This is a genomic window from Paenarthrobacter nitroguajacolicus (assembly GCF_051027655.1).
Classification (GTDB): domain Bacteria; phylum Actinomycetota; class Actinomycetes; order Actinomycetales; family Micrococcaceae; genus Arthrobacter; species Arthrobacter nitroguajacolicus.
The window spans coordinates 900,521-952,377 of the sequence record NZ_CP073234.1 but is presented as its reverse complement, the minus strand read 5'-3'; the positions used below and the strand labels follow the sequence as shown (position 1 = coordinate 952,377).

Genomic DNA, 51,857 nt, shown 5'->3' with positions numbered 1-51,857 from the left:
TTGTTGAGATTCGCAGCACGGGCAACCGGAACGCGCACGGCGGCACCGGCACTGGTCTTCCATGCGGACGCTGTGACGCCGACGGAACGACGCTCGGGCACGATAACGCCGTGGCCGCTGAAGGCCGAAACGGAGCGGATGATCGCGCCGAGGTTGCGGGGGTCGGTGATGCCGTCCAGTGCAACGAAGATGGGGGCGTTGGAGATGTGCCCCTTCTTCCACTTGGCGAGGGTTTCCTCGGCGAGGTCGTAAGCGTCCTCGTATTCGTACGGCGGGATCTGCAGAACGAGGCCCTGGTGGACGGCGTCCTCTGTCATGCGGTCCAGCTCAGCCTTGCCGGTTTCGAGAAGAGGGATGCCGCGCTCAGCCGCGAGTTTGAGGGATTCCTTGACGCGGTCGTCCATCTCAATGCGGATGGCGACGTGCAGGGCTTTGGCTGGGATACCGGCGCGGAGCGCTTCGACCACCGAGTTACGGCCCGTCACCAGTTCTTCAGTGGCACGGCCCTTGGGACCGGAGCGGGCGCCTGCGCCACCGGGACGGGTGCCCGTTCCGCGCTTGGCAGCCGAGCGCTCAGCCAGCTGCTTGTTCTTGTATGCCTTGTGGTAGGTGCGTTCCTCCGCCTTGGGCGTGGGACCCTTGCCCTCCAGGGCCTTGCGGCCGTGGCCACCGGTTCCGGTGGTGGGGCCCTTCTTCTGCTTGACCGACCGGCGACCATTATTGGCCATGAGATTCCATCCTTGATTTTGTGAGTAAGTCTGGAATCAAGTCTACTGACCCGATGCAATTCGGCCGCCGCGCCGGTTCGTCAGTCGCGTTTGAGGCTCCAGCTGGCGCCATCCGCACCATCTTCGACGACGACGCCGGCCGCGGCGAGTGTGTCGCGGATAGCATCGGATGCTGCCCAGTCCTTGTTGGCCCTGGCAGCGGCACGGGCTTCGAGTTGGGCTTCGATCAGCACTTCCAGAGCGGCGTGCTCGCGCCCTTGTACAGCCTCCGGGCGTTTCACCGAATCCAGGCCTAGAACTTCGGTCATGGACAGCACGCTGTAGAGAGCAGTCTTCGCACTCTCCAGGTCGCCGCCAGCCAACGCCGTGTTTCCTGCCCGCACGGTTTCGTGCAGCACGCCGAGGGCCTGGGGCACGTTGAGGTCGTCATCCATGGCCGCGATGAACGCAGCGGGCATGTTGGCCTGCGGGGAAACGTCCGAGGCGGCCGTACCCACCTTGGCGGATGCCTTGTGAATGAAACCGTCAATGCGCTCGACGGCGGCTGCAGCCTCCTGCAGCGAGGTAGGCCGGTAGTCCAGGATGGAGCGGTAGTGTGCCTGACCGAGGTAGTAGCGAACCACTCGCGGTGAGGCGAGCTCCAGCATCTCCGCCGGGCTCACGGTGTTGCCAATGGACTTGGACATCTTTTCGCCCTCGTACGTGACCATGCCGTTGTGCATCCAGAAGTTGGCAAACTCGTCACCGGCAGCCTGGGACTGGGCCATCTCGTTCTCGTGGTGCGGGAAGCGAAGATCCAGTCCTCCACCGTGGATATCAAACCGCGGACCCAAATACTTGGTGACCATGGCTGAGCACTCGAGGTGCCATCCGGGACGGCCAGCACCCCACGGGGACTCCCACTTTGCGGTGACGGGTTCGCCGTCTTTGAAGCCCTTCCACAGCGCGAAGTCGCGAGGGTCGCGCTTGCCGCGTGGGTCGGCGTCGGGCGCTCCCTGCATGTCATCGATATTCTGCCGCGTCAGCGAGCCGTACTTGCTCCAGGAACGGACGTCGAAGTAGACGTCGCCGGAATCGTCCAGTGCGGGGTAGGCATGGCCGCGGTCGATGAGGCGCTGGATGAGTGCGTGCATTTCCGGGATGTGGCCGGTGGCACGGGGTTCATAAGTGGGCCGTTGGACGCCGAGGGATTCGTAGGCGTTCTCGAACTCCTGCTCGTAGCGGTACGCCAGGGCCCACCACTCTTCGGCTTGGCGCGCCGACGGTTCAGCGTCCCAGTCCGGACCGAACGACTGAGCGGATTTGGCCAGGATCTTGTCGTCGATGTCCGTGACGTTGCGCACCACCGTAACCCGGAGGCCACGGAATTCGAGCCAGCGGGTCAGTTGGTCGAAGGCGATGGCCGACCTGACGTGGCCCACGTGCGGCATTCCTTGGACGGTGGCCCCGCAGTAGTACACGCTGGCCTTGCCGTCTTCGAGGGGAACGAAGTCGCGGACTTCGGCGGAGGCGGTGTCATAGAAGCGCAGGGTCACCGCTCCAGATTAGCCGATGACGCGGCGTGACCTGCCTACTTGCAGTATTCGCCGATCTTGTTGAACTGCACCTTGAGCTTCTCTTGCTGGTCCTGGGTGGCCGCGCCGAGGGATGACGACGCCGCTTCGTCCATGATCGCAGCCATCTCTTTGATGGGATTGCCGATCTCCGGAGCGAGCTTGCCCGCGATCTCGTGGTAGTGCTCAGCGATCTGTTTAGACTGCTGCTGCTGATTGCCGTCGGGCTTGAAGGTGTCCTTGTTCAGGAACTCGCAGCTGGCTGTCACGTCCATCGTTTGGGTCCCGCTGCAGCCGCCCAGCAGGAGCGATGCAGCCAAGCCTGCCGACACCATAGCGGAACGCACGACGCCGGCACGTGGCTTAACCATGTGGCGCACCTTTTGCGGGACCGGACTCGGTTGCCGTCGTCTCGTGTCCGGAGACCGGGTACACCAGGGCCGTGGCAACAGCGGAGATACCTTCGCCGCGACCGGTGAAACCGAGGCCGTCGCTGGTGGTTGCCGTGACACTGATCGGCGCGCCGGCAGCATCGCTCAAGACCCTCTGGGATTCTTCCCGGCGCGGACCGAACTTGGGACGGTTGGCCACGAACTGCACTGCCACGTTGCCGATCTCGAATCCGGCCGCGCGCACAATGCGTGCCGCTTCACCAAGGAGCTTGACCCCCGAGGCACCTGCGAACTCGGGGCGGTCAGTGCCGAAGTGGGTGCCCAGGTCACCAATGCCGCACGCGGAAAAGAGTGCGTCGGCAGCGGCATGAGCGACGCAATCGCCGTCGGAATGCCCTGAAAGCCCCCGTTCGCCTTCCCAGAAAAGCCCGCCCAACCACAGCGGTTGCGGGTCATCTTCTGCCGCAAATGCGTGGACATCGATACCAACGCCCGTGCGGGGAAGCACCATGTTCTGGTCAGGAGTCATCAGCCTTCCACCCAACGAATTCCCAGCGGCCCTTCCAGCAATCCCTCGGCAATGATGAGATCCAAGGGCGTGGTGATCTTCAGCGACTGGCTGGCCCCGCGGACAGCATGGACCGGAACCCCGAGGAGCTCCACCAGCATGGCGTCGTCGGTGACAGCTGCGGATTGCTTGTCGTCGAAGAGACCGGCAGCTTCGTGAGCCCTCCGCAGGACCGCCAGTTCGAAACCTTGCGGGGTCTGAACGGCGCGCAGCTGCTCGCGGGGGGCTGTTCCCGTGACAAGTTCCGGGGCGATGGAGGAGTCTGAGCCATTCGTCTCGGCAACAGTTTTGATGGTGTCCACCACAGGCATGGTGGGAATGACGGCCTTCGCGCCTGAGGCCAGGGCATCGGCGACGCGCTGGAAAACCCGCTCGGGGGTAAGGGCACGTGCGGCGTCGTGGACCAGGACCAGTTCGGTTCCGTCCTCCAACGCAGCCATGGCAGCCCGGACGGAATCCGCGCGGGAGGAACCGCCGTCGACCACCGAAATTTCGGGGCCTCCGTCCACCAGGTCAATGGTGAACTCGGAGATTGATTCGCGCAGCGCCGTGTCCCCCTTGGGCACGGCGACGCAGATCTGGCGCGCAACATCAGATGCAACCACCCCACGGAGGGCATGCATCAGGATGGTTTCACCACCCAGCGGAACCTGGGCTTTGGGCATGCCGTAACCGAGGCGTTCACCAGAGCCGGCAGCAACCACGATCACGGCCGTGACGGCGCGCTTGGAAGGAATACTCATGCGCCCAAGATTATGCGGAATGTGCATGGAAAACCCACATGCCGGGTAACTCCGCACGGCTGCGGCCACTTTTCGGGCAAAAAGAAACCCGGCGGCGCTTTCGCACCACCGGGCTCAATTCTTAGGAAGCCAAGACCTCGTCGAGAACGCTTGCAGCCTTCTCTTCGTCTGTCTTCTCAGCCAGGGCCAGTTCTGAAATCAGAATCTGCCGCGCCTTGGCCAGCATCCGCTTCTCACCTGCGGAAAGGCCGCGATCGTGATCACGACGCCAAAGATCGCGAACGACCTCTGCCACCTTGATGACATCGCCTGAAGCAAGCTTCTCCAGGTTCGCCTTGTAACGACGTGACCAGTTGGTAGGCTCTTCAGTGAACTCGGCGCGGAGAACGTCAAATACGTGCTCCAAGCCTTCTTTGCCCACTACGTCCCGGACCCCAACAAGGTCAACATTCTCTGCTGGAACTTCAATGGTCAGATCACCCTGAGCCACCTTGAGCTTGAGATACATCTTCTCTTCGCCCTTGATGGTGCGCATCTTGATTTCCTCAATTTTTGCTGCACCGTGGTGAGGGTAAACTACTGTCTCGCCGACCTCAAAAACCATGTGGACTTTCCCCTTTCCCGCAGATTAGTCTATCACGATTAAGGCATACGACTGGCATCGGACAGGGCCTTCTCCCGCGCCAATAAAGGGAATAAGGCCTTAAACGACTTCCTCCAAGGTCTTGACGTATTCGGGGAAAGATGCTTGGAGCAAGCAATGTGCGAGCAAGATCTCCTTCGTTGGTGGCGCCACATAGCCTTCCCGAATCCATATATCCGGGGGTTTGCCGATAGGCTATGGCTGAAAAGTGTTCCAATGACTCTTGAGGAGTAGGTGTCGTGCGCAATACTGCGATGAACCCTGTCCAGCGCGGCAAGCTGGCAATTGCGGCGGCTGCAATCGGCGTCGGTCTTCTGTCCGTCACCGGCTGTGGATTCGTCAACGCCCAGCAGACTACCCACCAGTACTCGGCATCGGACGGGATCAAAGCTGATCTCGGTCCCCTGCAGTTGCGCAACATCCTGATTGTTGCCTCGGGCGAGAACGAGCCCGGCCGCGTTATCGGCGCCGTATTCAACACCTCCGCCACCGACGCGACCCTCACCATGAGTGGTGCCAACGGCGCACAGACTGAAATCCCGGTCAAGGCCAATGGGGAGACATTCCTGAACGACACAGCGGATGCAGCGATCCTCAGCACCGCCGGTGTCATCCCCGGTGGCCTGGTCCCGATCACCGTCCGTAGCGGTTCCGACTCAGCTACCGTCAACGTTCCGGTGCTTGACGGCACGCTGCCCGAGTATGCCAAGTACCTGCCCACCACGCCGACCCCGACGGCAACGCCGACGTCGACTTCCACGGCTACGTCCTCGGAGGCTCCGGCCGCCGGCCACTAGCAGGCAGCAAGCCACAAGCTACACACATAAGGAAGGGTCCCGCCGCGGCGGGACCCTTCCTTATGTGTGTAGCTGCCGGGCTGACGACACCCAAATCCGGGCATCGTCAGCCGCTTTCCGTGGTGCCAACGAACATGCGCGTCGCCGGTAAGGAAAGCTTTACGGCTCGAACTTGTAACCCAAGCCGCGCACTGTGACCAGGTATCGCGGCACTGAAGGGTCCGGCTCAATCTTGCTGCGAAGCCGCTTCACGTGGACGTCCAGCGTCTTGGTGTCCCCCACATAGTCCGAACCCCAGACACGGTCGATCAATTGTCCGCGTGTCAGTACCCTGCCTGAGTTGCGGAGCAGCATCTCCAGCAGTTCGAACTCCTTGAGCGGCAGCGAAACCTGCTCACCGTTGACGCTCACCACGTGGCGTTCGATGTCCATGCGGACCGGTCCTGCCTGCACGGTGGACGTAATAAGTTCCTCCGGCTCACCCTGCCGGCGCAGCACCGCCCGGACGCGGGCCACGAGCTCCCGGGAGGAATAGGGCTTGGTGACATAGTCATCCGCGCCAAGCTCCAAGCCAACAACCTTGTCGATTTCCGAGTCCTTGGCCGTCAGCATAATGACGGGGACACTGGAACGCTGGCGAAGTTGTCGGCACACTTCGGTGCCCGGCGTTCCCGGCAACTGCAGGTCCAGGAGGACAAGGTCGGCACCGTTCCGGTCGAATTCCACCAAGGCGTCGCTGCCGTTGTCCACTACCTCGACGTCAAAACCCTCTTTGCCCAAGAGATAGGACAGGGGGTCGCTGAAGGACTCTTCGTCCTCCACTATCAAAATCCGGCTCAAGCGCTGGCTCCTTGCTCTTGGGCGCCGCTGGCGCCCCCTTGATGATTCACGTGATGGGGTTGTTGAATCGCGTGATGAGGCTCGACGGCGGCAGCAGCCGCCGGAAGTTCGGAAGAGGCGGCCGCAGCGGAAGCCGGAAGGCCGGCGTCGTCGTCCTGTCCTTCCATCTCGGGCAAGCGGATGGTGAAGGTGGATCCTTGGCCGGGCTGGGACCACACGGTCACCTCGCCGCCATGGTTGGACACCACGTGCTTGACGATGCTGAGCCCTAGGCCCGTGCCACCGGTATGCCGGGATCGTGCCGCGTCGACGCGGTAGAAGCGCTCGAACACGCGCTCCTGGTCCTCGGGGGTCAGGCCCTCACCTTGGTCCGTAACAGAAATGGCGACGACGCCCTCCCGGGTTCGGATGCCGACACCTACACGCGTGTTTTCCGGTGAATAGCGAATGGCGTTGTCGATCAGGTTGCGGAGTGCCGTCACCAAGAGGTCGCGGTCGCCGAAAACCAGCGATTCAGAGTGCCCGCCCACCACGATCTGGATATTCTTGCTCTCAGCCGGCAGCTGCGAGCGGTCCACGGCCTCGGTGATCACCGTATTGATATCCACCGCGTGACCTTGCTGGGCAACGTTGGCACCCTGGAGACGGGAAAGTTCGATGATGTCCTGGACCAAGGCCGCCAGCCGGCCGGACTCCTTGTGCATGCGCTTGGCGAACCTGCGCACGGCTTCCTCGTCATCAGGCGACGCTTCCAAGGCCTCGGCCAGCAGCGAGATGGCGCCGACGGGTGTCTTGAGTTCGTGGGACACGTTGGCCACGAAGTCGTTGCGGATCTCCTCGGTACGGGTGATCTCAGTTCGGTCGTCGGCCAGAAGCACGATGTATTCCCAGCCAAGCATGGCTGCCCGTACCTGGACCACAATGGTGCCCTTGCCCAGCGGGCCACGCGGGAGTTCGTACTGTTCCTCCAGGATCACGCCGTCCCGGCGGACCTTCGCGGTCATGTCCAGGAGTTGCTTGTGCACCACTGTGTGGCCACGCACCAGGCCATACGCATACGCTGCCGGACTCGCACGGACAACGCCGTCGATGGCGTCCACCACGACAAAGGCGCGCCCGACGACGGCAAGTACTTCCGCCGCGCCCTCAGGAAGCAGGGGCTCAGTGACGTCCAGGTCCACGATGCTGCGTTGCCGCTCGCTGATCCTGAATGCGAGCATGCCAAAGACGCCCAACGACAGGCCTACGAGACCTGCGACGACACCTATGAGCAATGGATCCACGTGTCCAGCTTATGCTGTGGAAACACGGGCAAGCAGTGATCCGGCGCCAAACGCCGACGGTTCAACTAACGTTCATCTAAAGGAGCCGAACAGTTCACTGGCCCCTGACACAGTTACTGGTTGGACTGTCAATGGTTTTGAGATCCGACCCCCATCATGGGAACAGGATTTCCAAGGAAAGGACGCCTTAGTGCGCAAGGTTTTTCAGGAGGAGCTCACCCAGGTAGGTGACGACCTCATCGAGATCTCCAAGCTGGTTCACGAAGCAATCACGAAGGCTACTACGTCTTTCGAAGGTGCCGACGTGGACCTTGCCCAGGACGTCATCGCGGCAGATGCCCGGATCGACTTCCTGCAGAACAGCCTCGACGAGCGCGCCATCGACATCCTTGCCCTGCAGGGTCCTGTCGCCAGCGACCTCCGCATGATTGTGGGTTCGCTGCGCATGAGCGCGTCTCTGGAACGCATGGGTGACCTGGCCCGCCACGTTGCCCAGCTGGCGCGCCTGCGCTACCCGGCCACCGTGATCCCGGCTTCGCTGACTCAGACCTTCAAGGCCATGGCCCAGCACGACATCGAGATCACCGCCAAGGTGATTGAACTTCTGGAGACCCGCGATCTTGAGGTAGCCCGCGACATCCTCAAGATCAACATCGCAGTGGACGACCTCCACCTCAGCGTCTTCAAGGCCATCGCCTCCCCCGAGTGGAATGAAAGCCCCTCCACCACCGTGGACGTCGCACTTGCAAGCCGCTACTTCGAGCGCTTCGCCGACCACGGCGTCTCGGTCGCCCGCAAGGTCACCTACTTGGTGACGGGCGAATGGCAGCCTGAAGGCTTCTAGCCCTGAATTAACTACGACGGCGGCCGGTCACCTGGGTGACCGGCCGCCGTCGTTTAACTGCGGCGCAGCGCGTTCTTCGGCCGGAATGCGTCTAAGGGAGGAACGACCGAGCATCCGGCGAAGAATCGCGAAGCATTATTTTTTGCCTTGGTTAGCCACTGCGAGGATGGCCTGTGCTGCTGCGTCGGGGTCCAGGTAGGTGCCGCCCGGGTTGATGGGCTGGAAGTCCTCATCCAGTTCATAGACCAGCGGGATGCCCGTGGGGATGTTCAGCCCGGCGATGGCGTCGTCGCTGATGCCGTCCAGGTGCTTCACGAGGGCACGCAGGGAGTTGCCGTGGGCGGTGACCAGGACGGTCTTGCCGGCCTTGAGGTCTTCCTTGATGTCCGATTCCCAGTAAGGGAGCAGGCGTACCAGGACGTCCTTGAGGCACTCGGTGCGCGGCAGTGCGTCGCCAAGATCCTTGTAGCGGACGTCGTGTGCCTGGGAGAATTCGCTGTCGTCGGACAGGGGCGGCGGCGGGGTGTCGTAGCTGCGGCGCCATTCCATGAACTGCTCTTCGCCGAACTCGGCCAGGGTCTGGGCCTTGTCCTTGCCCTGCAACGCGCCGTAGTGGCGTTCGTTCAGGCGCCAGTCGCGCTTGACCGGGATCCAGCCGCGGTTGGCTTTGTCCAGGGCCATGTTGGCAGTGTTGATGGCACGCTTCAGGAGCGAGGTGTAAAGGACGTCCGGCAGGATCTGGTTCTCCACCAGGAGCTCTCCACCGCGGACTGCTTCTTCGCGGCCTTGATCGTTCAGGTCTACGTCCACCCAACCGGTGAACAGGTTCTTGGCGTTCCAGTCGCTGTGGCCATGGCGCAGCAGAATCAGCTTGTAAGTCATGGTTTTTATCCTAGCCGAGCAGTTACGTGCCCTGCCCGGCGTTACGTCCGGCAACGGACCCCGCGGTCTGAGGCAGGCAGGGATAAAGCCGGCAGGGATAAAGTGGGGGCCGTGGTGCAAAAAGCGGAACGGGTGGGCTCTCCCCGCAGTCGGGGCGGAAAGCCGGTTGGCAACATCACGCGGGGCACCACGAATCCCAATCGCATGCGCCGCTTGGACCGCTGGTTGGCGGGACCCCAAGCGTGGCGGCTGCGCGCCGCCGTCGATCCCCTTGTTGTGGACCTTGGCTATGGCGCCTCGCCGACCACCGCCGTCGAGCTTTTCGAACGGCTGCAAGCCGTGCGGCCGGATGTCCGGGTCTGCGGAATCGAGATCGAACCGGAGCGCGTATGGACTGCCAAGTCACTGGAGCGGCCCGGGCTGAGCTTCCATGTAGGCGGCTTCGAAGTCCCTGTACACGGTGACCCGGTGTTGGTGCGGGCATTCAACGTGCTGCGGCAATATGAGGAAGCGGACGTCGCCGGGATTTGGCGATTGGTGCAGTCGCGCCTGGCACCCGGCGGTCTGTTCATAGACGGCACCTGCGACGAAATCGGCCGGCGCGTCACATGGGTCGCCTTGGATGCGGAGCGCCCGTTGAGCCTCAGTTTTTCCGTGCGGTTCGGCAGTTTTGAGCTGCCGTCGGAGGTGGCAGAGCGGCTGCCCAAGGCCCTGATTCACAGGAATGTGCCGGGCGAACCGATCCACGCGTTCCTGCAGGCCATGGATAAGGCATGGCTGGAAGCGGCACCCTTGGCGTCGTTCGGAAACCGGCAGCGCTGGACGGGCATGTGCCGTTCACTGCGCGACGCCGGATGGCCGCTTCAGGATGGTCCGGCAAGGTGGCGTCTCGGCGAAGTTACCGTGGCATGGGACGCCGTAGCGCCCCGCTAAGGCCGATTTACAGTAACGCCTTTACCAGGGGCCGTACGGACCGACATTTCGGTTGCCGCCACTGCCGGCCTCACGCACGGCGGGACGGACATCGGCAAGGTAGACGCAGGCTGCGGTGACGGCCGCGATGCCGAACAACCCCAAGCCGCTGCCGCCGGTGAGGACGGTCAGGGCGCCGATCGCAAGCGCCACTCCGGTGAGGGCAAGCCAGAAGGTCTTGGTGCGCTTGGAAGCCGCCACGAAGAGCGTCGGCTTATGGCGCAGGCAGTCCGCGAAGGCCCAAAGTTCCAAGGCAAGGGCAACCAAGCCAAGGATGAAGTACACCGCGTTGGTGACAATCGCGATCAAGAATTTTCCGTCCACGCTCTCCAGCCTAACCGTCCAGCGACTTCAGCGCTTGCTCAAGGTCGGACCAGAGGTCCTCCACGTTCTCGATCCCGACACTCAACCGGACCAGATTCTCCGGAACGCTGAGCGGCTCGGCCGTGTGCCGGCGTCGGCGTTCAATCAGCGACTCGACCCCACCCAGGGACGTCGCCGGAAGCCAGAGCTGCAATGCGCGGACCAATTCGTCTGCGGCTTCGGCACCGCTGCGTTGTTCGTCGCCGGCGATTTGGATACAGAGAATGGAACCGAAACCCTTCATCTGCTCCTTTGCACGTTGATGGCCCGGGTCCGTCGGGAGGCCGGGGAACCGGATGGCTTCCACGCGGGGGTGGCTGCTGAGACGTTCGGCGAGGGTTGATGCGGAGGCTTGGGAACGCTCGATCCGCAGCGCCAAGGTACGAAGGCCGCGCAGGGCCAGCCAAGCCTCAAAGGGTCCGGCGATACCGCCGTGGATGATCCGGTGGTGAAGCAGGGTGGCGCGCAGTTCCGGATTGGACGTCACCAACGCACCAAGGACAACGTCCGAATGCCCGGCCAGGTACTTGGTCACCGAGTGAAGCACGACGTCGGAACCCAGGCTGAGGGGCTGCTGCACCAAGGGCGTGGAGAAGGTATTGTCCGTGACCACGATTGCGCCAACTGCGTGTGCAGCCTCAGTGAGCGCGCGGACGTCGGCGATGCCGAGCATCGGGTTGGTGGGGCTTTCCAGCCAGAGCAGGTCCGCGTTCTTGCCGTTTTCAGGGCTGATGAGCGCCTTCACCGCGTCCGTATCCGTGATGTCCACGGTGCGAAGTTCAAGGAAACCCTTCTCCGCCAATTCAGTGGCCATGACCAGGGAACCTGCGTAACTGTGCGAGGGCATTACCACCACACCGCCGGCAGGAACAAGGGACAACGCTGAGCTGACCGCTGCCAGGCCGGAGGCATAGAGCAGGCCCGGGAGGGTGGCGCCTTCCAGTTTGGCCAGCGCGTCCTCGAAGGGATCCCAAGTGGGGTTCGCGTAGCGCCCGTAACCGCGGTCTCCGTCGCCTAATGAGCCTGTTCCGAAGTATGTGGAGGACAGGACGATGGGAGGATTCACCGGCTCGTCATGGGCGCGGTCAGGGCGGCCGGCTGCAACTACGACGGTTTCCGGAGACAAATCGGCGGCGTGCTGATCGGAAAGGCTCATGGTTTCAGCGTAGTCGTGGGCAATGCTGTGGATAAAAGGCGTCTCGTATGCCGGTGATCGGTAGGCTAGTCGAGTGAGTATTAAGAGCCCAGGCCTTTTCATCGCCTTTGAAGGCGGAGACGGAGCGGGCAAGTCCACGCAGGCAGCCCGGCTCTCGGACGCCCTCGAGTCACGGGGGCTTTCCGTGCTGCGCACCCGCGAGCCAGGCGGCACCCCCATCGGAGAGAAACTGCGTTCGCTTGTCCTGGACCACGGGCACGGCACCATCGATCCCCGCACCGAAGCCCTCATGTTCGCGGCCGCCCGCGCAGCCCATGCCAGCCAGGTGATTCGTCCCGCACTGGCCGACGGAACCGTTGTCATTACGGACCGCTACATTGATTCGTCCGTTGCCTATCAGGGTGCTGGCCGCGGCCTCGGCGCCGAGGGTGTTTTGTCACTCAACGAATGGGCCACCGAAGGCCTGCATCCGGACCTGACGGTACTGCTCGACGTCGACCCCTCCGATGGCCGCCAACGCCGCACCGCAGGGGACGCCACCGAGGACAGGCTGGAGTCTGAGCCCGACGAGTTCCATTCCGCCATCCGGCACGCTTTCCTGGACCTTGCAGCAGCTTCACCGACCAGCTACCTGGTCCTGCCCGCCAAGGCCGACATTGAAACGTTGGCCGCCCGGATCCTGGAGCGGGTGGAGTCGCTGCTCGTTGACAACGGCGTGCCTGCTCATTCCGCGTCGTTGGAAAGCGAAACCGTTTCTGGCGACCGCCCGTGAGCGTCTGGGACGACCTCCAAGGGCAAGCGCCGGTCGTTGCCCAACTCAAGCAGGCTGCGCAAGGTGAGACCGGACTTACCCATGCATGGCTGTTCACCGGCCCGCCGGGATCCGGCCGTTCGAACGCTGCCAAGGCCTTCGCCGCCGCGTTGAACTGCGAGCAGGACGACGTCACCATGCGTGGCTGCGGCGAATGCGCGGCATGCCACACGATCCTCGGTGAGACGCACTCGGATGTGACGTTCGTGCGCACCGAAAAGGTCACCATCACCATCGACGAAGCCCGCGAACTCGTGTCCAAAGCAGGCGACCGGCCAGCCACGGGACGGTGGCGGATCATCGTGGTGGAGGACGCTGACCGCATGGCCGAGCGCACCACCAACGTTCTGCTGAAAGCCATCGAGGAACCCACCCCCAGGACTATCTGGATGCTGTGTGCGCCCTCCCCCGCCGACGTCCTGGTCACCATCCGTTCGCGATGCCGTCCCGTGAGCCTGCGACTGCCGCCAGCCTCCGACGTCGCTGACCTTTTGGTGAGGCGCGACGGCGTCGAACGCCAACTCGCGGACCGTGCGGCGCGGGCCGCGCAAAGCCATATAGGGATTGCCAGGCGCTTGGCCCGCGACGCCGATGCGCGGCAACGTCGGATGGATACCGTTCGTATCCCGCTTGGCCTGCGAGGCGTCACCGCTGCCGTGATGATGGCCGAAAAGTTGGTCAAGATCGCCACCGAAGAGGCCAACAGCTCCAACGACGAACGCGACGCCGCAGAGAAGATCGCACTCCTGGCGAGCCTGGGCGCTCCCGAATCCGGCACCCTCCCACCGTCCATGCGTAGCCAGGTCAAGCAACTTGAGGACGACCAGAAACGGCGCGCCAAGCGCTCCATCACTGACTCGTTGGACCGCACGCTGACGGATCTGCTGTCCTTTTACCGGGACGTCCTGATCATCCAATTGGGGAACGCAGTGGAACTGGTCAACGTTGAACTCAAGAGCGAACTGGAAGAATTCGCGGGCCATTCAACGCCGGAAACCACCCTGGCCCGGATGGACGCCATCAACAAGGCCCGTGTCCGAATCACCACCACCAACGTGGCGCCGCTATTGGCGGTCGAGTCCATGGCCACGAGCCTCATCCAGCAATAGGAGAATGCATGAAGTCCGCACCCCGCCGGTCCGCCGGTACCCCTTCAAGGGACCGGTCTGCCCAGCTTGATGCGGGTGGTGGTTCGGCAAGCCGGGGTGTTGCGGGGCGTGGGCCCCGCCGCGGGTTTGCGGCGCTATGCGTTGCCCTTGCTTCCATGCTGGTACTCAGCGCCTGCACCCTTCCGTTCCTGCCAACCCCAACGGCCAAGCCCTCCACCAGCACGGTTGATCCGTCCATCGCTGCCTCAGCTCCTGAAGGCTTGGAAAAGTTCTACTCGCAATCGGTGGAGTGGAACTCGTGCGAGGATGGCTACCACTGCGGCAAGGTCCAGGTGCCTAAGGACTACGCTAATCCGGCGTCCGGGGAGATCACGCTTTCCGTCATCAAGTTGCCCAGCACCGGGAACAAGCAAGGGTCCATCCTGGTCAACCCCGGCGGACCTGGTGGTTCCGGCGTCGATTTCATCAAGGATGCCGGCAACACCCACTTCACCGAGAAGCTGCGGGCAAACTACGATGTGGTCGGTTTTGATCCCCGGGGCGTGGGCCGCTCCGCTCCTGTGACCTGCATGACCGACGCCGAACGTGACGCCGCGCGCGAAAAAGTGTTCCGCAAGAACACCGACGAAGGACTGGCTGCCGCACTTGCCTTTAACAAAGCCTTCGCTGAGCAGTGCGCCCAGCAGACCGGTGATGTCTTGGGCCATATCGATACCGTGAGCGCCGCCAAGGACCTGGACATCCTGCGCGCCGTGGCGAACGACGCCAAACTCAACTACTTGGGCTTCTCCTACGGCACGTTCCTCGGATCCACCTACGCTTCGCTCTTCCCGGACAATGTGGGCCGCGTGGTCCTTGACGGCGCCGTGGATCCAGCCAACAGCAACGAGGAACTGACAGCCGGCCAGGCACGCGCCTTCGAAAGGGCCCTCCGCACTTATGTGGCCAGCTGCCAGGGACAACAACAGTGTCCTTTGAGCGGATCCGTGGACAACGGTGTTCAGGAAATCCGTGATCTCATCAACGCCGTTGACCAGAATCCCCAAACCGCCAAGGACGGCCGCCTGGTAACGGCCAACGATTTCGTCAACGGCCTCATTCTGCCCCTCTACAACGATCAAAGCTGGCCGGCCCTGACTCAGGCGCTGGAGAGCGCCTTCTCCGGTGACGTCTCCCAGATGATGCGGCTTGCGGACTTGGGTGCAGACCGCGACCCCAACGGCACATACAGCTCCAACTCCGCTTTCGCGTTCCAGGCCATCAACTGCCTGGACTATCCGATGGTTACGGACACTGCCGGCATGCGGGCGGAGGAAGTCCGCCTTTTGCAGGACTCCCCCACATTCGGTGCGTTCTTCGCCTACGGCGGTGTCACCTGCAAGGACTGGCCCTACCCCAGCACCCGCACCCCGGCACCGGTGGAATACAACGGATCTGCGCCCATCGTGGTGGTGGGCACCACTGGTGATCCTGCCACCCCGCTCGAGTGGTCCCAATCGCTGCGCAAGCAGCTTGAGAATGCTTCCCTCGTCACGTGGGAAGGTGAGGGGCACACCGCCTACGGCCGCGCGAACTCGTGCGTCAGCACCGCCGTCGACGACTACTTCGTAGACGGAAAGCTGCCTCAGGACGGTCTCACATGCTAGAGGATCCTGGCGTCCCGCTTCTCCACCAGGAGCGGGAGCTGCTTGATGGAATCCACGACGACGGTGGCTCCGGCCGCGCGTAGCGTGGCCTCCGAGTGCGAGCCGGTCAGGACGCCCGCCACGAGGGATGCTCCGGAACGAACGCCCGAAAGCATGTCCGAGCTGGTATCGCCCACCACTGCCACCTCGCGCACGTCATCGAGGTCCAACGCGAGCACGGCTGTCAGGATCATGTCCGGGTACGGACGTCCACGCCCGGCATCGGCAGGGCAGAGGCTAAGGTCCGCCAGGCCCATCCACCCGAGCGACTCCAGCACCATGTTCTGCGTGTGGCGGCCGAATCCCGTGGCCAGGCAAATCTGCATGCCGGACTCACGCATCCACAGAATTGCGTCTTCCGCCCCGGCAATGGCGCGTACACCGCCGTCCTCAATAAGCTCGTCATAGGTTTTTTCGAAAATTTTGTTTGCGCTTTCGGCCACAGCGGGATCCTCGAAGAGGTGGCTGAAAACGGTCAATTTCGAGAAGCCCATGGTGTCCCGGGCGTAGCCGAGCATGCTCTCGAACCGGGTGCTACCCGGTTTGATGCCGTGCTCCACAAGTGCCTTGGACATGGCCCGCTCTGTGCGGCCATCATCGGTGATGGTGGTGCCCACCATGTCCACGACGGCTAGCCTCAACCGGTTCGGTGCATGGCTGTCGTCCCTGCTAATTTCGTCCCCGTTCAATGCGTCCCCGTTCATGGAGCGGCTCCTTCAGTTTGTTACGCGACTTCGCTTGTATGCATGGTGGATGGATCTCGCCACAGTTGATTCCCCAGCTTCCGGCTGCAGGGAAACCACTGCCTGAACCCGGTCCGACGCGCGGGTGAACATCCCCGCAACGGCCGCCCTGCCCTCGTTTTGACCCGAGTGCGGTGCCTCTATTACAGTTATGTCTTGCGTGATCGCCCGGGAAACCGGTGATGAACGCGGTGCTTCCTTAGCTCAGTCGGTAGAGCGTTTCACTCGTAATGAAAAGGTCATCAGTTCGATTCTGATAGGAAGCTCAGAGCAGAAGAGGCCTCGATCCCAGTAATCATAAGGGATCGGGGCCTCTCTTATTCCCCGGCCAAACACCCAAGAAACTGCCCAAGTGTAGCCATGGGTGTAGCCAACGACGCTAAACGTGCATGGAATGGACCCAGCGTGCATGAGCCTAAAAAGTGCGCCAAAAGGTGTAGCCATTCACTCTGGCAGGAATCCCGGTAATCTCTTGCCCCATTGGATGACTCGGAGCCATTCGGGGCAGCGGTTGTATTCGTCGATGTCCCATTCGGAGTCAGTCACCGGCCGGACGTCGCCTTTGGGTAGCCAGGCGGTGAGGCTTACTTTGTCGTCGTCGTACCAGTTGACGCTGATTTGGGTTCGGTTCCAGTGCTTTGCCTCAGCGTAGACGGCAACTGTCCCACCGGCCTTCAGTGGCACTAGCGCATGCACTTTGGGGTATTGGCCCATCTCCCATGATTTGACGTCCTCCACGGGCCCTACGCGTTCGGGGTGGATGAACTCGTACGTGACGCCATCGAGCAGGAACGACGTCGGCGGCAGGATCTCCATGTCTCCCATCATGCCAAGATGGTGGGGTGGAAGTTACCTTGACCATTGAGAACGAGTCCGGCGAGCATGGCACTGTGCAAGCGTCTGGCGCCGATTACGAGACAGCCTATGCAAATGCTCGTGAGTTGATCCCGGCTGACTGCAAAGCCATCGTCATCCGCACGGACAGTTAAACGCAGGAAGAGCCCCACCCTCTGATGAGGATGGGGCTCTATTACGTTGGGGAACACTGCCGGTCTTATGTTGCCCTGTTTAATCTGGCGATCAACTGGGAGAATTGCTTCATGGAAGACAACAGATGCAGGGTTTACTGGGGATCTCACGGTTGCCATCTAGCCCGAGGTCATGAGAGCTTGCATACGTGTGATTGCTGCGAGTGTGACGACCATCTGGCGCACGCGGGAGTCTTTGTTGACGAGGATGGAGACGAAGTGCTGTGTGTTGCTAGCTGGCCCTATTACGGGCCAGCCACTCAGTTCTACGGCGAGGACTCACCCTCGGCTGCCGTCGCAATCTAGAAGCTGCGAATCAGCAAAATTACGACCGCCAGTGATGCAGTCGCCGAAATCCCGAGAAGAACAACAGGCAGCCATTCAAGCAAGCTCCCGGGTTGGTGGTCTGCAAACCCAGAGCTAGGGAGCTGGCCTGTGGTTTGTGTAGTTATGGCACGAGATGTTGAATGTATTCCGTCTACTTGCATCGTGTTGCCTTCCGCGTAGAAGCCGGTCTTATGTTGGAGGCTTCTTGTGCGCTTATACTAGCTTGACTTGACAGCATTTGATTTTGGGGGATATGGCGTTGGCCGCTAATGGAATTCGTCTTTGGGGAGCGGCCCTTGCCTTCGCCACTGCAGTAACTCTGGCCGGATGTGGCACTGGGTCGAAGAATCCGGACGGTGACAAGACCATTGTGGAGAAGGTTAACGGGCAAACGATGCGCCTTGACCTTGCGGGCGGGTCTGCGAAGGGTCTTGCTGTCTGGTTCCATGGCCAAGGCGGGACTGCTGACACGCGCATGAATGAAGCGTGGCTCAACGAGCTGCGCGTCAATGGTTGGGCTGTAGCTTCCGCCGACTTCCACGGGAACGCCTGGGGCAACGCGGATGCCGTGGCTGACGTTGCCGCACTCACGAAGTGGGCGGCTGAGAAGGTCGGCAAGGATGCCACCCTGTACGTTGCGGGCTCCATGGGCGGGCTGACATCGCTCAACTCCATGGCGCAAGGTGGGCATGCCCCGAAGTGCTGGTACGGAACCATGCCCGTGGTCGATCAGCTCACTGTGAGCAACGTCCCTGACGCCGATACGCAGATTCAAACGGCTTATGGCTCGACTACTGTGCCGCAAGCATCGATCCCAGCTCATAACTTCAACACCCTGCCATCCGCCAAGTACCGTGTTCTTGCATCACCCGAAGACACATGGGTACCTGCCAAACAAAACGCTGATGTCCTTGCGGCAGGCCTGCAAGCCGCTGGCAAAGAGGTCACCACACTCGCCGTTTCCGGACAGCATGGCGACCCCTCGCACTTCAACGGGTCCGACCTAGCTAGGTTCGCCGCTGACTGCGCCTAGTTGATCTTCGGAGCAACACCAGCGCTGATAGTTACCTGAGCCTTCACTGCGTTAGCGGAGCGCAGGAAGTGTAGCGCGTCATGCGAAACATACCTAGGGTCGCAGGACGGGCTATTCGGAGATGCTTCCAGAGCCTTCTCGAACGGAACGACGCCCGTGATTCCATCCGGCAACTGCCTGAGTAGATTGTTGTAGAGCCGGCGCTCCATCTCATTCCCGCTGGTCACGGATTCCCCCACCGCGTGAGCATTTGCAAGTGCGCCTACAGTGAGCGTGTACGGTCCAGCGCCAGATGTCCCCGATACAGTGACTTGCTCGGCGTTCGTGCCTGAACCGATGAGGATCGTACCGTTGGGAGCGTTGTACGTCGATGAGATGGACGTTGCCCCAGCGGATGCTGCGGCTGTAAGGGTTCCATGTAGGTTGGCGTACTCGCGGGGCGTGATGTCAGTCCAGAAAATGCGGGTGATTCCCAGCGCCCGCAGCTTGGCGTTGATGAGCCGGAAGTTATCCAGAAACGCCTGCGACTGCCCAGCGGCGAGGCTGTTGGTGCCAAGGGATACTACCGCGAAGTCTGCGACATAGCTGGCTAGATCCACCCGGTCCCAAAGGATCGGAACGGTTGAGCCCCATTCAGCCATGGTGGTCGAGCCGACTCCCAGGTTGATGGCAGCGAACCCGCCCATATCCCCAGCAACACATGGCCATGTTTCGTAAGGAAGGGTTCCCGCTCCCGCGCTGGGCAAAAGCGGCGGCGTGCTCGGGTTGTAGTGAAGCGTGTTTGAATCACCAACGAACAGGCCGGTCTGGATCGGCTCAGCAAATTCGTACTCAATCACGATGTCACCAAACGCCAGCGAAACACCCGTAGTGGCACCGCTCAGCGTGGCATTACCCGCGTTCGCAGAACCGGCAGCACGGATCACCTGAAGGCTGTTCCCGAAGGCGACGCCTGTTCCTGTTGCGGCAGTCGTTGAGCCCCAAGAGATAACCCGCTCAACACCCGCTTCGAACGTTTCCTCTGTGACCCAGTCAGACCATCCACGATTTCCGTTGACGGGGACAGTGAAGCCGTCGTCAACCTGCGTGAGCGCACCAGTGCATGCCCCCACCCAGCGACCGCCAGAGGCAACAGAGGCGCCGTAGACAGGTTCGCCAATGTATACGCCAGTGACCGTGATAGGGGAGGTGGGAATGGTTGTCGACCGAAGGTTCCGGTTCATGATCCCCAAGCGCCACCGCTTTACTGGCCGGGGGAACTTCACCATGGAACGGAACGTGAAGTCAGAGCTGGTTGCGGCTGTCGTCTGGTTTGGAGCTGACAGCGGGATCATGGAACGTCGAGTTCCAGGCTTGCCGACGTACTTCTTTTTAGCGTCAACTAGGGCTTGGCTGAGGGTTACTGCGTCCATTATCAGACCGCTCCTGTCAGGTTGCCGAAGCCATCGTAGGTGTATGTGATGGTGGATCCTGCCGTTGTTTCGGTGGCAACACCGTTCACGCCATAGGTGTAAGTGGTCGTGACATCCCCGCCAGCAACGTGGTAGGTGATGGACGTTGGGTTTCCTTCGCCGTCTACCGAGTTGATCGTGAACGGGGCACTTGCGCGGGTGGCGTAAGTGGCATTAAGTTCCGCATCTTGCAGTCGGTCAGGGATGTGCTTGTTGAAGATCTTGCCGGACCCGTCAAGCGACGGGACTTTCTTGATAGCCATGGGTGGGGCTCCTATCAGGCGGTGATGAGCAGGGCGTCAGCGTCGGCAGGATCCACAGCTATGGAACCATCAGACTTGGTGGTGAATACGAGGGTGTCCGCGTCAGTTGGGTCGAGCGCTACCCCGCCGCCGGTTGCTGCTTGGGCGGCGAGTTCAGCGGCCGCTTGAGCGACTGCCGCGCTGGCTCCAGCGCCAGCCGCTTCGGTGACAGCGTCTTGGGCGGCGTTCTTGGCTGCTACTGCTTCGTCTCGGAGGCCGATGTACGAGTTGTAGAACCCTGTGAACTCGCCGGAGATCCAACGAACCTGCGGGAGTGGTGCGAGGAATGGTGGCAGGAACCCGTAAGCGTTCGACGTCAAAGGGTTAGCCAAGGGGAACCCGTTTGCGTCCTTCAACGCCAGCAAAGTGGTGCCTGCCGTGTCTTCCGGCGCGTAGATCCCCACCGAACCGTTCACCACAACATTCATCGGGTTGTCCGGGTCAACAACCAGTTCCATCCCAATCGGGTAATCAGCCACAGTGGGGCTCCTTAAATACAGCGGGGCGGACGGTAATGGTCCGCCCCGAAAAAGTGGGTGGTGGGTTTAGGCGCGGTGGTCGGGTGCGTCGTCTTCAGGGGCGAACAAAGGAACATACTTCCGCAGCCACTCATTCACACCCGGGATAGCCATCACACGGGTGAAGACGCCGATGAGCACCACAACAACCGTGATCGAAACGTTCAGGGCCGCGAACAGCCACTCAGGCAGATGCACGCGGTACGGTTCCAATTCCTCCACCACGATCTTGAGAGCCACGTTCAGCAACGGGAAGAGTGCCACCGCCGCCACAAGGACAGTGCGGAGAACAGCAGAACGCGGGTTACGCTCCTGGGTCGAAAGGGCACGATGATCAGCCATTAGTTGTCACCCTCCTTGACCTGCGGAACGTAGGTGGGCATGTTCGCTGCGATGCGCTTCTCAATCTCGTCATAGTCGATGACTACGGGGACGCCGTTGTTGGAAGCGGCCGCTATCTGGTCCAGAACTGACTGCTGTGCAGTCTGCCGCGCTTCGATGCGGTCCAAGGCCTCAGCAGTGAACACGAGCTGATCAACGACAGAGGTTTTGTACTTACCCCAGTCCATGATCGGCTTCCACAGCACCGCCTCCGGAGCCTCCGCAATCTGAGTTTCGAGGGACTTGCCGCCCCGCATGGACTCGCCACCGTTGATGATGGCATCAGTCTGAAAGTGCAGATTCGCCTGGTTTGAAAGGTCTTTAGCTTTGGGCATGACAAGCTCCTTACGGGAGTGGGATGTCGAGGTCGATAAAGAATTGCTGGTCCGCCGTGTAGATAGGTGCGGGAGAGGCGACCGGCTTAGAGACTTGGCCTGCCGGTCCGATGGACATGCCACCCGCCGTGATGTACGGATTCGGGTTGCTGCAGCCGTACGTGTTCGTGTTGTAGTTGTACGGCCGGAACATCAGGAAGAAATGCAGATGCTTCCCGAACGAATACCCGGTGTTGCCCTTCACAGCGATCTGCTCACCAGCGGAAACCCAGTCGCCCTTGCGAACAAGGAAACGCTCGAGGTGGCCATAGCCCGTGTCAGCGATGAACGATGCCCCGCCTGCTTTGTGGCCAAGGATGATAACGTTTCCGGCGGACGTATCAACGTTGTCGCTGCGGTCAAAGTCCGGGTTCAGATACCACTGGTTCGGCCACCCAAGGTCCCGGCTGTCACCCGCGAACAACACCTCACCATCAGCGGCCGCGTACACCTCTGGGTAGACGTTCCGGCCGTCCGTGTAGCCGTAATCCTGGCCAGCGTGCGGCAGGCCATCCGGCTGGGTGTTCCCGTACCACTGAGTGATGGGGCCCCGACTAGGAGCGTAGAGAACAAGGCTCATGACGTGCCTCCTGTGTTGGCTTCGTGCCGTGCGCTGGGATGGTCCGCGATAGTCACACCACGGGGAGGGGGCGGGAGCTGATCAATGCCGCCAAGGTCACGAACCACTTTGATGGCCGCGTAAATCCAGTCGATAAGGCGGGAACGTTCGGAACGGAGCTCTTCAAGCTCTTCCTCCACCCGTTCAATTCGGGCCTCAAGCCGGCCAACCTTCGCGTCCGACTCGGCAATGACATCCTGGAACCGCTTCAGCAGCTTCTCATCCGCCTCGATGCCGATCTTCTTGTCTTCGCGGTCATCCGCCGGCGTCCGCCACTTCTTACTGAAAGCAGCAACCAGAGTCCCGGCCAGGGTGATCAGCAGACCACCAACACCCAGCAGCACCGGCGCTGTCATCCCGAAGTACTGCGGTTCAGGCTCGGCCGCCAGGATCCGGAGCGCGAAGTAAAGTTCAGTCATCCTTCAAGCTCTCTGTGTAGCGGTAGATCACTGTCCGGGACTTCGCCGCGGCCTTGATCATCACCATCCGAGTCACCAGCGCCGCGCAAATGATGTACGCGAAGGCGATGGCGATTGACCTGTCCGTGCCCGTCGAGATAGCCAGCCCGACTTGCAGCAGCCCGTAGATGAACGGCCCGGACATCATCAGGACAATGCCGGACATCTCCACCCGGAACCCGTTACGGCGGGTCTCGAAGTGCTGCGCGGACATCACCAGCCCGACCACAGAGACCACGAACCCCAACGTCGTGAAGAACCCCCACGCGAGGATGAACCATGGTGGGGTTGTTCCTTGAACGGATGGGCTCTTCAGGAGCGGGATGATCCACAACAGGCCGAGCGCAGCCTTGAAGTGGACGAATGCCCAGTCAGTACGGGTCAGGCCGCCGAGAGCTTCACGGAATTTCACACGTACCACCCCAGCCCGCCGAGTTGGAACACCATGGCCCGCGCAATCTGCTGCGGCACGCCCGAACGGAAACTGATCTTGATTTCCCCGCCCGGCGTCACCCTCAAATCAGCTTGATATGCGTTGACCAGCAACGGCGTGAGGACTTCACTCGGAGCCTTGGGTGCAAACTCCGGCGGGACCGTCGCCAGAGTGTACTCAGTTCCCGGCTTGTTCACATCCATGGCGTCATACTTGATCGGGACCAAGTTAGCCAGGCCGCCCTGCAGCTCCACACGCCGGCCGATACGGGACACCGCCGGGGCCTTCACAGCGTTCTTCATCCACGTGCCCTGCTCAACGTAGATGGCCGCGTCAAAGGTGAGCGGCACCGGGCCACGCATCACGCCACCAACGTTCACCCAAGCCGGCGAATCGTTATCGCCAAGGATGTACTGGTACTGCTCATAACCCACAGTGACCATCGCGCCAAGCTGCCCAAGGTACTGGCAAGCAAGGACGTCCTTCGCGTACACGCCACCATTGGACGCCCAGCAACGGATGTCCACGATCTCGCCCGGCTGGGTCTGGTTCTCGATGATCGGCACCAACGCAATGGGCTGCTCATCGATCGTTCCCGGCCCAGACAGGCGGGCGCCAGAGACGGCCTTCGTGGATCCGCCAGGGATCACAACAAACTTTGACTCACCCGCCGTAGGTGTCCAATCACGCCGGACAGCCACCGTATCCCAGCGTGTGCCAGAAGCGGACGGAGGAAAGTCCAAGGTCTCATTCTCGAACGTCTGATCCGTGACACCGCAACCAAAGCCGGTACCGGCCGTGATCGACACGGTACGGGTAGCGCCGGCAACGATGCTGACCTTCCAATCATTCGCCCCAGACACCCCATAACGGGAAGAACCGATAGGTGCCCGAGAATGAGCCAACGCCCAAGCATCCTCGTTGTACGGTTTGGCCGGCGTGGTGTCATAGCCGCGGGATGTGAATTCCACTGGCATCAGAGACGCTCCTGGTTCCGCTGCCGCTTAGAAACGGCCGCAAGTCGCTGCGCCATAATCCGCGCAGGCTGGTTTGTGATTTCTCCGATGGAGGGTTCAATCTGGGCGTAATCCTTGGACTTCCACGTGAGCTTCACTTCGCGGATGGTCTCCGTGATGACAAGCCCATTCCCGATGTCCACCGGCACGCGGTCCCCCACGCGAAAGCCATCCGTGCCGCCGTACTGGAAGATCCCCGTGCCGGCGAGGTCGAGGGAGAGCCCGTTCTTGGGCCCGTTCTCGTCCAGGGTTTCTTTGCCGCGGGCATCCAAGACTGAGTCAGTGTTGTCGTCGCGGGCGTCACGGAACGTTTCAGCCCGCATCCCGTACTGGGCTTCTCGGGCAGTGTCGATGAGTTGCCGGAACTTCCGGTCAACACCCTCACCCTGGCCAGCCACAACCACACGGGACGACGTGGGGCGGTTCCGGGTCCAGTTCGCTTTCTTCAGCGTCCTGCCCTTCACGGACAGCTTTCGCGGGTGCAGGCGCGGCTCATACACATCAAGGACGAGATTGGTCCCGATCTGCTTCACAGTGACGCCAATGCCGGCCTGCTCAAGTGCCGGGAACATCTGATCCATGAGCGGGTGCATTCGAAGAGGCACACCACCAGGGACAATTGCGCCACGGTTCGCGTTGGTCGCCACAGTCAGGCCCGGCACAGCAAGTCGGTTGACACCGTTCTCCTGCACCGCCGTCTTGATGATCGTCTCCGCGTTGCCGGTGTACGTCCGGTACTCCGCAGATTGCCCTGTTAGAGACGCGCCAGGGACCGGCCAGCCAAGGATCTCCCGCAAGATTCGGAAGTCATCCTCGACGGTGAACGTCACATGCCCGTCCACACCGTTCGTTTCGCCTTCTTCAGCTGTGATAGGGCCAGAGATCAAGTGCTCACCTTGAAACTTCACGACCAAACGAGCTCCATCGGCCAAGAGCGCCGGTAGACGCTGGTGGCTAAGAGGAACCGTCATCGTCATGGTGCTCACAAGGCCGTGCCGCACTGTTGGCGACAGCGCAGACGGGTTGCCAATCTGGCAGACAAACTTCCGGTCCTTGTCGTATACGCTGATCCGGAAGATGCTCACCAAGCCCTCCTGAACAACGACGGCAACAGTGCTTCCACAGCGCCAGTTCCAGTAAGAGATAGGGACAGCGGAACGCTGGCACCGGCTGGGATTGGCGCGAAGTCTGCCTCACCCAGATCCGCCGAACGGTCCACCGGGTTCACCATGTCCACGCCAATGACACGCTCGGACGGCTTGCTGGGTGCGCCCGGAACGACGTCGTACATGGTCGCCCCGATAAGGTCAGGCTCCGATTCGATCACCAGGCACTTGCCCTCTGGCACATCAAACGGAACCTCAACCACCAGGCCGTTCACGCCAACCGCCGCCTCAGTGGTTTCCCCGTCGATGAACCAGCGGGCGTATGACTCGACGTCACCCAGGTTGTCGATGGTGGCCTCGGAGATCTCCGACCCTGACCCAATGTTGAACAGTTGCGGCCCTGTCGGATCGAAGAGCGGCAAATACTCGCCGTTCTTCCATGACCTCACGGCCGGGACGCCCTCCCAGAAAGGATGTTCTGCAATGAATTTGAGACCGTACGACTGCCAGCCGTACTTCATCGGGTCATATGTGACTGTGTGGTCTCCGTCGTCACGGAAACGGATCCGCAGCCTCCGGCTTGTGCTGTCCGGAAGATGCACCTCCCACACGCCAGTGTCGTTGGGGTCCATGCCCTGCCAGAAAGCACGGTCCCGCTGCATCCACGTCACAGACCCGGGCTCTTCATCCAGGCGCCCATCAGAGAAGATATGGACCGGCCAGAACACCTCACGGTCAAGAACCGAAATGCCCTCATGCTTGGAACCGGCCACCGCGGGCGACGACGTTGCATGCCGTTCCGTGGTGACCGTGCCCAGCCCCCGAATGCCCGGCATCAGAAACAACCCCGATGCCGGGCTAGTCAACGGCCACGTCACACCCTTAGCCGTCCACGTCATCCGCAACCGCGTCCAAGGACTCGCAGCAGGCGCCGGCGGCCGGTAAGGAATCGCATAACTGATACCCATGAGACTCCCTACTTATTGGTGAACCGCTTGCATGTCAGACAGCGAGTTTTCGAACTTCCGGACAGCCTCGTCAGCATCACGAACAATGAGCTGCTCGATGTTCAGGCCCGGACGGTTACCGCCACCAGCCGAAAGGCTGTACATGGCTTCCCACTGCTTGTCATTCAGGATGTATTCCGGCTTGCGAGTGGCGTTCATGATCTGCGACAGGCCAGGGTTCAAAATGCCGCCGTTATCATGCAGGTACGGCAGGCCCGTGGAGCCCATACTGTCCTTGCCGCCCTCAGGCCTCTTCCCAGCCTTACCAGTCAAGAAGTCCGACGCGCTGGTCAAGGCCTTCTTGCCGATGCCGATAGCAAGGTCAGCCATCATGCCGCCAGCCGGGAAGGTCAGCTTGAACAGGGAAACAAGTCCGTCGATAATCGGCGCGATCGGGTCGAAACTCCACCCGCCACCAGAACCAGACTCGCCGCCACCATCCAAGTACTCGGAAGGGTTCTTGTAGTTCGGCCATCCACCGTTCAGCACCATGTAATGCAAGTGCGGGCCAGTGGAATTACCGGTAGAACCAACCTCGCCGATCTTGGAACCGGCCGTGACCATCTGGCCCATCTTCACCGCGAACGATGAAAGGTGCGCGTACCAGGTCTGCAACCCGTTCGGGTGATCGATGTGGATCTCATTACCGCCGCCATACGACGACCAACCAGCGGAGGACACACGCCCTGGACCAGCAGCAACAACAGGTGAACCAGTCGGTGCTGCGAAGTCAATGCCGTTGTGGCCACCATGGAAAGGCTGAGAAACAGTGGCGCTACCGATCGGACGGACCAAGCCGCCCTTCGCGTAACCAGCCAAAGCTTTGGCCATCGCGTAAAGATTGCCAACACCAGCCCGCTTGGTCTGCTCCTTGGTGAACACGAACTCGCCAGCATGCACAATGCCCGCAGGCTGATACTTACCGCCGTCACCCGTGTAACCGCCATCAGCAAAACCAGCCGGGAGCGCCACCTTGGGCAACTTGTCGATACCCGGAAGGGCCCCAGCAACAGTATTGAACGCGCCAATCAGGCCATCATTGATGACCGTATTGACCACGAACCGCACTGGCGCCTTCGCGATGTCCTGGATGGTGTCCCAAGCCTTCTTGACCGCAGCAACGCCGGTCTCGAACGCCTTCGGGATTTCCTCATTGATTGCCTTCGTGAGGAAATCGAACACCGGCTTGATGACCGTGTCCCAAACTGTCTTAATCGCAGTGCCGATGCTGTCAAACACCGGCTTGATGCCATTCGTGTACAGCCAGTTCAACGCGTTCGGGATGACCACCGTGAAGAGGTTCACCCACACGTCAAAGACCGGCTTCAGAACGTACAGCCACACCCAATTGACTGCGGACCCGATAGCGTCAAAGACTGGCTTGATAGCGTTCAGGTACAGCCAGTTCAGCGCGTCCGGGATGACCTTCGTGAAGAACCAAACCCACGAATCAAACGTTGGCTTCAGCACGTTGTTCCACAGCCATGTAGCCGCTGTGCCAATCAGATCGAACACCGGCTTGATCACGTTGTCATACAGCCACGTGAACGCTGCAGCAAGAACATCATGAACGAAAGTCACAGCCGCGTTGAAAATCGCAACCGCAGCGTTCCACCAGTCAGAAACGGTCGCGCCGATACCCGTGAACACCGCCACCATCTGATCCCAGAAGGACTGGAACGCCGGCACAATGATGTTCATAATGACCGATACGACAAGCTGGAAAATGCCGCGGAAGAACAGGTAAAACCCGCCGATAATCACGCTCGCCGAATCGAACATAGGCTTCAGAACGTTCAGATACAGCCAGTTGAAAATGGCGCCGACGACATTGACCGCCGCGGAGATCCCATCAAAAACAGGCTTGATGATCGAGTTGAACACCCATGAGATGACAGCAGCGATACCATCGAAAGCCGGCTTGATAACACCAGTCCACAACCAGTTGAAGAACCCGCCGATAGCCTGAATCGCAGCATCCCAAGCAGGAAGGGCAGTCCCCGTGAACCAGTCAACGACGCCACGAATGACGTCCTGCACCCAGTTGAAAACGTTGGTGACAACTTCGCCGATCCAGCGCATAGCCGCATCGACGCCGTCCTTGAACCAGCCAACGTTGTTGTAAGCCCACACGAACGCAGCCACCACAGCCGCGATGATGCCGATGATCCAACCAACAGGACCCATAGCAATCAACCAGCCAGCAGCGATCTTCGCCGCGTTGATAGTGGCCTGGGCCGCCATCAACACCCAACCGCCAACCATGACCGTCACAGCCCACGAGTGCACAAACGCAGCCTTCGTAGCGCCACCCTGAGAGACGAACCAAGCAAGCTTCTGCTGAGCGGCCGACTTCAACGCCTCAATACCGAGCGCAACAAAGTGCGGGATAAGAGCCGTGAGAATCAGACCAGAGATGATGCCAATGGGGACACGCATGTCCCACAGCGACTTAGCAACGTCACTGCCACCGTCAACGAGCTTCTTCAAAGCGTCAGGAATCTTCAGCACGGTTTCCCGCACGGCCAGGAGGAAGTCCACAACGCGGGAATCCTCTTCCCACCCGAAAGCCCGCCGTAGCATGCCCGTGTAATCGCCCTTGACCAGCAGGTCATAGAGGCCGATAGCGCCTTCACGTACCTTGAACAGGAAGTCCACGAGTGGGTGATCTTCCTGCCACCCGAAAGCCGCTGCGAGCTTGCCGGTGTAGTCGCCCTTGATGATCAGGTCATAGAGACCCTGCGCGCCATCGAGCGCCTTGTCCAAGAATCCGCCGACTGCGGCGCCCGCGATCTTTGCGCCCTCTTCAAGTGGCTTCAACCACTCGATTGCGCCGGCAAAGAACTCACGGATCCGCGGGTACACCCCGGACAGCAGACTCGCGCCGATACGCCCAAGAGAAGCAATGGTGTTTTTGAAGGCACCTTTCAGCGTGTCACCGGACTTCAGCGCAGCACCGCCAAGGCCGCTCTCCATGGCCTTCTGGAAGGTCTCGAAGTTGATCTTGCCCTCAGAGGCAAGGTTCAGGGTTTCCTCAGCAGTGGTGCCCAGCTCTTTGCCGAGCAACTGCACGATGGGAATACCAGCGTCGTTGAGCTGAGCGATCACGTCGCCTTGGATCTTGTTCGATGAAGCGACCTTGTTGAAGATCGCCCCCATCTCACCCATACCAACACCGGCGATAGTTGCAGCGTCACCAGTCAGGCGTAGCGTGCGCTCAAGGTCCTTGCCTGGCTTCACGCCAGCAGCGACAGCGCCCGCGGCCACAGAGGCAGCCTCATCCAGACCGAACGCTGTACCCTTCACGGATGCCATCGCGTCATTCATGATGCCCTGTACGGTTTCGGCGGAGTGCCCCAACCCGGTCAGCTTCGCTTTAGCATCCTCAATGGACTGCAGGCGCCCGAATCCCTTCGTGAGCGCAACACCAAGGCCAGCAACAGCAGCCGTACCAGCAGCGACAGCGCCCCACTTGAAGGCCTTACCCATCGCATCGCCAAGGCGGCTGGTCTTCTTCTCGGTAGCCTCAGATGCGTCACCAACGTTCTTGAGCTTCTTCTCAAGCTCACCAGATGCCGTAGCAGCTTTGCCCTGTGCGGATTCCAGATCCGCCGTTGCTTTCGCAAGATCACGCTCAGCCGTCTGACGATCACCAGTTGACTTAGCAGCCTTCCGGCGCGCCTCAGCCAATCGCTCTTCGGCAGCCGCGATCTGGGACGCCTTAGCCTTCCCAGAGTCGCGAACCTCCTGCAGCTTCAGCTCAGCAACCCGAACCGCACCAAGGGCCTTGGTCTCAGCTTCGGTTGATGCGACGATCTTCGACTGGGCCGAAGTGATCTGCGCCTGAGACTTGGAGATGACCTGGTTGAGCTGGCTGACCTCAGCCTTGAGCTTCGCGGCCCCTTCAGAGAAGCCCTTGCTCACGTTCGCGCCGGCAGACCTGCCAGCGGAGACCCCCACCCCGTCCATGACCTTGGAAACTTCAGCCTGGGTGCCCTTGAAGGTTGGCTTCACGAGCACTTCGGCGATGCCAATGACGGGCATGGGGCCTCCTATTGAGTTGTCACAGGTCCTCCGAAGAGAAACCAAACTGGCCGGCGAACCGCACAGCCCATTCACGCTCGGCAGCCTTCATGGCCGCCTGAATCTCAGACTTGGGGGTGGGGAACGGCTTCACGTCACCAGGCTTGCCGCCGTTGACCTTGATCGTCGCCGCGGTCAGCACCTTGATGCCGTTCGAGATGTCACTGAGCAACGTGGCTGTGAGGTCCCATTCAGCGGTGCGCGGAGTCCACGGCTCGCTTTCCCTGCCCTGGTTCGCGGCAGCAATAGCTTTTGCCGCTTCGGGGTCATTCGCGATCGCCTCGTTGAGCCGGCTCGCGGCGGGCAGCATGTCGATTAGTTCGAGCAACGCCACCCACCGCTTGCCCGCATACCACTCCGCCAGATCCACGCCGGGGTACTCGTGTGCGAGGTCAGCGCGGATCTGCGGACGGTAGCGGGTTAGGAGCTCGCGGAGGCGCGCCCTTCCCCCGGCTTCCCAACCGTCTGCTCGTAGTAGTCCATGACCCGCTGAACCACTGCAGCGTGCACGCGGAGCGGGATCTTCTCAGCCTTGTACGCTTCGAAGTCCTTCGCAGACAGCCACTTCTCCAAGAATGCGAAGTCGTTCTGGCCGCTCTCTTCAAGGTCCTTGAAGAACTCGCCCGCCTCATCGGCTGGCATGTCGAACAGGTCCGGGAACGTGATGCGCTTGCCTCCGGAGAGAGCGAGCACGAACGCTTCCGGCTTCGAAACCTCAGCCTCAAGAGCGGAAAGGGACAGGTGAATAGTCGGCTTGTCAACAGCCATGGTGATACCTCCGGGTGTGAGGGGTGGGTTTACTTGGTGGACGTGGGCGCTTCAGCCTTAGCGGCGTCAGCTTCCTTGACGACGGCCGTGCGGGCCTTCTGTTCAGCGAAACCCTCGGCTCGCAACTGCGCGGCCTCGCGGGGAACGGATGTTTCAACGACGACTTGGCGGCCGTCTGATTCCTTGGTGAAGCGGGGCATATCGACTCCTTGAATGAAGGCCGGGTGTAAGTGGGAACGGTGCGCGCCGCCACCCGGAGAACAGCGCGCACCGCGATTAAGGGAGGGCTACACGCCCTGAGTGAAGCCCAGAACGTCCTTGTGCTTCACCGCGCCCGTGCCGCCGATGTAGTGGCGCACCGGGGTGCCCACCTCGTCATCGGTGAACACGTCGAATGTGAGCTGGCTGGACACGGCGCCACTGGTGCCCCAAACCTCTTCGGCTGTGGTCGCCAGGCTCACGCGGTGGTAACCCTTGCCGAGGATCCAGTTGTCAGTAGCAGGACCGTCTTCCCCGACGATGATGAGGCGGTAGTCGGCGTTGATCGGCAGGTCAGGCTCGTCAATGACGATCTCGCCGGTGGTCGGGTCCTGGGTGACGCCGGTAAGGTCCGCGCCGAGTGTCAGTTCGTACATGTGCTTTCGTCCCTTTTCCAGGGGCGTGAAGCTGACTGAACGCGGCACCGTGGTCACGTCGGAACGAACCGGGGAGGCGTAGCCGAAAGCGTCAACGGCTTCCTTCTCTACCTCTCGCGAGAACGAGTAGCCATCGGGAGAAACAATGCCGATGGGCAGGAACCCGGCGGCCTTGAGGTCCACAAGGGACCCGGCCGAATAGAGCGTCTCCGGGAGATCTACGCTCATCGGAGCGAGCATGGCAATCGCACGCTGAATCTTACGGATGAGGGCGCGGGAATCGGCCCCAGTCATTTGGGTCTGGAGTGTAGGCATAGCAATGAACCCCTTTCAAGGGCAATGTGAATTGTTTTGTCCCCAGTCGGGGTATTAGAGAGGTCGGGAAGTAGCCAGCAGCGAGGCCGCGGCTTTGTTCAGCGTGTCCGAGGCATAGGGGACATCCTCCGGGACCTGATCAATGCTGATGCTGTCCAAGTAGCCGTGAGCTGTCTCAATGCCAGTGCCGCAGATGAAAGCGAGGATGGATTCCAGAGTGTTCACAGCCTGCGTGCCAGGCGCGTAGCATTCCAACGTCACCCGGTCCACACGGTCAATGAAACCCTGCGTGCCACCATTCGTGAACACCAGCACAATCGGAAACGGGCCCTCAAGAGTGCCGTAGCTGTCAGCCGGCAAATGCCAGACCATCCGGACTGTTGCGTCCAGATGCTCTGTACCGTCCACAAGATCAGTCAGGCACTCCCGGACATCAGGGAAAACGAGACCATCAATCACCGCGCACCGCCTTCATGGACGCCATCACGCGGAGCAGAATCGAATCACGCGCATCCCTGAAATCCGGGTCAACCTCCCGGACCACAGCACCAGCCCGCAGCTCGTTCTTCCAACCCACCGTGACGATCGCCGGCTTAGCCTCATACGTCCCACGACCAACAGCCTCAGCATTGCCCGCCAGGCGCTTACCAGCCTCAAGAGCGGCAGCCGCAACCTTTGGGTTAGAGCCCAGTTCCCTCAGCCCCGAATCATCCGCCGAATAGCTCTTAGAACCACGGACCCTCCGCAACGCCATCAGGACCTCACCAACCCAACCTCAACACCCAGCGGCCACTCACCCGGCAAGCCATCAACAGACCACTCACCAGCCATCAGCGCACCAGTTGGTACACGCACACGATCCTTCGGAAGGAACGAGAAGCCCGGGTCAGGGTCACGGTACAGAACCGCTGTGCTTGCGATCAGGTCCGCCCGGTCAGTCGGTTCCGACGTCGCACGGGCCGCAATGATGCAGTCAGCCACGGGAATCTCAGTCGCCGGCAGCGGGTTACCCTTTGGGTCACGGCCACCACCGCGCAGCACAGTCACGCTTGTCAGCCAGGACCTTGGAAAGCTACTCACAATCCCCATGTTTAGGGCCCCCAAACGAGTTTGTACGGTGCGAGGATGTCCTTTTCGGATTGCAACAGCGGCAGGCTGATAGGAGCCCCGCCAACGGTTGCGTATCCGACGCCCATGGGCCCTGTGTTCTGTCGCACGACGTTTCCTGGCGAGGTTGCAGCGCGGGCCGCGACCTCGGCGATCACACCGGCCACATCCGGGGCTGACTCAAAGCCATGCAGAACAGTGACGCGAACGCTACCGTTCCGCCTAGACCAGCAGCCGGACCTGCGCGTCAACACTCCCTTTTCGGAGACATCAACATCAGCCAGAACATCAACCCCTTGATCAGTGCAGGAGACAAGGCTCTTGACATGCCCGGACGGGATCAAGAGTGACCGCGTGCCAGAGCCGTCAAGGATCAGATCCTCTTGGACTTCGGGCGTGATGTGCCATTCGCAGTAACGGCGGACTTGGGCTGTGGCTGCATCCAGCCAGAACTGTGGGCCCTTGGGAAGGGAGCCGTCAGTCAGTTCCACGATGGGTGGTATTGGCATGGCAACTCCCTTCCTTTGCGGCTACTTCGCGGCCGGAGTAGATGCTTTGTTGGCTGGCTGCTTGGCCTTCTCGGACTCGGCAGCCTTGGCAGCTTCTTCCGCTTCCTTCTTGGCGGCCGCTTCTGCTTCCGCCGCCGCCTTCGCTTCAGCCTCTTCCTTAGCCTTGGCAGCTTCTTCGGACTTCTTCGGGTCCTCCGTGCCAGCCTTGCCAGGCTTGGCATCCTTGGGCGCTTTATCCAGTTGGACGGTGTGCGGGATGCCGTTAATCAATACTTCGTAAATTTCCATGTCCCCTCCTCAGGGAAAGCGATGGTGGCGCGTCATGAACGCGCCACCATCAGCGGTGCCTACAGGTTGGAAAGGGTGACCTTCACAAAAGCGGAAGGCTTACGGACGGCCAGAGCGATGCGCTCTTCTGCCCGGATGGAGATCCGGTTGTAGTTGAAGTCGTCCTCGTTGGAGTTCGTAGCTTCAACACGCACGCCACCCTTGCGGTACACGGTTGCGGCCTGCTTACCGGCACCAACCAGCACCGTGCCCGCGGCGATTGCCGAAGTAACAATGGTGTTCTGGCCCCAGAGCCCGGGCTGCTGCGGGATGCCACCGTTGCCGTACTGGCCGGTGAAGATACCGCCGCCGAAGTACTGGCCGTTGGCGTCCTTGGACAGGCGGAACTTCTGGTAATCCAGCGGGTTGATGACCATGCCATCAACCGTCAGACCTGTGGCCGTCTGGACCTTGGTGATGCCGCGGAAGACCGCGTCAGCGTTGTCCGCAGCAGCAGCGGACGCCTCAACCTGGACGCCGGAGCGGTTCAGGAGCCCGCGGAGCTGCGGAGCGGTGCCGTTGCCGTTGAGGAGCTGAGCTTCCTCGAACATGACCAGATCGTAGAGCAGGCGCCCGTTGATCTCGGAAACGAGGAACGGCAGGTCTTCCGCCATTTCGTCGTTGATCTTCACACGGCCGGCGATCTTGGTCAGCGCGTCGTTGACCTGATCGTAGGTGTAGTGGAGCTGCGGCTTGAGCCCGCCCTCAGCGACGGCCGAGAACGCGCCTTCCTTCAGCGCCTCCACGTAATACGTGATGGACGCAGCCGTCAGCGTGCCACTGCCCAGCCAGGAAGCCACTGTCGGGCGCTCCCGGAAGCCCTGCACCACAGTCTCATCGATCTGAGCGTGCAGCGCGCCGCCGTCAGCGCGGGCGTGGGAGTCCGTTGCAGCCTTGTACTCGGACGTGCCGAACGAGAAGCGCTCGGAACTGCCCTTGACCTTGGCGAGCTGTTCGCCGAAGCCCTTAACAGCGTGCTCACCCAGGGACTTTGCTGCGGTCGTCTGGGCGGGGGTCTGCTTGACCTCCGGGCCGGTGCCGATGGTGTCCAGCAGGGCCGAAGCATCCTCGGCAGCCTTGATCTGGATGTCAAGGCCCTTGACCTCTTCAACCAGACCGTTGATCTTGGTGACCTCGTCGGCGGTCAGGTCGCGCTCTGCGGCCTTCGCGCCTTCAGCGATTGCGCGTGCAGCTTTAGCCGCAGTCTCGCGCTGTGCTTTCAAATTCATGGCATCTCCTTTAGATGTCGAGTAGTGAAAGGTTTGCGAGTGCTACGTCAGGGTTGCCGTTACGCGCCTTGACCTCCGTGCGGTCCTCACCCTTGGCCGTTTCCAGCTCCTCGGGCTTGCCACTCTTCGGTTCCTCGTCGCTGACTTCCGATTCGTCAGACTCTTTGGTGGACTCCAAAATCTCGTTCAACGCATCCCGCGCCGCGACGATCTTGGACTCCGTTTTGGCCGATATTGCACGGCCAAGCTTCAGACTCAGGTGCAGGTCATTCCCCGTACCTGAGATTTCAACTGCCCCGCCCTTGACGGCCAGCAGTTCGGTTTCCTGGTTCGCGCCCACAGGGACAACAGACACCTCGTGGAGCTTCATCTTGCGGAGCTCGTAGTGGCCCTTGTAGTTCCCGTCCGCGTCCTTCTCATCAACCCACGCACCTTCAAGCACGTCATAGGCGAAGGACATCTGAGAGACGCGGCCATCCTTGATCAGCCGGTGGACCTGCTGGCCCTTGGCAGTCTCAAGATCAAGCTGGACCTTCACGAACAAACCGTGGTCGTCCTCGTAGGCTTCGACGGTTTTGCCGATGTTCATGTCCGGGTCCTGCATTTGGTGAGACCAGTACGCCGGAACGCCGGCGCCCTTCTCGCCATACGCGGCCAGGGACTCAGCGAATGCGCCCTTCACGACGACGTCACCATAGGAGTCCTTGTTGCCGAACACTGAGGCGTACCCGGTGAACTGCCCCTCTTCCAAGCCGTCATCGACGCCGGCGGCCTTGATGGTCACGGGGCTGGTTTTCAGCTTCACGGTTACTCCTCAATGCCTTCAAGATCGGGCTTTATGATTCCTTGGTCGAGACGCGCAACGAGCTCCATGGGAGTCACGCCCTCGTCATGCCAGATGGCGTTTACTTTGGCGTTGAGGTGGGATGCCAATTTCTCGGCGTCAGGAACTCCTGCCGCGGTCAGGTCAGCAGTCAGTTCGCGGTCCCACCGCTCGGTTTCCCAGCCCTTGCCGGGAACCACTGCCTGTTGCCGGATGAGCGTCTTGCGCCACACCTCGGCAATGACCTTTGGTTCAGCCTCAACAACAGGCTCACCACCGTCTTGGGGTGAAGCTTGCCCGCCCACAAGTACGTTCAGCGGCGTGATGATCTCGTCACCGCCATCAATCGGGGCCAAGTTGCGGATCCTGCGGGCCTCGTTACGGGTCATCCACGGCCCACCCACGGAAGCTGACATGATGGCCGCCTGCTCCTCGAAGGAACCCCGGAGCTTCTCCTCAACGTTGAACTCCACAAACTCGCCCTCGGCGGCACCAATCAGCGGCAGAACAAACGCGTTCAGCCTGGCCTCAATGAGACGCAGAATCGGGCCAAGAGTGTTCGTGTAGAGGCTCTTATTGAACTCCCGCACATTCGAGTAGTTGGCCGAGTCCAGAACACCGACCATCGTCGGGTTTACCTGGTAGACCTGCGCCACGGTTTCGAGCGAGAGCTTGACCGAATCGGACCACTGCTCATCAGCGGACGCGAAGCCAACACGCTTGAGCTCCATGCCGTCTTCCATGAGCGGAGAACCGCCGGCACGTTCACCCTTGTCACCGGTGAACGCCTCGAACATCTCACTGAAGCGCTTGCGTGCAGTCCCGTCCCAAGACGGGGCATCCTTTGGGCGGGAAATGTACGTCCCCACCCGGCCGTTACGCTTCCACAACTGCTTGCGGTGGACGCGGGCGTGGTGCTGCTCCTCGAGGATCAAGCGCAGCGTCTCTACAGGCGAAGAAGCCGTGAACGGCGACAAAGCATTCCATCCAGGGAAGACAACCATCTGGTCGGCCTGGACCTTGATGTACTTGTCAGTGAACGGCGGCGACACAGTCCATTCGCGGATCTCGAACTCAACCGGGTCCCCGGGAGTTACCCAGTCGGGCGGGACGGGCTGGATTTGCTTGCCGGCAACACCATCAGTCCGCGGCAAAATGAGCCAGTAGGCCACATCGTGCAGAGAGCTGGTGGCAACCAAGTCATAGACGAGCTCCGGGCCGGTCATGTGCGTGTTGGGTTTCTTCAGAACCCCGTGCGCCACAGAACCGCGCACCCTGACGTTTTGCTCACCCTCAGCCTTGAACATATGGAGGCCAAGCTGCGCGCAGTTACGGGCGCGGAAGTCAATCACCGTCCGGAGATGCGGCTGGGAAGCCCACATCGCCGCGGGGCTCATGCCCTCCACGCTGTTCGCGTCACCATTACCGTGCAACAGAAAAGTTCCAGTGTGCTCGGAATCAATGCGGAACGTCTGCTTAGACGGATAGCCGCCAAGGATGGCTCTGGTGATGGAGTTCAGGAATCCCACGTACTCACCACCATTTCTCGTAATCATCGCCGTAGGCCGTCTGAGTGACAGCACCGTTTTTGAACATCTCCAAGCCCCACAGCGCGAACGTCACAGCGCACAAAGGTGCGACATCCACGGGAGACTTAGCCCGGTTCCACACCCAGACTTCCTGCAAAGGTTTCTTGACCGCGTCAGCGGCCGCCAGCGTCAACGTGCCTTGGTCGCGGAAGCGAATGGACTTACCCACAACACGGTCGTTGAACTGGCCGTGAGCGCTGCCAAGGTCGTTGCCCTGGCATTCAGTCACTTCGATGTCAGCGAGGCGAAGGAACTCGATCAGGGATGAGGCAGGAGCACCACGTCCCTGAACGATCACGGCGTCAGGAGTGAACGCCAGCTTGTTCTTGACCGCATCCACAACCCATTCAGTGCCGGGCCTCTTCATGATGACCTCGCAGTGAGGCAACCCATCTTCACGCCAACCAGCAACAGCCAGATACGTGTACGCCCGGTTATGGGAAGTGTCGATCGTCAAGACCCGCGGGGAGTCCTTCGCGATGCGCGACTCCGGATCAACACAGGCCTCAAACACGCCAGGACCAAACGGGCCCTCAGCAGCAAGCGCAACCCACTGGCACAAGTTCTCAGTCCGGAAAACATGCTCAGGCACACCCTCAGCCGTACCGACACCAACGAGGGCCGCCTTAGACGCAAGCATGGCCTCAGTGACGTAGGCAATGCCGTTCTCATCCTCGTAGCCCATGGACGGGTTAGCTTGGGCCCACCCGTCACGGTCCCAAATATCGCAATCATCAGGGGCGGACCACTCAAAAAGGCCCATCGTCGTATCGTGCGAGTTCGCGAACTCCTCAATGGAGGAGATCCCGGACTCGACGTACTTTTCCCAGTCCGCGATACGGTCAAGGCCCTGCTTGCGGAGACCGCGCAGCACATCAGACTTCGACGTGCCGGCATTCGAAACCGCAATGATCTGTGAAGAGAAGCGAGCGTTTGTCGTGTTAGTCAGCGCGGACCAAGATTCCCAGTCGCGCTGCTGTCGGAGCTCATCAAAGGCAAGGTCCGTCACTGACAGGCCACGGCCGCCATCATCGGAAGCCGCCTCGCACTTGTAGCGCGTCCCGTTAGTCAGTTCAAGGTATTTGTTGCCGTTCACGTTCGACTTGTGGGCAATGTACTTCCGGCCGGCGGAACGCTGCAGCGCCTTCGCGGAAAGGTCCAGGATCTCTTCGGCGGCGTTCAGCTTGTGAGCGGCACCCAGAATCAAGGCAGGTTCAGCTTCCGGACCGTCCCACATCATCATCCGCCACAACAGGCGAGTGGACATGATGAAGCTCTTTCCGTTCTGACGGCTCACCAACAGCAGGACCGTCTTGAACCGCAGCACCGGGAAAGCATCCGTTGAGAAAGAACCAAGAGCCAACTCAAGCGAATGGATCAGGAACCACTCTTGCCAAGGATGCAAATGACGGCCAGCAATCCGGGCAGACTCAATAGCCTCAAACCCCAGAGAAGTCTCAGGCGTCAACTCACGCAACGGCTGAGTCCACAACCTCGGCTCAGTCTTACCCAGCCTGGGCGCGCTTGCCTCGCTTTGCCTTGAGCTCATCAATCGGGTCAACCTCCGCAGCGGGCTTAGCCGGCATCTTGGAAGGCGTCAACTGCAGCGCCTCGCAATACCTCAAATACGTCGGAATCGACGTGTTGTCATGCAACGGGATCGGCAACTTAGCGCCGTCCTCCCGATCCTCCATCGCCGCTTCAACCACGGCATCCCAACCATCAATCTTCCGGGCCAAAGCAAGAACAGCAGCCACAGGACCAGCGCTCAAATCAGCGTCTAAGGCCCCCGAAGCGATGGCCTGCGCCACAGACCTCTCAGTAGCCTCATAGACGCTCACACTGCCTCCTCAAGGGCCTGCCACACGCGCACGCGTGCGCGACCCCCCTCTCAGAAGAACGGGGGGAGAGGACAGGAGCGGCGAGGACCTGTCCGGGGGATGGGGGTGCCAGTGATTTGACCGCCCCTACCCCTCATGTGAACCACTGCTCTGACGGTTCTCCGAGGTCGGCGTCTGGCATGCGGTTTGATCTGCGGTTGTTGCAGAGCGAGTGGCTGTGGCGGAAATTTGCGGGGTCTTCTGCGTGTTGCGGGTGTGTGCTGCGAGGGTAGAGGTGATCAAGCTCCCAGGCTTGCTCGTCGGGCCAGGCGAGGGTGTAGTCGATGTCCATGCCACAGAGCCAGCATGGTTCGTTGTTGTCTTGCCCTTGTCCACGGAATTCGAGGCGTTGTTTGCGGTAGCGGCGTGAGGTTTGACCATCACCCATCGCTTACCTCCTGCTGTTTGCTGTGGCTTAGTTAGCGGACAGCGCCAAGGCGTTGCCGAGTTTGGCTACCTGTTCGCCGGCGTTGGCCATGGTGGCTGGGGTGTCCAGCGCCACGCGGATCTCGTTGCTGCGAGTAGCTTGTTTGGCCTTGACCACGAGATCGAAGTCAATAGTGCCAACCTCAATGGGTTCGCCATCGGCCAGTTGAATGAATACCTTGGCTTCCATTGCGGCTCCTATCGTGTTGGTGTCAGGCCCCGCCGTGGTGCACCGTGACGGGGTCCGACGTTGCCGCTCTCGTAACCCGGGGACGGCGCCGGGGTGTGGTGATCTACTTTGCGAGGCCGCGTTTTCTGTTGTTAGTCGGCGTGCGTTTCGATCAGTGGCAACGTCAGGACTTGAACCTGAGACCTTCCGCTTATGAGGCGGACGCTCTACCTGCTGAGCTACATAGCCGTGTTGCCGGCGTCATCACGACGAGCGGCGGTGTCCGTGCGCTGGACTGCGAGATAGTGACCTCCGAGGGGGAGCTTTGGGCACTAAAAAAGCCAGCCACTTGATGTGGTCTGGCTTGGGTGTTGTGAGACTTGTAGCCCCAACACCACTGAGATTAACAGTGATTAACTCACTTGTGCAACATCTGTGCTGGGCGTGTTGGATGCGGCGCGCAACCACTTCAGTTCGGCGCCGTTCCATTCGGCTTTGCATCCGTCACAGTTGGCTGTCCATTGGTCTGGTGGGGCGATGGCTTCTGTCTCGTCGTCCCAGTAGTGGACGGCTAGGCAGGGTTCACGTTCGGGCCCGTAGAACCGTTGTCCGCATGATGGGCATGGGATTGATGGTCGCCATGGTGGGCGTTTGGATACGAGTAGGTTGCGGATGCCGTCGATCCATTCTTGTGCGATGCCTTCCAGGAAGGGCTGCCATTCGGTTGCTGCTGCGATGGACCACGCCTGCAGGAGATCCACGAGACCACCACGGTATTCGTTGCCGGTCATGGCGAGGTGTTCGGCAAGGGCGCGTTTCTTGATGCTGCGTTCCAGTTCGTCGGCTTTGGAGTTGATGATCATGCCACCACCACCGGAGCCGCCACGCCCTACCGCGAAGTCTGATGTTACAGCTGCCCTGAGTTCTGCCAGGAGTGGTGGTGTGAGGTGGAAGCCGCCATCGTCACCGCGGGTCATGTGTTCGTTGGTGAGCTGGTGGATAGTGTCTTTCAGGCTCATGCTTCGCTCCTGTCCAGTTTGTGGCAGCGGGCCAGCCACTCTTCGTGGGTTTCGTGGTATTCATAGGTGACTCGTGGCTGTGGTTCGTTTACTTCGGTGCCATAGTCAGGGCCGCCCCATTCGGTACCTTCGTAGGCTTCGAGGGCGCGGAGTCCGGCAAGGGCCTGAGAGTACAGGGCCCAGTCCTCGGCGGTGGGTGGAGTTTCGTGGCGGGTTGCTTTGCGGTCGTAGCGTGGGTCTGTGAGGGACTTCTCCATGTACAGCATTTCCGCTGAGATCCAGATGGCGATTGTGTTCTTGTGCAGTTCCACTACTCGCCCCGTCCTTCGTAGATGTAGCTGGTTTGGATTGATCGTGGTTGCTTGCGGGTGGTGTGCTTCTCGATCGCTTTCCAGAACGCGGCGAAGAGCATGTCCTCCTTGCCTTCTTTGGGCTGGCAGTCGATCGTGATGATGATCTTCCGAATCCGGCTCATGCTTGGCCTCCTGCGATTCGTTTGATTTGTTCGGCGGTGAACACGGGCGCCCATCGTTCGCCGGGGAAGCGGCACTCTGTGGTGCCGTGTTCGTTGGTTCGGACTTGGACGGTGACGGTGTTGGGCGTGCGTATGAATCCGCCTTTCAAGTACTGCCCTCGTTCGCCTTCGTTATCGATAGGTATCTCTTCGCCGCAGAGTGTGCATTTCCAGCCTTGGGACAGGTCTAGTTCCAGGTGGTGGTGGTGCCCGTTGTCGAGGATTCGTTGCAGGAGCATGTTGACTGCTTGCCGCGGGAGTACGACTTTGCCGGGGATGGTGCTTGACGCGGTGAGCATTTGAATGAGTTCGTCTTGAGCTTCCCGGTAACTCATTTGCTGTCCTTCGCGCGGGGCCCGTTGCCATCTTTGCGCCATTGCCAGTTGAGGACGTGGCAGAGTTCGGCTTGCGCGAGGCTGTGGAGTGTTCGGATGAAGGCTCGGGCTGTTAGTGGTGATTCGGCCCGGTAGTTGAGGTTGTTGCCTGCTCGGGCTTCGGTGATTCCGCGCCGGATCTGGGCTGCGTGCCTGGTCTTCACTTTGCCTCCGTGATGGTGATGTCGAGTCCTGGCATGTGGGTTGCCCAGACTTTGCGGATGTCCCAGTGGACTATGCGGGCGTCGTTGGTGAGGATGCCGGCGGATTCGAGGGCGTCACCTATTGCGCGTTGCATTTTGTCGAGGTCTTTGGGGCCGGCTGGGTGGTTGTGGAATTTGGTGGTTGGTGGTTTGCGGATCCTGATTTCGCCGGTGATCTTTACCGGGTCGTCGATTGGCTGGAAGTTGGGTCCGGCTGCGAGTTTGGCGGCTGCTTTGACGGCGGCTCTCCATGCGGGCAGTTGCTTGTCTGACTCGACCAGGTTCTTGCCGTAGCTGTTCTTGCTACCCTGTGACGCTGGTGTGCCGTGGGCGACAATCCTGAGCGGGTTCATCGTCCGCCCCATTTCCGGCGGTCTTTCACGAGGGTGGGATCGTGAGGCTTGTTCGGTGGCGGTGTCAGGACGGGCGCCAGTGCGTCAAGCAGCGGCGTGACCACCTGGTTGAGCGCGTCCACGATTCCTTGGAAGGCCTGCCCCAGCACCACCCAAGCATGTTGTGTGTATCGCTTGTGCCGATTCATAGCTTCGATGGCGCGGAACTGGTCTACGGCTTCGATGCGCTCGTTGCATGGCTGGCACGTAAACACCCAGCGCGCTTTGCCTTCTTTGCGGATCATCGGTTGTCACCGGTCTTTGTCTCTGTGATGTGGAGTGTGATGCTCTGGCTGCGGGATAGCTCGATGCTCCCGGAGAGTAGTTGGACGTGCAGGCCTCGCCACCCTGCTTCTGGGGTGACGTACATGCTGACGTCCCAGCCGTTGCCGATGAGGTTGCATGGGCCTTGTTCCTGGGCTTCGAAGTCGAGGATGGTGTATTCGTACTCGCCGGCTGGGCGGAAGGCTGCTTGGCGGGTGCAGATGGCGTATCGGCTTCCGGATGCTTGGACAGTCCACCAGCGCTTGCCGTGCTGGCGGGTGCGGACCTTGTCGCCGGGCGTGAGGGTGTTGGCGTTCATCGGTTGTCTTCTTTCTCGGCGAGGATGAGCTCTTCGGGCCCGTACCAGAGCGGGACAAGTGAGTGGAGGCCGGCTACATGGAATGGGCTGGGCCATGTGTCGTCTTTGCAGATGGAGGTGATTCGGCCGACGCGGTCCCAGTGGTAGTCGCGGCGGTTGATCACGCGGACGGTATCGCCAAGTGCGAATTTGGCGGCGCTCATTTGCGAAGCTCGGCGAGGTTGCGGGTGAGATCCAGGGATGCGCGGCGTAGGGCGCCTGTCTCTGCTGAGCCCCAACTGTGGTCGCATTGGTAGGTGGTATCGCGCCGTTCGTTTTCGGCGTTGATCCGCTCGAGGGCGGCCTCTGCTTTAGCTATGAAGCGTTGGGCTTCGGTGATGGCGCCTTTGATCTTGCTGCGGGTCATGGTCATGACTGGTCTCCGGTCTTGCAGATGATGGCACCGGAGAGGTCGATGACTGGTTTGCGGTAGGGGTTGTCAGCTTTGAGGCTGGCTACGTATGCCGCTGGGACCCCGTTCGAGTCTTGGGACAATCGGTCTGCGAATGCGTCCCATCCGGTGGCCATGAGTTCGCGGCGGCTGTCTTCGAGGCGTTGGCCCATTGCGATGAGTTGGCGGGATAGTCCGTCGTTGAGGTTTGTGAGGCGCTCGTTTTCGGCGCGTAGGTTCTCGGTCATTGCGTTCTCCTTGGGTATGGCTAAGCCCCAGCGTTTGCCGGGGCTTCGTAGTGGGTTCCGATGTGGGTTTGTGGTCTATCGCCGGCTTTTACGTCGGCCCAGCATGATGCGCAGTTGTGTGCGTCTTTGCCGATGTGGTCCGGGCATGGAGGTGGTTTCGGCAGTACGGCTTTGATGGTGTCGGGCCAGAATCGTTGGTCGATGAAGATGGCGCCTGGTGTTTCGATTTTGTGGTCACGGGCTGCGTTGACTGCGGCCACCGTGATGTCAGCGAACGGGGCTGGGTGTTGCGCGTTTTTCTCTAGGAGTTTGAGCATTGCCGGGGCGGACCAGCGTGGCCTGATTTCGTGGAGTAGGCTGGCCAGCGCTTTGGCCTGGTTTTCGGTGATCAAGATTGGTCCTTCCTTCAATCAGATGTCCCGGTGGCGGCCCTAACTTAAGCGGACGATTGATTGAGAACTTTCACCCTCTTCTTTAGAAAGCACCCCAAAGAGAAGGTGAGATAGGCACTTAGGTGAGTAGCTATATAGGTGTTGGTGTTGGTGCTTATTTTTGGTTACATGTTTGCTATCGGTTTGCTATAGCGTTTTGTAAGCGGCCGCTTACAGTTCCGCTTATCCCGCTTATGCGCCATCCGGGACGCTCACGCACAGTTCGCAGTCCTCTTTGAACACTCCACGGTCAACGTGCCAGCGTTTGTGGGATGACTCTTTGCCGCCCCTGGTGCCGCGTTCCCTCTTGTCTTGCCGGCGTTGGGCTATCTCCACTTTCGAGGGCTGGTGGCTGAGGTAGTCGTGCAGTTGGTACCCGCCCTCGATCTCTTCGACCAGACCCGCTGCAATGAGTTCCTTGCCCGTTTTGATGCCGCGCATGTTCAGTTCGTGCTTGCTGAACTTCCCGTCGCTGGTCGCTTCGTTGCAGTCGGCTATGAGTTCGACGTGCAGCCGGAATGCTTTGTCGCTTAGGGTGCGGATCTTGCGGTGGCGCGGATACTCATTCGTGAGGGTGAAATATGGGCGGGTGTCTTTGGACAATGGGTCCTCCTTTCTTTAGGTACGGTGCGCGCCGCCGGGCCGTGTCATTTGGGTCCGGTCGATGGTGAGTGGGTAGTCAAGAGCGTTGACTCGTGGGTGGCCGTATTGCTCGCTGCAGGGTGTGCAGTAGCTGTAGAAGAATGATTCGTCTTTGTCGCGTGGGTTGCGGCAGGCGCCACCGCCGATGGTGCTTTTGGAGTTGCACCAACCGCAGCCGTTGTCCGCCCATACGGATGTGTGGACGGTGAACGGTGGGACGGGCGGTGATTCGCCTAGCTCTTCAAAGATGTCCGTCTGGCCGGCGAGCTCAGCCATGGTGGACCTGGCGTCCGGGCATCGCGCCCCAGTGCCCGGTGCGTCCGATACGTAAAGTGCGCATGTGTTCTGCGCGTTGCTCGGTGGTCCATTGGCGGCCGTCGTAGTGGCGCTTCAGGGTTTCGTGGGTGACGCCTAGCGTGCGGGTGATTTCAGCGAAGGGGCATCCGTCATCGAGCATGGTTTCGATTCGGCGTTTCACGTCTTCAGGGAGCTTGGCTTTGCTGTGGTCGGAGATCCCGAGTTCGTGCCGGATCTTAATGACGCTGCTGATGGAGCAGCTAAGGGCTTCAGCGATTGATGCTAGGGGTTCGCCTGCTTCGCTTCGGTCCTTGACTTGTTGCGGATCGATGCGGCGTGTGTGCGCCTTGCGTGGAGCGAGTGGCAGGCCTTCGCGTCTGCGGGCGGCTTGCACGCGTTGTGGGTGGCATCCGAATACTTTTGCTATCTCGTCGTTGTTCTTGCCTTCGCTGACGAGCTCACGCAGCTGGCCACGGTCGATCTTGGATGCGTGGTGGTGTCCGGGATGGTTGACGCCTGTTCGTTTGCGGGCGGCGACGACTCGGGCTTCGGAGCAGTCGAGCATCTTGGCGATGGTCGGGACTGAGTTGCCTTCGAGGGTGAGTTGCTTGATGCGTCGGGTGAGTGCGTCGCCTGCTTCCGCTGCTGCTGCTGCGAGTCTGGCGCGGGCTTCTTCTAGTTCGGTGGTCATCGTTCCTCTTTGGGGTAGTTGAATGGCCGCTTGGGCGTGGCGCGTTGTCGTTGGGCGCGCATGACGTTGTTGATTGCTTTGTCTTCGGTTGGCCGGCGGACTGTGCGGCGGGCTCGTTCGTTGGCTTCGTCTTGTTTGTCCGCTTGAACGTGGTGTTCGCAGCCGTGGTTGAGGCAAAGACCATGCGGGCCGCGGCATAGGAAACAGCAGGCGGTAGACGTTCCCCGGGTCATGCGCTGGCTCCTATGGATCGGAACTCGACCGGGCGGCCGCACGCCTTCGCTGCGGTGATGCCCATTTCTATGCCGGTTGAGGTGCCGCGATCTACGTAGCTGGCCGTGAGGTCCGCTTTTTCGCCCCACGCGAATCCGGCTGCGATGCCTTGCTTGCGTTGCTCGGGGTTGGCGTCGTCCAGGATTCCGCGCTGGGTGTAGAGCAGGTGGCTGGCGAACGACGCCTCTCCCCGGGCAAGACTGTCGGCAAGTGCTCGGCGGGCGTAGGTCTCGTTGGCCGCTATATCTCCCGCGTATGGGGATTCGACAATGACGAGCTTCATGCTGCGACCTCCTGAGCTGGCGGTGTGGTGACTTCGGCGAGCAGGTCTGGCCTGAACCCGTACCAGTGCTTGTCTCCGGCGACAACGACGGGAGCGGATAGGTAGCCGAGTTCCTTGACCTTGGCGAGGTCTTCGGGGCTTTCGGAAAGGTCGATGATTTGGTACTGGCCTTTGAGGTTGCCGCGTTCGGGGTCGTCCAACCATTTTTTGGTCATGTTGCATTGGCTGCATGCGGGTTGGGTGTAGAGCGTGATGATCACGTTGTGGTCCTTTCGGGTGCGACGCCCGGCTGTGTTGACCGGGCGCCGCGGGCATGAAAAAACCGCCTCAGTGGGCGGCTTGGATGTGTGGTGCGGGGTGGCTACTTGCGGAGCCTGGGGACGTCGATGGCAAGCGGCTGGTCTGACTGGATGTAGTCCAGGCTGGTCTCGACCATGACGTCATCCGTGGTGAAGAAGAAGATGCCCGGGTCGCCGGCGCCGTAGGTGCCGTCGTCCTTCGCGGAGTCCACGACGTTCGGGGCGCTGTGGGCGTAAAGGATTTCGCTTTCGGGTCCGATCTGGGAGCCGTTGGAGCTGATCTTGCCCTTGGTGACGTAGTAGCCGACGATCTGCCCGAAGTTCATGAGGTACAGGTATCGGATGGAGTCGGGGTCTTCCTCGCGGGCACGCTTCTTTTCGAGGTTCTTCTTTTCCAGTGAGTCTTTGATCTGCGCTGCCTGCTGGGCGGCTTTGCGTTCCTGGTTCTCGGTGGCGGTGCAGCCGGTTAGTGCGAGGGCGGCGACGAGGGCGAGTGCTGCTGCTTTTGCGATGGTCTTCATGATGTCTCCTACTTGCAGTCGAACGCGGGGGCGGTGGTGTCGATCTGGTACGGAAGGTCGATGGACTTGAAGTCTTCGGACAGGAACTTCCGGGACTCGGCGTTGTACTCGGCGACGAGGCCGATGCATCCGGACTGGACGCCGGCGTGCTGCTGCTGAAGGGTGACATCGTTCGGGCTGGCCTTCAGGCGTTCGGCGGCGAGCTCGGCCTTCTTGTCTGCCGACTGGATGCCTTGGTGGAGCTCTTCGAACTTGGCTTGTGCGCGGGTCCAGTTCTCGGCGCTGTTCTTGGTCTTGATGGCGTCACCCTGACCTTTCGGGCCGGACACTGCGACGCTGATTGCCCATCCTGCCCAGCCGATGAGGGTGATGCCGGCGAGGATGGCGAGGACGAGCGCGATGGACTTGAGCGTGGAATTCATGGTTCTCCTTGTTGGTGGGTTTAGAAGGGCGGGTCCTGGTTGGGTGGTGTTCCCCAGTTGCCGCCGTCAGGCTGCTCGGGTGGCTCTTGATTCTGCCCGGCGAGTTTCTGCCGGTCACGGCTGCTGGTGAGGACTTCGACGGCGGATGCTTTGACGTCGAGGCTGTACCCGCGGCCGTTCTTGCCGTTGTACTCGCGGAGATAGAACTGGCCGTAGACCTTGACCCGGACGCCGGATAGTAGCTGGTCGGCGAGGAATTCGGCGATGCTGCCCCAGAGCTCGACGTTGAACCATTGCTCAGCGACTTTCTCCCAGCCCCCGTTGCCGTCCTTCTTGGACTTGGTATCGCAGACCCGAAAGTTGAGCACCGGGGATCCGGAGCGGGTGAAGGTCATCTTGGAGTCAGCGCCTAAGTTGCCGGTGAAGGTGATGTCAGCCATGCGGATTGGCCTCCTTGGTCGTTGTTGGGAGGATGGCGTTGAAGTCGGCAATGAGTTCGCCTGCCCGGCGCGTGGAGTCGAGGCCAACGGCTGGGCCGGTAGCTCTGAGCGCCGCGGCGAGCCTGAAGACTTGGTCGTCGTAGTACCGGTGCGCTTCGGCTTCGGAATCGAACTTCAATGGCTCGTTGTTGCTGTCAGCCAGGAATGTGCCGGGCATGTAGTCGTCTTCATCGAAGTCCTGAAGGGTGGCTACTTCGCCATTGCGCCTGACGATGCGGTAGTAGAGGTCGCTCATTCGGCGGCCGCCTTCGCGATTGGGGTGAGCGCGTCGATCCACTGCTGGGCGGCGTCGGGGCTGAAGTGGATGAAGTTGGTGTGGCCCATACGGAATTGGTGGCTGTCGTCGTTTGCGTGGCCGGTGTTTACAAGCTGGCCAGCGTGGATGCTGACACTCACGAGGCCTTCTTCTTTGATCTTGCTCATTCGGTGGGCTCCTGTGCTTTGGCGTAGTCGAGGATGTGTGGGGGTGCGCCTTGTTCGGTGAGCCAGACGATGTAGGTGGGTAGTTTGCCTTCGCTTGCTGCCCGTGCGGTGGTGGCAACGACGTCGTCCGGGATGGACAGGTCTGGCTGCTGCTGGGCGGGTGCGACGTCGGGCAACGGTTGGACTGTGAATACGGCCGTCTTGCCTTTGCTGGTTGGCAGGACCTCGCGGAGTTGTTTGCCGATGTGACTCATGTGGCTGATCTCGATTCCACCAACCTCAACGCCGCCCCATTTGACCTTGGGGTTGCGGTAGAGGGTTAGTCGCCGGCCGGCAAACGTCTTGGTTTCAGCGCCCCACGCAGTGACGATCATCCGGAGCATGGTCTTGGATGGCCGGTATGGGCGCTTCGGGAGTTCCACGAGGTGGATGTTTACGGGCTGCTCTTCGGACCCTTCTGCCACTCTTTCGATGGTGTAGGTTCGGGGCCCAGCGATGAGGTCTGAGGCGTTGAGCTGGTCTGACTTGGGTTCGATTGCTTTGGAGAGGTCCATTAGAAGATCAGCTCCAACGGTGCCCAGTGGTCAATGCGTTCCGTGGCGGGCAGTCCTTCAACCGCCCACTCGTACGTCTTGATTGACGCTTGTATGAGCTCTTCAGCTTCAGAGGCCGCAGCCAGGATGGCATCGAACCACTTGTCATCAGGCTCGACGCGCTTGGTCCACATGGGCATGCCACCGCAATAGCTGTTGTAGTCGATCCATTCACGGCCGGACACGAAAAGCCCGGTCTGCAGCTGGGCCATGTTCTCGGCTGGTACTTCGTCGGCCAGGATGGTTTGCAGCTGCTTTTTCTGGTTGCGGGACTTGATCTCGATGAGTCCGTAGTCACCCACAAGACCGTCTGGCGAGTAACCGATTTTGAAGCCCCAGCCGTCATCTTCCCGGGTCATGAAGCCGATCTCTTCCACAGGGGCGTAGTGCTCGGCGTAGATTTCGCGGGCGTAGGGCTCATCCAAGGTCCCGCGTTCCATGTCCCTGGATGCTTGGATGGGTTCGACGTGGCCGGTGATGCGTTCGGCGGCGAGTGTGGCGATGAGTGCGCGGCTGGTTTCGTTGGCGGCAATCTTTAGTGTTTTGGTGGTGATCAGGCTGCCGATGACGGATGCGGTGAGGATGCCGCATCGTTCGGCCAGCCACTCGGGTGAACCCTGCTCGAGGCTGGCGAAGATGTGAGTGCTCATTGTTCTCCTTGTGTTTCCGGGCATGGAAATGAAGAAGGCCCCTGTTGGGGGCCTTGTGTGGGTTGTTCGTATGGGATGCCGTGGTCGTTTGCGGTTTGGGTGTATATGGGTTCTGTTTGTTTGGCTAGGTGTTCGCGGTGGGATCTTGCTGTGTGTTCGGTGAGGCTACACATCGGGTGTCTCCGTGTTGTGGGCATGTGGGGTTGGTGGGGCGGGGTGTTCGCGGGTCGTAGCGGGATGGCGGGCATGCGCATCCCGGCCGCTTGTTGGGTTGTCGTTGCCAGAAGTCCGCACCCATCCCCGGGAGCAGGTCAGGCATCGCTCATGCCTGCCCCTCATCGTTAGTGACCGGGATGTCTACCTTCTGGTAGCGGGATCTGAAGTATCCTTCTGGGGCCATTTTGAAGTGGTCCCATTCCCATACGATCCAGTTCCCTGGGCGAACCTCGAACCTCTGCCCCTTGTGTTCCCAGCGGAGTTTGCCTCCCGTGTAGATAGGTTCCGCCTCTGGGGCGATTGCTTTGATCCATCTGCTTGTCCAGCCCACGGCGACGATGTACCCGCCGATAGGTGTTTCTCCTTGGACTGGCGGCATTTGGGTTGCTAGGACTGGTTCGCCGTAACGGTTCAGATAGTTGCCGGTGATGGTCATCGACTCGCCAGACCCGCTCATGCTTCACCTCCCAGCGCGGCCACAAGCCGGGCATTCATTTCCTCGAGCGCGCATTCCCAGCCTTGGACAAAAGCAGGGTCGCCATGCTCGCTGTTCATCTTGATCTCGGCGATGCCAGTCACGGCTTGTACGGCAGCGAGTAGACGGGCCTGATCCATGGGAGCATTCGCGATGAACACGGCGTTATCGGGGGATACAGTGACCGGCTCGATTCGGTTCTTTTCAAGAACCGAATCGTTGGACAGCACGTAGCCGCCGCTCACCCCTTCCAGCCAGTGGTCATCATCCCAGCTCCATGGTCCGGGCGTTGCGGCGTTGAGTCGGTTCTGGATGGGTTCAAGCAGGGCAGGAATATCGGGGGCGGTCATGAGAGGCCCAGCCTTTCGCGGATCTGCGTTTCGAGGCCCGCGTAGTCGATGCCTCGGCCTGCGAATCCCTCACTGAACAGGGCGATGAGGTTGGCGGTGCGCTGCTCGTAAGCGAGGGCGAGGGTGGCTTCGGCTTGTGCGCGGACGACCTCGTTGTTGGTGCCGTCATGAAGGCGCTTCGTTGCTCGTTCAAAGTGCGGGTTGCTCATCTTGTTCTTCCTTGGTCGTGAGGATTGTTGCAAGTTCAACTTGCAAGGGGTTGCGGGCCTTGGCTGCAAGGTGCGGCGGGAGAGAGTTGGCAGCTTCGTCGGCGGTCATGGCTTGGCCCGTTGGAATGGGATCGGGTAGAGGTTGCCCGCGTTGTCGCGCCACTTCTTGTTCAGGTGAACGCGGATCCGGAGTTGTTCCAGGTTCGCCGGCTCCCAGCACACGTAATCGTCTTCGCTGTAGGTATCGTCGTAGTCGATATACGGGAGCATGGCCTCACAGTGGGCGCATTGCTTCCAGTCATTCGGGCGGCCGTCGTAGATGCCGAAACCTCGGCAGTAGACCTCTCCGGCGTCTATGACTCGATAGCAAGTAACGCAGCGGTGCGGCCTTCGCGCCTTCGGATATGTCGTCGGCGCCCAGAAGTCGCTCATGACGTCGCCTCCCGCCGTTCTGGTTGTTGGTCGCCGCTGATGGGGTATTCGCAGCCGGTCGCGGTCCTAACGAGTTGGTCGTACCACCAGCACGGAAGGTTCAAATCAGCCGCAGCCCAACCACCAACCGGCATACCCTCAGACGGGCGCTGGACGATGTGAGGGGCGCGGCGAGGACTCCGCATCATGGCTGCTCACCTCGAAGTGAAGCCACCACTATGGCGGCTTGTTTCACGTAGCTTTCGCGGATTGGGCCGCCTACTTGATCGAAGCTTTCTGCCGAGTGTTCCGGGTAGGCCCGCTTATACAAAGCCCATGCCGCGCACTCAATGGCTTCGTCCGAGAACATCACCGCATCGGCA

The 51,857-nt window shown here is 60.8% G+C and carries 78 protein-coding genes and 2 tRNA genes (2 of these 80 running past the window's edge); 9 read left to right on the top strand and 71 right to left on the bottom strand.

Translation table 11 applies throughout. The features are described 5' to 3' along the window. From rlmB to KCX59_RS04885, 6 genes are all read right to left on the bottom strand, one after another. Positions 1-728: the 5' portion of a 23S rRNA (guanosine(2251)-2'-O)-methyltransferase RlmB gene (rlmB, locus tag KCX59_RS04910; RefSeq protein WP_017198049.1), read on the bottom strand. Its footprint begins 262 nt before the window's first position; the window shows 728 of its 990 coding nt (coding positions 1-728); the start codon lies at positions 726-728; its stop codon lies beyond the left edge, outside the window. A gap of 80 nt (positions 729-808) precedes the next feature. After that, positions 809-2,263 (bottom strand): cysteine--tRNA ligase, encoded by a 1,455-nt coding sequence (gene cysS / locus KCX59_RS04905; RefSeq protein ID WP_179018479.1) that lies wholly within the window; start codon positions 2,261-2,263, stop codon positions 809-811. 35 nt (positions 2,264-2,298) lie between these two features. Then, positions 2,299-2,652, bottom strand: coding sequence for a hypothetical protein (locus KCX59_RS04900; protein ID WP_178993413.1), 354 nt, complete (start codon positions 2,650-2,652; stop codon positions 2,299-2,301). After that, positions 2,645-3,202, bottom strand: coding sequence for a 2-C-methyl-D-erythritol 2,4-cyclodiphosphate synthase (gene ispF, locus KCX59_RS04895; RefSeq protein WP_179018481.1), 558 nt, complete (start codon positions 3,200-3,202; stop codon positions 2,645-2,647). Before ispF ends, KCX59_RS04900 begins: the two co-directional genes overlap by 8 nt. Then, complete coding sequence (gene ispD, locus KCX59_RS04890; protein WP_178993411.1) at positions 3,202-3,984, bottom strand: 2-C-methyl-D-erythritol 4-phosphate cytidylyltransferase; 783 nt, start codon at positions 3,982-3,984, stop codon at positions 3,202-3,204. The genes ispF and ispD overlap by 1 nt, the downstream gene beginning before the upstream one ends. A 121-nt stretch (positions 3,985-4,105) precedes the next feature. Beyond that, positions 4,106-4,588, bottom strand: coding sequence for a CarD family transcriptional regulator (locus KCX59_RS04885; protein ID WP_011690592.1), 483 nt, complete (start codon positions 4,586-4,588; stop codon positions 4,106-4,108). Between the two features lie 293 nt (positions 4,589-4,881). On the opposite strand from KCX59_RS04885, the gene KCX59_RS04880 reads away from it, so the two are divergent. Further along, the gene (locus KCX59_RS04880; RefSeq protein WP_178993436.1) at positions 4,882-5,424 is read left to right on the top strand and encodes a hypothetical protein; all 543 of its coding nucleotides are present in this window, start codon (positions 4,882-4,884) and stop codon (positions 5,422-5,424) included. A 159-nt stretch (positions 5,425-5,583) separates the two neighbouring features. On the opposite strand, the gene KCX59_RS04875 is transcribed toward KCX59_RS04880, so the two are convergent. Both KCX59_RS04875 and KCX59_RS04870 read right to left on the bottom strand, forming a co-directional pair. Further along, positions 5,584-6,264 carry a response regulator transcription factor gene (locus tag KCX59_RS04875; RefSeq protein WP_091465482.1) on the bottom strand — a complete coding sequence of 227 codons (681 nt, stop codon included), beginning with the start codon at positions 6,262-6,264 and terminating at the stop codon, positions 5,584-5,586. Further along, positions 6,261-7,538 carry a sensor histidine kinase gene (locus tag KCX59_RS04870; protein ID WP_218649592.1) on the bottom strand — a complete coding sequence of 426 codons (1,278 nt, stop codon included), beginning with the start codon at positions 7,536-7,538 and terminating at the stop codon, positions 6,261-6,263. The genes KCX59_RS04875 and KCX59_RS04870 overlap by 4 nt, the downstream gene beginning before the upstream one ends. Before the next feature lie 199 nt (positions 7,539-7,737). Here KCX59_RS04870 and phoU point away from each other — a divergent pair, with 199 nt between their 5' ends. Beyond that, positions 7,738-8,391: a phosphate signaling complex protein PhoU gene (phoU, locus tag KCX59_RS04865; protein ID WP_017198057.1), complete on the top strand. Its 654-nt coding sequence runs from the start codon at positions 7,738-7,740 to the stop codon at positions 8,389-8,391. Positions 8,392-8,526: 135 nt separating this feature from the next. Here phoU and KCX59_RS04860 read toward each other — a convergent pair whose 3' ends face one another. After that, positions 8,527-9,273 carry a phosphoglyceromutase gene (locus KCX59_RS04860; protein WP_179018483.1) on the bottom strand — a complete coding sequence of 249 codons (747 nt, stop codon included), beginning with the start codon at positions 9,271-9,273 and terminating at the stop codon, positions 8,527-8,529. Between the two features lie 111 nt (positions 9,274-9,384). Here KCX59_RS04860 and KCX59_RS04855 point away from each other — a divergent pair, with 111 nt between their 5' ends. Further along, positions 9,385-10,206 (top strand): class I SAM-dependent methyltransferase, encoded by an 822-nt coding sequence (locus KCX59_RS04855; RefSeq protein WP_179018485.1) that lies wholly within the window; start codon positions 9,385-9,387, stop codon positions 10,204-10,206. 21 nt (positions 10,207-10,227) lie between these two features. On the opposite strand, the gene KCX59_RS04850 is transcribed toward KCX59_RS04855, so the two are convergent. Together KCX59_RS04850 and KCX59_RS04845 are read right to left on the bottom strand one after the other, a co-directional pair. Further along, positions 10,228-10,569, bottom strand: a complete 342-nt coding sequence (locus KCX59_RS04850) for a DUF2516 family protein (protein WP_017198060.1) — start codon at positions 10,567-10,569, stop codon at positions 10,228-10,230. Between the two features lie 10 nt (positions 10,570-10,579). Then, complete coding sequence (locus KCX59_RS04845) at positions 10,580-11,764, bottom strand: trans-sulfuration enzyme family protein (protein ID WP_179018487.1); 1,185 nt, start codon at positions 11,762-11,764, stop codon at positions 10,580-10,582. Between the two features lie 73 nt (positions 11,765-11,837). Between KCX59_RS04845 and tmk the strand changes: the two genes are divergently transcribed. Genes tmk through KCX59_RS04830 form a run of 3 tightly spaced genes read left to right on the top strand, consistent with a single transcriptional unit; the run spans position 11,838 to position 15,330 of the window. Continuing rightward, on the top strand, positions 11,838-12,536 hold the full coding sequence (gene tmk, locus KCX59_RS04840; RefSeq protein ID WP_178993407.1) for a dTMP kinase: 699 nt from the start codon (positions 11,838-11,840) through the stop codon (positions 12,534-12,536). Further along, a complete protein-coding gene (locus KCX59_RS04835) occupies positions 12,533-13,684 on the top strand; it encodes a DNA polymerase III subunit delta' (protein WP_017198063.1) in 1,152 nt (383 codons plus the stop codon). The genes tmk and KCX59_RS04835 overlap by 4 nt, the downstream gene beginning before the upstream one ends. Before the next feature lie 8 nt (positions 13,685-13,692). Beyond that, a complete protein-coding gene (locus KCX59_RS04830; RefSeq protein ID WP_179018489.1) occupies positions 13,693-15,330 on the top strand; it encodes an alpha/beta hydrolase in 1,638 nt (545 codons plus the stop codon). Here KCX59_RS04830 and KCX59_RS04825 read toward each other — a convergent pair. After that, positions 15,327-16,073 carry an HAD family hydrolase gene (locus KCX59_RS04825; protein WP_178993404.1) on the bottom strand — a complete coding sequence of 249 codons (747 nt, stop codon included), beginning with the start codon at positions 16,071-16,073 and terminating at the stop codon, positions 15,327-15,329. The two genes, KCX59_RS04830 and KCX59_RS04825, sit on opposite strands and share 4 nt — an antisense overlap. A 232-nt stretch (positions 16,074-16,305) precedes the next feature. Between KCX59_RS04825 and KCX59_RS04820 the strand changes: the two genes are divergently transcribed. Next, positions 16,306-16,378: transfer RNA gene (locus tag KCX59_RS04820), tRNA-Thr, on the top strand. Positions 16,379-16,556: 178 nt separating this feature from the next. Here KCX59_RS04820 and KCX59_RS04815 read toward each other — a convergent pair. After that, on the bottom strand, positions 16,557-16,940 hold the full coding sequence (locus tag KCX59_RS04815; RefSeq protein ID WP_179018491.1) for a hypothetical protein: 384 nt from the start codon (positions 16,938-16,940) through the stop codon (positions 16,557-16,559). Between the two features lie 26 nt (positions 16,941-16,966). Here KCX59_RS04815 and KCX59_RS04810 point away from each other — a divergent pair, with 26 nt between their 5' ends. After that, entirely contained in the window at positions 16,967-17,101 is a 135-nt protein-coding gene (locus KCX59_RS04810) for a hypothetical protein (protein ID WP_256871551.1), read from the top strand. A 619-nt stretch (positions 17,102-17,720) separates the two neighbouring features. After that, a complete protein-coding gene (locus KCX59_RS04805) occupies positions 17,721-18,500 on the top strand; it encodes a hypothetical protein (RefSeq protein WP_218649578.1) in 780 nt (259 codons plus the stop codon). Here KCX59_RS04805 and KCX59_RS04800 read toward each other — a convergent pair. The 58 genes from KCX59_RS04800 to KCX59_RS04515 all read right to left on the bottom strand — a co-directional run. Continuing rightward, entirely contained in the window at positions 18,497-19,912 is a 1,416-nt protein-coding gene (locus KCX59_RS04800; RefSeq protein WP_179018495.1) for an SGNH/GDSL hydrolase family protein, read from the bottom strand. The two genes, KCX59_RS04805 and KCX59_RS04800, sit on opposite strands and share 4 nt — an antisense overlap. A gap of 2 nt (positions 19,913-19,914) precedes the next feature. Beyond that, entirely contained in the window at positions 19,915-20,214 is a 300-nt protein-coding gene (locus tag KCX59_RS04795) for a hypothetical protein (RefSeq protein WP_179018496.1), read from the bottom strand. Positions 20,215-20,228: 14 nt separating this feature from the next. Beyond that, positions 20,229-20,732: a hypothetical protein gene (locus KCX59_RS04790; protein WP_179018498.1), complete on the bottom strand. Its 504-nt coding sequence runs from the start codon at positions 20,730-20,732 to the stop codon at positions 20,229-20,231. Between the two features lie 66 nt (positions 20,733-20,798). Continuing rightward, positions 20,799-21,113 carry a hypothetical protein gene (locus KCX59_RS04785; RefSeq protein ID WP_179018500.1) on the bottom strand — a complete coding sequence of 105 codons (315 nt, stop codon included), beginning with the start codon at positions 21,111-21,113 and terminating at the stop codon, positions 20,799-20,801. Then, on the bottom strand, positions 21,113-21,487 hold the full coding sequence (locus tag KCX59_RS04780; protein WP_179018502.1) for a hypothetical protein: 375 nt from the start codon (positions 21,485-21,487) through the stop codon (positions 21,113-21,115). Before KCX59_RS04780 ends, KCX59_RS04785 begins: the two co-directional genes overlap by 1 nt. Positions 21,488-21,497: 10 nt before the next feature. Further along, positions 21,498-22,106, bottom strand: a complete 609-nt coding sequence (locus KCX59_RS04775; RefSeq protein ID WP_179018504.1) for a M23 family metallopeptidase — start codon at positions 22,104-22,106, stop codon at positions 21,498-21,500. Further along, positions 22,103-22,564 carry a hypothetical protein gene (locus tag KCX59_RS04770; RefSeq protein ID WP_179018506.1) on the bottom strand — a complete coding sequence of 154 codons (462 nt, stop codon included), beginning with the start codon at positions 22,562-22,564 and terminating at the stop codon, positions 22,103-22,105. Before KCX59_RS04770 ends, KCX59_RS04775 begins: the two co-directional genes overlap by 4 nt. Beyond that, positions 22,557-23,015 (bottom strand): hypothetical protein, encoded by a 459-nt coding sequence (locus tag KCX59_RS04765; protein WP_179018507.1) that lies wholly within the window; start codon positions 23,013-23,015, stop codon positions 22,557-22,559. The genes KCX59_RS04770 and KCX59_RS04765 overlap by 8 nt, the downstream gene beginning before the upstream one ends. After that, the gene (locus KCX59_RS04760) at positions 23,012-24,013 is read right to left on the bottom strand and encodes a hypothetical protein (RefSeq protein ID WP_179018529.1); all 1,002 of its coding nucleotides are present in this window, start codon (positions 24,011-24,013) and stop codon (positions 23,012-23,014) included. Before KCX59_RS04760 ends, KCX59_RS04765 begins: the two co-directional genes overlap by 4 nt. Beyond that, positions 24,013-25,137, bottom strand: coding sequence for a Gp37-like protein (locus KCX59_RS04755; protein WP_179018531.1), 1,125 nt, complete (start codon positions 25,135-25,137; stop codon positions 24,013-24,015). Before KCX59_RS04755 ends, KCX59_RS04760 begins: the two co-directional genes overlap by 1 nt. Continuing rightward, positions 25,134-25,994: a hypothetical protein gene (locus tag KCX59_RS04750; RefSeq protein ID WP_179018533.1), complete on the bottom strand. Its 861-nt coding sequence runs from the start codon at positions 25,992-25,994 to the stop codon at positions 25,134-25,136. The genes KCX59_RS04755 and KCX59_RS04750 overlap by 4 nt, the downstream gene beginning before the upstream one ends. A 144-nt stretch (positions 25,995-26,138) precedes the next feature. Further along, positions 26,139-30,209, bottom strand: coding sequence for a peptidoglycan DD-metalloendopeptidase family protein (locus tag KCX59_RS04745; RefSeq protein WP_179018534.1), 4,071 nt, complete (start codon positions 30,207-30,209; stop codon positions 26,139-26,141). A gap of 19 nt (positions 30,210-30,228) precedes the next feature. Further along, on the bottom strand, positions 30,229-30,618 hold the full coding sequence (locus KCX59_RS04740; protein WP_179018536.1) for a hypothetical protein: 390 nt from the start codon (positions 30,616-30,618) through the stop codon (positions 30,229-30,231). Between the two features lie 50 nt (positions 30,619-30,668). Continuing rightward, a complete protein-coding gene (locus KCX59_RS04735) occupies positions 30,669-31,016 on the bottom strand; it encodes a hypothetical protein (RefSeq protein WP_179018538.1) in 348 nt (115 codons plus the stop codon). A 29-nt stretch (positions 31,017-31,045) separates the two neighbouring features. Continuing rightward, positions 31,046-31,216 (bottom strand): hypothetical protein, encoded by a 171-nt coding sequence (locus KCX59_RS04730; RefSeq protein ID WP_179018540.1) that lies wholly within the window; start codon positions 31,214-31,216, stop codon positions 31,046-31,048. Between the two features lie 87 nt (positions 31,217-31,303). Further along, a complete protein-coding gene (locus tag KCX59_RS04725; RefSeq protein ID WP_179018542.1) occupies positions 31,304-31,966 on the bottom strand; it encodes a hypothetical protein in 663 nt (220 codons plus the stop codon). A gap of 54 nt (positions 31,967-32,020) precedes the next feature. Next, positions 32,021-32,425: a hypothetical protein gene (locus tag KCX59_RS04720; RefSeq protein ID WP_179018544.1), complete on the bottom strand. Its 405-nt coding sequence runs from the start codon at positions 32,423-32,425 to the stop codon at positions 32,021-32,023. Further along, entirely contained in the window at positions 32,418-32,720 is a 303-nt protein-coding gene (locus tag KCX59_RS04715; RefSeq protein WP_179018546.1) for a hypothetical protein, read from the bottom strand. Before KCX59_RS04715 ends, KCX59_RS04720 begins: the two co-directional genes overlap by 8 nt. Continuing rightward, positions 32,720-33,046, bottom strand: coding sequence for a hypothetical protein (locus KCX59_RS04710; RefSeq protein WP_179018548.1), 327 nt, complete (start codon positions 33,044-33,046; stop codon positions 32,720-32,722). The genes KCX59_RS04715 and KCX59_RS04710 overlap by 1 nt, the downstream gene beginning before the upstream one ends. A gap of 11 nt (positions 33,047-33,057) precedes the next feature. Further along, positions 33,058-33,582, bottom strand: coding sequence for a hypothetical protein (locus tag KCX59_RS04705; protein ID WP_179018550.1), 525 nt, complete (start codon positions 33,580-33,582; stop codon positions 33,058-33,060). Positions 33,583-33,603: 21 nt separating this feature from the next. Beyond that, positions 33,604-33,870 carry a hypothetical protein gene (locus tag KCX59_RS04700; RefSeq protein ID WP_179018551.1) on the bottom strand — a complete coding sequence of 89 codons (267 nt, stop codon included), beginning with the start codon at positions 33,868-33,870 and terminating at the stop codon, positions 33,604-33,606. A gap of 59 nt (positions 33,871-33,929) precedes the next feature. After that, complete coding sequence (locus tag KCX59_RS04695) at positions 33,930-35,138, bottom strand: phage major capsid protein (protein ID WP_179018553.1); 1,209 nt, start codon at positions 35,136-35,138, stop codon at positions 33,930-33,932. Positions 35,139-35,148: 10 nt separating this feature from the next. Beyond that, positions 35,149-35,943: an HK97 family phage prohead protease gene (locus tag KCX59_RS04690; protein ID WP_179018555.1), complete on the bottom strand. Its 795-nt coding sequence runs from the start codon at positions 35,941-35,943 to the stop codon at positions 35,149-35,151. A gap of 2 nt (positions 35,944-35,945) precedes the next feature. Beyond that, a complete protein-coding gene (locus tag KCX59_RS04685; protein WP_179018557.1) occupies positions 35,946-37,517 on the bottom strand; it encodes a phage portal protein in 1,572 nt (523 codons plus the stop codon). Continuing rightward, positions 37,495-38,817 (bottom strand): hypothetical protein, encoded by a 1,323-nt coding sequence (locus KCX59_RS04680; protein WP_370629223.1) that lies wholly within the window; start codon positions 38,815-38,817, stop codon positions 37,495-37,497. Before KCX59_RS04680 ends, KCX59_RS04685 begins: the two co-directional genes overlap by 23 nt. A 238-nt stretch (positions 38,818-39,055) precedes the next feature. Then, the gene (locus KCX59_RS04675) at positions 39,056-39,391 is read right to left on the bottom strand and encodes a hypothetical protein (protein WP_179018561.1); all 336 of its coding nucleotides are present in this window, start codon (positions 39,389-39,391) and stop codon (positions 39,056-39,058) included. Positions 39,392-39,524: 133 nt separating this feature from the next. Then, positions 39,525-39,818: a hypothetical protein gene (locus KCX59_RS04670; RefSeq protein WP_179018563.1), complete on the bottom strand. Its 294-nt coding sequence runs from the start codon at positions 39,816-39,818 to the stop codon at positions 39,525-39,527. A 27-nt stretch (positions 39,819-39,845) separates the two neighbouring features. Next, complete coding sequence (locus KCX59_RS04665) at positions 39,846-40,046, bottom strand: hypothetical protein (RefSeq protein WP_179018565.1); 201 nt, start codon at positions 40,044-40,046, stop codon at positions 39,846-39,848. Positions 40,047-40,201: 155 nt separating this feature from the next. After that, positions 40,202-40,274 (bottom strand) — tRNA-Met (locus KCX59_RS04660). A gap of 164 nt (positions 40,275-40,438) precedes the next feature. After that, positions 40,439-41,044 (bottom strand): hypothetical protein, encoded by a 606-nt coding sequence (locus KCX59_RS04655; protein WP_179018567.1) that lies wholly within the window; start codon positions 41,042-41,044, stop codon positions 40,439-40,441. Continuing rightward, entirely contained in the window at positions 41,041-41,355 is a 315-nt protein-coding gene (locus KCX59_RS04650; protein WP_179018569.1) for a hypothetical protein, read from the bottom strand. Before KCX59_RS04650 ends, KCX59_RS04655 begins: the two co-directional genes overlap by 4 nt. Continuing rightward, on the bottom strand, positions 41,355-41,519 hold the full coding sequence (locus tag KCX59_RS04645) for a hypothetical protein (protein WP_179018571.1): 165 nt from the start codon (positions 41,517-41,519) through the stop codon (positions 41,355-41,357). Before KCX59_RS04645 ends, KCX59_RS04650 begins: the two co-directional genes overlap by 1 nt. Continuing rightward, on the bottom strand, positions 41,516-41,893 hold the full coding sequence (locus KCX59_RS04640) for a hypothetical protein (RefSeq protein ID WP_179018573.1): 378 nt from the start codon (positions 41,891-41,893) through the stop codon (positions 41,516-41,518). Before KCX59_RS04640 ends, KCX59_RS04645 begins: the two co-directional genes overlap by 4 nt. Continuing rightward, positions 41,890-42,096 (bottom strand): hypothetical protein, encoded by a 207-nt coding sequence (locus tag KCX59_RS04635; RefSeq protein WP_179018575.1) that lies wholly within the window; start codon positions 42,094-42,096, stop codon positions 41,890-41,892. The genes KCX59_RS04640 and KCX59_RS04635 overlap by 4 nt, the downstream gene beginning before the upstream one ends. Then, positions 42,093-42,488 (bottom strand): RusA family crossover junction endodeoxyribonuclease, encoded by a 396-nt coding sequence (locus tag KCX59_RS04630; RefSeq protein WP_179018582.1) that lies wholly within the window; start codon positions 42,486-42,488, stop codon positions 42,093-42,095. The genes KCX59_RS04635 and KCX59_RS04630 overlap by 4 nt, the downstream gene beginning before the upstream one ends. Then, positions 42,485-42,772, bottom strand: a complete 288-nt coding sequence (locus KCX59_RS04625) for a hypothetical protein (RefSeq protein WP_179018584.1) — start codon at positions 42,770-42,772, stop codon at positions 42,485-42,487. The genes KCX59_RS04630 and KCX59_RS04625 overlap by 4 nt, the downstream gene beginning before the upstream one ends. Then, positions 42,769-43,110 carry a hypothetical protein gene (locus KCX59_RS04620; RefSeq protein ID WP_179018586.1) on the bottom strand — a complete coding sequence of 114 codons (342 nt, stop codon included), beginning with the start codon at positions 43,108-43,110 and terminating at the stop codon, positions 42,769-42,771. Before KCX59_RS04620 ends, KCX59_RS04625 begins: the two co-directional genes overlap by 4 nt. Then, positions 43,107-43,313 carry a hypothetical protein gene (locus KCX59_RS04615; protein WP_179018588.1) on the bottom strand — a complete coding sequence of 69 codons (207 nt, stop codon included), beginning with the start codon at positions 43,311-43,313 and terminating at the stop codon, positions 43,107-43,109. Before KCX59_RS04615 ends, KCX59_RS04620 begins: the two co-directional genes overlap by 4 nt. After that, positions 43,310-43,522: a hypothetical protein gene (locus KCX59_RS04610; RefSeq protein ID WP_179018589.1), complete on the bottom strand. Its 213-nt coding sequence runs from the start codon at positions 43,520-43,522 to the stop codon at positions 43,310-43,312. Before KCX59_RS04610 ends, KCX59_RS04615 begins: the two co-directional genes overlap by 4 nt. Then, positions 43,519-43,788 (bottom strand): hypothetical protein, encoded by a 270-nt coding sequence (locus KCX59_RS04605; protein WP_179018591.1) that lies wholly within the window; start codon positions 43,786-43,788, stop codon positions 43,519-43,521. Before KCX59_RS04605 ends, KCX59_RS04610 begins: the two co-directional genes overlap by 4 nt. A gap of 20 nt (positions 43,789-43,808) precedes the next feature. Then, the gene (locus KCX59_RS04600; protein ID WP_179018593.1) at positions 43,809-44,180 is read right to left on the bottom strand and encodes a hypothetical protein; all 372 of its coding nucleotides are present in this window, start codon (positions 44,178-44,180) and stop codon (positions 43,809-43,811) included. Positions 44,181-44,411: 231 nt separating this feature from the next. After that, positions 44,412-44,822, bottom strand: a complete 411-nt coding sequence (locus KCX59_RS04595) for a hypothetical protein (protein ID WP_179018595.1) — start codon at positions 44,820-44,822, stop codon at positions 44,412-44,414. 15 nt (positions 44,823-44,837) lie between these two features. After that, entirely contained in the window at positions 44,838-45,137 is a 300-nt protein-coding gene (locus KCX59_RS04590; RefSeq protein WP_179018597.1) for a hypothetical protein, read from the bottom strand. Continuing rightward, on the bottom strand, positions 45,130-45,849 hold the full coding sequence (locus KCX59_RS04585) for a hypothetical protein (RefSeq protein WP_179018599.1): 720 nt from the start codon (positions 45,847-45,849) through the stop codon (positions 45,130-45,132). Before KCX59_RS04585 ends, KCX59_RS04590 begins: the two co-directional genes overlap by 8 nt. A gap of 229 nt (positions 45,850-46,078) precedes the next feature. Then, positions 46,079-46,405, bottom strand: coding sequence for a DUF7768 domain-containing protein (locus KCX59_RS04580; protein WP_179018601.1), 327 nt, complete (start codon positions 46,403-46,405; stop codon positions 46,079-46,081). Further along, a complete protein-coding gene (locus KCX59_RS04575; protein ID WP_218649598.1) occupies positions 46,402-46,620 on the bottom strand; it encodes a glutaredoxin family protein in 219 nt (72 codons plus the stop codon). Before KCX59_RS04575 ends, KCX59_RS04580 begins: the two co-directional genes overlap by 4 nt. Before the next feature lie 146 nt (positions 46,621-46,766). Beyond that, positions 46,767-47,225, bottom strand: coding sequence for a hypothetical protein (locus tag KCX59_RS04570; RefSeq protein WP_179018604.1), 459 nt, complete (start codon positions 47,223-47,225; stop codon positions 46,767-46,769). Positions 47,226-47,233: 8 nt separating this feature from the next. After that, on the bottom strand, positions 47,234-47,647 hold the full coding sequence (locus KCX59_RS04565) for a hypothetical protein (RefSeq protein WP_179018606.1): 414 nt from the start codon (positions 47,645-47,647) through the stop codon (positions 47,234-47,236). A gap of 20 nt (positions 47,648-47,667) precedes the next feature. Next, positions 47,668-48,087, bottom strand: a complete 420-nt coding sequence (locus KCX59_RS04560; RefSeq protein ID WP_179018608.1) for a single-stranded DNA-binding protein — start codon at positions 48,085-48,087, stop codon at positions 47,668-47,670. Then, positions 48,080-48,382, bottom strand: coding sequence for a hypothetical protein (locus KCX59_RS04555; protein ID WP_179018610.1), 303 nt, complete (start codon positions 48,380-48,382; stop codon positions 48,080-48,082). The genes KCX59_RS04560 and KCX59_RS04555 overlap by 8 nt, the downstream gene beginning before the upstream one ends. Continuing rightward, positions 48,379-48,570 (bottom strand): hypothetical protein, encoded by a 192-nt coding sequence (locus KCX59_RS04550; protein WP_179018612.1) that lies wholly within the window; start codon positions 48,568-48,570, stop codon positions 48,379-48,381. The genes KCX59_RS04555 and KCX59_RS04550 overlap by 4 nt, the downstream gene beginning before the upstream one ends. Beyond that, positions 48,567-49,124, bottom strand: coding sequence for a hypothetical protein (locus tag KCX59_RS04545; protein WP_179018614.1), 558 nt, complete (start codon positions 49,122-49,124; stop codon positions 48,567-48,569). The genes KCX59_RS04550 and KCX59_RS04545 overlap by 4 nt, the downstream gene beginning before the upstream one ends. Next, the gene (locus KCX59_RS04540) at positions 49,124-49,813 is read right to left on the bottom strand and encodes a lambda exonuclease family protein (RefSeq protein WP_179018616.1); all 690 of its coding nucleotides are present in this window, start codon (positions 49,811-49,813) and stop codon (positions 49,124-49,126) included. The genes KCX59_RS04545 and KCX59_RS04540 overlap by 1 nt, the downstream gene beginning before the upstream one ends. A gap of 322 nt (positions 49,814-50,135) precedes the next feature. Beyond that, positions 50,136-50,486, bottom strand: coding sequence for a hypothetical protein (locus KCX59_RS04535; RefSeq protein WP_179018618.1), 351 nt, complete (start codon positions 50,484-50,486; stop codon positions 50,136-50,138). Next, positions 50,483-50,854 (bottom strand): hypothetical protein, encoded by a 372-nt coding sequence (locus KCX59_RS04530; protein ID WP_179018621.1) that lies wholly within the window; start codon positions 50,852-50,854, stop codon positions 50,483-50,485. The genes KCX59_RS04535 and KCX59_RS04530 overlap by 4 nt, the downstream gene beginning before the upstream one ends. After that, the gene (locus KCX59_RS04525; protein WP_179018623.1) at positions 50,851-51,063 is read right to left on the bottom strand and encodes a hypothetical protein; all 213 of its coding nucleotides are present in this window, start codon (positions 51,061-51,063) and stop codon (positions 50,851-50,853) included. Before KCX59_RS04525 ends, KCX59_RS04530 begins: the two co-directional genes overlap by 4 nt. Positions 51,064-51,168: 105 nt before the next feature. Beyond that, entirely contained in the window at positions 51,169-51,495 is a 327-nt protein-coding gene (locus KCX59_RS04520) for a hypothetical protein (protein ID WP_179018625.1), read from the bottom strand. 184 nt (positions 51,496-51,679) lie between these two features. Then, positions 51,680-51,857, bottom strand: the 3' portion of a protein-coding gene (locus KCX59_RS04515; RefSeq protein ID WP_179018627.1) for a hypothetical protein. 92 nt of this gene lie beyond the right edge of the window; only the last 178 of its 270 coding nucleotides appear in the window; the start codon falls outside the window, past its right edge — the gene reads right to left on this strand; its stop codon occupies positions 51,680-51,682.

Excerpts from the sequence above, each read along its gene's own strand:
- KCX59_RS04615 (WP_179018588.1), bottom strand. The coding sequence starts at position 43,313 with ATGAGCGCCGCCAAATTCGCACTTGGCGATACCGTCCGCGTGATCAAC.
- KCX59_RS04805 (WP_218649578.1), top strand. The coding sequence starts at position 17,721 with ATGGCGTTGGCCGCTAATGGAATTCGTCTTTGGGGAGCGGCCCTTGCC.
- KCX59_RS04545 (WP_179018614.1), bottom strand. The coding sequence starts at position 49,124 with ATGGACCTCTCCAAAGCAATCGAACCCAAGTCAGACCAGCTCAACGCC.
- KCX59_RS04815 (WP_179018491.1), bottom strand. The coding sequence starts at position 16,940 with ATGATGGGAGACATGGAGATCCTGCCGCCGACGTCGTTCCTGCTCGAT.
- KCX59_RS04630 (WP_179018582.1), bottom strand. The coding sequence starts at position 42,488 with ATGAACCCGCTCAGGATTGTCGCCCACGGCACACCAGCGTCACAGGGT.
- KCX59_RS04845 (WP_179018487.1), bottom strand. The coding sequence starts at position 11,764 with ATGAGCCTTTCCGATCAGCACGCCGCCGATTTGTCTCCGGAAACCGTC.
- KCX59_RS04565 (WP_179018606.1), bottom strand. The coding sequence starts at position 47,647 with ATGAATTCCACGCTCAAGTCCATCGCGCTCGTCCTCGCCATCCTCGCC.
- KCX59_RS04520 (WP_179018625.1), bottom strand. The coding sequence starts at position 51,495 with ATGAGCGACTTCTGGGCGCCGACGACATATCCGAAGGCGCGAAGGCCG.
- KCX59_RS04700 (WP_179018551.1), bottom strand. The coding sequence starts at position 33,870 with ATGGAAATTTACGAAGTATTGATTAACGGCATCCCGCACACCGTCCAA.
- KCX59_RS04705 (WP_179018550.1), bottom strand. The coding sequence starts at position 33,582 with ATGCCAATACCACCCATCGTGGAACTGACTGACGGCTCCCTTCCCAAG.
- KCX59_RS04775 (WP_179018504.1), bottom strand. The coding sequence starts at position 22,106 with ATGAGCCTTGTTCTCTACGCTCCTAGTCGGGGCCCCATCACTCAGTGG.
- KCX59_RS04590 (WP_179018597.1), bottom strand. The coding sequence starts at position 45,137 with ATGGCTGAGCTCGCCGGCCAGACGGACATCTTTGAAGAGCTAGGCGAA.
- ispF (WP_179018481.1), bottom strand. The coding sequence starts at position 3,202 with ATGACTCCTGACCAGAACATGGTGCTTCCCCGCACGGGCGTTGGTATC.
- KCX59_RS04610 (WP_179018589.1), bottom strand. The coding sequence starts at position 43,522 with ATGACCATGACCCGCAGCAAGATCAAAGGCGCCATCACCGAAGCCCAA.
- KCX59_RS04780 (WP_179018502.1), bottom strand. The coding sequence starts at position 21,487 with ATGCCCAAAGCTAAAGACCTTTCAAACCAGGCGAATCTGCACTTTCAG.
- KCX59_RS04825 (WP_178993404.1), bottom strand. The coding sequence starts at position 16,073 with ATGAACGGGGACGCATTGAACGGGGACGAAATTAGCAGGGACGACAGC.
- KCX59_RS04540 (WP_179018616.1), bottom strand. The coding sequence starts at position 49,813 with ATGAGCACTCACATCTTCGCCAGCCTCGAGCAGGGTTCACCCGAGTGG.
- KCX59_RS04695 (WP_179018553.1), bottom strand. The coding sequence starts at position 35,138 with ATGAATTTGAAAGCACAGCGCGAGACTGCGGCTAAAGCTGCACGCGCA.
- KCX59_RS04735 (WP_179018538.1), bottom strand. The coding sequence starts at position 31,016 with ATGGCTGTTGACAAGCCGACTATTCACCTGTCCCTTTCCGCTCTTGAG.
- KCX59_RS04575 (WP_218649598.1), bottom strand. The coding sequence starts at position 46,620 with ATGACCAAAAAATGGTTGGACGACCCCGAACGCGGCAACCTCAAAGGC.
- KCX59_RS04730 (WP_179018540.1), bottom strand. The coding sequence starts at position 31,216 with ATGCCCCGCTTCACCAAGGAATCAGACGGCCGCCAAGTCGTCGTTGAA.
- KCX59_RS04795 (WP_179018496.1), bottom strand. The coding sequence starts at position 20,214 with ATGGCTATCAAGAAAGTCCCGTCGCTTGACGGGTCCGGCAAGATCTTC.
- KCX59_RS04570 (WP_179018604.1), bottom strand. The coding sequence starts at position 47,225 with ATGAAGACCATCGCAAAAGCAGCAGCACTCGCCCTCGTCGCCGCCCTC.
- KCX59_RS04785 (WP_179018500.1), bottom strand. The coding sequence starts at position 21,113 with ATGGCTGATCATCGTGCCCTTTCGACCCAGGAGCGTAACCCGCGTTCT.
- KCX59_RS04665 (WP_179018565.1), bottom strand. The coding sequence starts at position 40,046 with ATGGAAGCCAAGGTATTCATTCAACTGGCCGATGGCGAACCCATTGAG.
- KCX59_RS04620 (WP_179018586.1), bottom strand. The coding sequence starts at position 43,110 with ATGAACGCCAACACCCTCACGCCCGGCGACAAGGTCCGCACCCGCCAG.
- KCX59_RS04550 (WP_179018612.1), bottom strand. The coding sequence starts at position 48,570 with ATGAGCAAGATCAAAGAAGAAGGCCTCGTGAGTGTCAGCATCCACGCT.
- ispD (WP_178993411.1), bottom strand. The coding sequence starts at position 3,984 with ATGAGTATTCCTTCCAAGCGCGCCGTCACGGCCGTGATCGTGGTTGCT.
- KCX59_RS04535 (WP_179018618.1), bottom strand. The coding sequence starts at position 50,486 with ATGAGCGGGTCTGGCGAGTCGATGACCATCACCGGCAACTATCTGAAC.
- KCX59_RS04725 (WP_179018542.1), bottom strand. The coding sequence starts at position 31,966 with ATGCCTACACTCCAGACCCAAATGACTGGGGCCGATTCCCGCGCCCTC.
- KCX59_RS04880 (WP_178993436.1), top strand. The coding sequence starts at position 4,882 with ATGAACCCTGTCCAGCGCGGCAAGCTGGCAATTGCGGCGGCTGCAATC.
- KCX59_RS04655 (WP_179018567.1), bottom strand. The coding sequence starts at position 41,044 with ATGAGCCTGAAAGACACTATCCACCAGCTCACCAACGAACACATGACC.
- KCX59_RS04585 (WP_179018599.1), bottom strand. The coding sequence starts at position 45,849 with ATGACCACCGAACTAGAAGAAGCCCGCGCCAGACTCGCAGCAGCAGCA.
- KCX59_RS04680 (WP_370629223.1), bottom strand. The coding sequence starts at position 38,817 with ATGTCCACTCGCCTGTTGTGGCGGATGATGATGTGGGACGGTCCGGAA.
- KCX59_RS04645 (WP_179018571.1), bottom strand. The coding sequence starts at position 41,519 with ATGAGCCGGATTCGGAAGATCATCATCACGATCGACTGCCAGCCCAAA.
- KCX59_RS04885 (WP_011690592.1), bottom strand. The coding sequence starts at position 4,588 with ATGGTTTTTGAGGTCGGCGAGACAGTAGTTTACCCTCACCACGGTGCA.
- KCX59_RS04770 (WP_179018506.1), bottom strand. The coding sequence starts at position 22,564 with ATGACTGAACTTTACTTCGCGCTCCGGATCCTGGCGGCCGAGCCTGAA.
- KCX59_RS04640 (WP_179018573.1), bottom strand. The coding sequence starts at position 41,893 with ATGAGTTACCGGGAAGCTCAAGACGAACTCATTCAAATGCTCACCGCG.
- KCX59_RS04560 (WP_179018608.1), bottom strand. The coding sequence starts at position 48,087 with ATGGCTGACATCACCTTCACCGGCAACTTAGGCGCTGACTCCAAGATG.
- KCX59_RS04830 (WP_179018489.1), top strand. The coding sequence starts at position 13,693 with ATGAAGTCCGCACCCCGCCGGTCCGCCGGTACCCCTTCAAGGGACCGG.
- KCX59_RS04900 (WP_178993413.1), bottom strand. The coding sequence starts at position 2,652 with ATGGTTAAGCCACGTGCCGGCGTCGTGCGTTCCGCTATGGTGTCGGCA.
- KCX59_RS04525 (WP_179018623.1), bottom strand. The coding sequence starts at position 51,063 with ATGAGCAACCCGCACTTTGAACGAGCAACGAAGCGCCTTCATGACGGC.
- KCX59_RS04685 (WP_179018557.1), bottom strand. The coding sequence starts at position 37,517 with ATGATTACGAGAAATGGTGGTGAGTACGTGGGATTCCTGAACTCCATC.
- KCX59_RS04605 (WP_179018591.1), bottom strand. The coding sequence starts at position 43,788 with ATGACCGAGAACCTACGCGCCGAAAACGAGCGCCTCACAAACCTCAAC.
- KCX59_RS04670 (WP_179018563.1), bottom strand. The coding sequence starts at position 39,818 with ATGGGTGATGGTCAAACCTCACGCCGCTACCGCAAACAACGCCTCGAA.
- KCX59_RS04715 (WP_179018546.1), bottom strand. The coding sequence starts at position 32,720 with ATGGCGTTGCGGAGGGTCCGTGGTTCTAAGAGCTATTCGGCGGATGAT.
- KCX59_RS04800 (WP_179018495.1), bottom strand. The coding sequence starts at position 19,912 with ATGGACGCAGTAACCCTCAGCCAAGCCCTAGTTGACGCTAAAAAGAAG.
- KCX59_RS04750 (WP_179018533.1), bottom strand. The coding sequence starts at position 25,994 with ATGCCGGGCATTCGGGGGCTGGGCACGGTCACCACGGAACGGCATGCA.
- KCX59_RS04760 (WP_179018529.1), bottom strand. The coding sequence starts at position 24,013 with ATGCCAGTGGAATTCACATCCCGCGGCTATGACACCACGCCGGCCAAA.
- KCX59_RS04625 (WP_179018584.1), bottom strand. The coding sequence starts at position 42,772 with ATGATCCGCAAAGAAGGCAAAGCGCGCTGGGTGTTTACGTGCCAGCCA.
- KCX59_RS04580 (WP_179018601.1), bottom strand. The coding sequence starts at position 46,405 with ATGAAGCTCGTCATTGTCGAATCCCCATACGCGGGAGATATAGCGGCC.
- KCX59_RS04555 (WP_179018610.1), bottom strand. The coding sequence starts at position 48,382 with ATGAGCGACCTCTACTACCGCATCGTCAGGCGCAATGGCGAAGTAGCC.
- KCX59_RS04860 (WP_179018483.1), bottom strand. The coding sequence starts at position 9,273 with ATGACTTACAAGCTGATTCTGCTGCGCCATGGCCACAGCGACTGGAAC.
- KCX59_RS04530 (WP_179018621.1), bottom strand. The coding sequence starts at position 50,854 with ATGACCGCCCCCGATATTCCTGCCCTGCTTGAACCCATCCAGAACCGA.
- KCX59_RS04745 (WP_179018534.1), bottom strand. The coding sequence starts at position 30,209 with ATGCCCGTCATTGGCATCGCCGAAGTGCTCGTGAAGCCAACCTTCAAG.